Annotated in this window: 46 protein-coding genes and 3 pseudogenes (1 of these 49 cut by a window edge); 19 read left to right on the top strand and 30 right to left on the bottom strand. The window is 62.5% G+C overall.

Annotation, left to right across the window (positions count from 1 at the left end; all coding sequences use genetic code 11):
- The 4 genes from AC57BR_RS09415 to AC57BR_RS09400 all read left to right on the top strand — a co-directional run.
- A partial coding sequence (locus AC57BR_RS09415) for a CoA transferase (RefSeq protein WP_496359823.1) occupies positions 1-716 on the top strand: 716 nt, incomplete at its 5' end.
- Positions 717-1,053: 337 nt separating this feature from the next.
- Positions 1,054-1,311, top strand: a complete 258-nt coding sequence (locus tag AC57BR_RS09410; RefSeq protein WP_496359821.1) for a hypothetical protein — start codon at positions 1,054-1,056, stop codon at positions 1,309-1,311.
- A 972-nt stretch (positions 1,312-2,283) separates the two neighbouring features.
- Positions 2,284-3,618 (top strand): MFS transporter, encoded by a 1,335-nt coding sequence (locus tag AC57BR_RS09405; protein WP_496359819.1) that lies wholly within the window; start codon positions 2,284-2,286, stop codon positions 3,616-3,618.
- A 517-nt stretch (positions 3,619-4,135) separates the two neighbouring features.
- Positions 4,136-6,292: an amylo-alpha-1,6-glucosidase gene (locus AC57BR_RS09400; RefSeq protein WP_496359817.1), complete on the top strand. Its 2,157-nt coding sequence runs from the start codon at positions 4,136-4,138 to the stop codon at positions 6,290-6,292.
- 1,344 nt (positions 6,293-7,636) lie between these two features.
- Here the strand turns inward: AC57BR_RS09400 and AC57BR_RS09395 are convergent.
- The 12 genes from AC57BR_RS09395 to AC57BR_RS09340 form a co-directional block, all read right to left on the bottom strand.
- Positions 7,637-8,977, bottom strand: a complete 1,341-nt coding sequence (locus tag AC57BR_RS09395) for a multidrug effflux MFS transporter (RefSeq protein ID WP_496359815.1) — start codon at positions 8,975-8,977, stop codon at positions 7,637-7,639.
- Between the two features lie 152 nt (positions 8,978-9,129).
- Positions 9,130-9,897, bottom strand: a complete 768-nt coding sequence (locus AC57BR_RS09390) for an SDR family NAD(P)-dependent oxidoreductase (protein WP_496359813.1) — start codon at positions 9,895-9,897, stop codon at positions 9,130-9,132.
- 31 nt (positions 9,898-9,928) lie between these two features.
- Positions 9,929-10,993, bottom strand: a complete 1,065-nt coding sequence (locus tag AC57BR_RS09385) for a M24 family metallopeptidase (protein ID WP_496359811.1) — start codon at positions 10,991-10,993, stop codon at positions 9,929-9,931.
- Positions 10,994-11,062: 69 nt separating this feature from the next.
- The gene (locus tag AC57BR_RS09380; protein ID WP_496359809.1) at positions 11,063-11,992 is read right to left on the bottom strand and encodes a polysaccharide deacetylase family protein; all 930 of its coding nucleotides are present in this window, start codon (positions 11,990-11,992) and stop codon (positions 11,063-11,065) included.
- Positions 11,992-12,777: an SDR family NAD(P)-dependent oxidoreductase gene (locus AC57BR_RS09375; protein WP_496359807.1), complete on the bottom strand. Its 786-nt coding sequence runs from the start codon at positions 12,775-12,777 to the stop codon at positions 11,992-11,994. Before AC57BR_RS09375 ends, AC57BR_RS09380 begins: the two co-directional genes overlap by 1 nt.
- A 90-nt stretch (positions 12,778-12,867) precedes the next feature.
- On the bottom strand, positions 12,868-13,824 hold the full coding sequence (locus AC57BR_RS09370; RefSeq protein WP_496359805.1) for a nucleoside hydrolase: 957 nt from the start codon (positions 13,822-13,824) through the stop codon (positions 12,868-12,870).
- 63 nt (positions 13,825-13,887) lie between these two features.
- Positions 13,888-14,835: a carbohydrate ABC transporter permease gene (locus AC57BR_RS09365; RefSeq protein WP_496359803.1), complete on the bottom strand. Its 948-nt coding sequence runs from the start codon at positions 14,833-14,835 to the stop codon at positions 13,888-13,890.
- Between the two features lies 1 nt (position 14,836).
- Positions 14,837-15,751, bottom strand: coding sequence for a carbohydrate ABC transporter permease (locus AC57BR_RS09360; RefSeq protein WP_496359801.1), 915 nt, complete (start codon positions 15,749-15,751; stop codon positions 14,837-14,839).
- Positions 15,752-15,766: 15 nt separating this feature from the next.
- The gene (locus AC57BR_RS09355; RefSeq protein WP_496359799.1) at positions 15,767-17,122 is read right to left on the bottom strand and encodes an ABC transporter substrate-binding protein; all 1,356 of its coding nucleotides are present in this window, start codon (positions 17,120-17,122) and stop codon (positions 15,767-15,769) included.
- Positions 17,123-17,233: 111 nt separating this feature from the next.
- Positions 17,234-18,196: a nucleoside hydrolase gene (locus AC57BR_RS09350; protein WP_496359797.1), complete on the bottom strand. Its 963-nt coding sequence runs from the start codon at positions 18,194-18,196 to the stop codon at positions 17,234-17,236.
- Complete coding sequence (locus tag AC57BR_RS09345) at positions 18,193-19,692, bottom strand: amidohydrolase family protein (RefSeq protein ID WP_496359795.1); 1,500 nt, start codon at positions 19,690-19,692, stop codon at positions 18,193-18,195. The genes AC57BR_RS09350 and AC57BR_RS09345 overlap by 4 nt, the downstream gene beginning before the upstream one ends.
- Entirely contained in the window at positions 19,689-20,405 is a 717-nt protein-coding gene (locus tag AC57BR_RS09340; protein WP_496359793.1) for a FadR/GntR family transcriptional regulator, read from the bottom strand. Before AC57BR_RS09340 ends, AC57BR_RS09345 begins: the two co-directional genes overlap by 4 nt.
- An 82-nt stretch (positions 20,406-20,487) precedes the next feature.
- On the opposite strand from AC57BR_RS09340, the gene AC57BR_RS09335 reads away from it, so the two are divergent.
- Both AC57BR_RS09335 and AC57BR_RS09330 read left to right on the top strand, forming a co-directional pair.
- Complete coding sequence (locus AC57BR_RS09335) at positions 20,488-21,441, top strand: NAD(P)-dependent oxidoreductase (protein WP_496359791.1); 954 nt, start codon at positions 20,488-20,490, stop codon at positions 21,439-21,441.
- Positions 21,442-21,479: 38 nt separating this feature from the next.
- Entirely contained in the window at positions 21,480-22,418 is a 939-nt protein-coding gene (locus AC57BR_RS09330; protein WP_496359789.1) for a ribokinase, read from the top strand.
- A gap of 641 nt (positions 22,419-23,059) precedes the next feature.
- On the opposite strand, the gene AC57BR_RS09325 is transcribed toward AC57BR_RS09330, so the two are convergent.
- From AC57BR_RS09325 to AC57BR_RS09285, 9 genes and pseudogenes are all read right to left on the bottom strand, one after another.
- Complete coding sequence (locus AC57BR_RS09325) at positions 23,060-23,230, bottom strand: hypothetical protein (RefSeq protein WP_496359787.1); 171 nt, start codon at positions 23,228-23,230, stop codon at positions 23,060-23,062.
- 456 nt (positions 23,231-23,686) lie between these two features.
- Positions 23,687-24,589 carry a hypothetical protein gene (locus tag AC57BR_RS09320; protein WP_496359785.1) on the bottom strand — a complete coding sequence of 301 codons (903 nt, stop codon included), beginning with the start codon at positions 24,587-24,589 and terminating at the stop codon, positions 23,687-23,689.
- Between the two features lie 197 nt (positions 24,590-24,786).
- Positions 24,787-26,172, bottom strand: coding sequence for an MFS transporter (locus tag AC57BR_RS09315; protein ID WP_496359783.1), 1,386 nt, complete (start codon positions 26,170-26,172; stop codon positions 24,787-24,789).
- 286 nt (positions 26,173-26,458) lie between these two features.
- The gene (locus AC57BR_RS09310) at positions 26,459-27,535 is read right to left on the bottom strand and encodes a helix-turn-helix domain-containing protein (RefSeq protein WP_496359781.1); all 1,077 of its coding nucleotides are present in this window, start codon (positions 27,533-27,535) and stop codon (positions 26,459-26,461) included.
- A 76-nt stretch (positions 27,536-27,611) separates the two neighbouring features.
- Positions 27,612-27,746, bottom strand: coding sequence for a hypothetical protein (locus AC57BR_RS09305; protein ID WP_496359779.1), 135 nt, complete (start codon positions 27,744-27,746; stop codon positions 27,612-27,614).
- 69 nt (positions 27,747-27,815) lie between these two features.
- Complete coding sequence (locus tag AC57BR_RS09300) at positions 27,816-28,223, bottom strand: nuclear transport factor 2 family protein (RefSeq protein ID WP_496359777.1); 408 nt, start codon at positions 28,221-28,223, stop codon at positions 27,816-27,818.
- A gap of 401 nt (positions 28,224-28,624) precedes the next feature.
- On the bottom strand, positions 28,625-29,074 hold the full coding sequence (locus AC57BR_RS09295) for a nuclear transport factor 2 family protein (RefSeq protein ID WP_496359775.1): 450 nt from the start codon (positions 29,072-29,074) through the stop codon (positions 28,625-28,627).
- Between the two features lie 289 nt (positions 29,075-29,363).
- Positions 29,364-29,665, bottom strand: a pseudogene (locus tag AC57BR_RS09290) (dihydroxy-acid dehydratase); the annotation flags it as partial.
- Between the two features lie 23 nt (positions 29,666-29,688).
- Entirely contained in the window at positions 29,689-30,390 is a 702-nt protein-coding gene (locus AC57BR_RS09285) for a GntR family transcriptional regulator (RefSeq protein ID WP_496359773.1), read from the bottom strand.
- 217 nt (positions 30,391-30,607) lie between these two features.
- Here AC57BR_RS09285 and AC57BR_RS09280 point away from each other — a divergent pair, with 217 nt between their 5' ends.
- From AC57BR_RS09280 to AC57BR_RS09245, 8 genes and pseudogenes are all read left to right on the top strand, one after another.
- On the top strand, positions 30,608-31,774 hold the full coding sequence (locus tag AC57BR_RS09280; protein WP_496359771.1) for a mandelate racemase/muconate lactonizing enzyme family protein: 1,167 nt from the start codon (positions 30,608-30,610) through the stop codon (positions 31,772-31,774).
- 90 nt (positions 31,775-31,864) lie between these two features.
- The gene (locus AC57BR_RS09275; RefSeq protein ID WP_496359769.1) at positions 31,865-33,238 is read left to right on the top strand and encodes a cation:dicarboxylate symporter family transporter; all 1,374 of its coding nucleotides are present in this window, start codon (positions 31,865-31,867) and stop codon (positions 33,236-33,238) included.
- Positions 33,239-33,353: 115 nt separating this feature from the next.
- Positions 33,354-34,301 (top strand): phosphoglycerate dehydrogenase, encoded by a 948-nt coding sequence (locus AC57BR_RS09270; protein ID WP_496359767.1) that lies wholly within the window; start codon positions 33,354-33,356, stop codon positions 34,299-34,301.
- Between the two features lie 35 nt (positions 34,302-34,336).
- Positions 34,337-35,416, top strand: a complete 1,080-nt coding sequence (locus AC57BR_RS09265) for a tartrate dehydrogenase (RefSeq protein ID WP_496359765.1) — start codon at positions 34,337-34,339, stop codon at positions 35,414-35,416.
- 29 nt (positions 35,417-35,445) lie between these two features.
- Positions 35,446-35,742: a hypothetical protein gene (locus AC57BR_RS09260; protein ID WP_496359763.1), complete on the top strand. Its 297-nt coding sequence runs from the start codon at positions 35,446-35,448 to the stop codon at positions 35,740-35,742.
- A 14-nt stretch (positions 35,743-35,756) separates the two neighbouring features.
- A complete protein-coding gene (locus AC57BR_RS09255; RefSeq protein WP_496359827.1) occupies positions 35,757-36,644 on the top strand; it encodes an HpcH/HpaI aldolase/citrate lyase family protein in 888 nt (295 codons plus the stop codon).
- A gap of 105 nt (positions 36,645-36,749) precedes the next feature.
- On the top strand, positions 36,750-37,601 hold the full coding sequence (locus AC57BR_RS09250) for a fumarylacetoacetate hydrolase family protein (protein WP_496359761.1): 852 nt from the start codon (positions 36,750-36,752) through the stop codon (positions 37,599-37,601).
- A gap of 410 nt (positions 37,602-38,011) precedes the next feature.
- A pseudogene (locus tag AC57BR_RS09245) lies at positions 38,012-38,161 on the top strand (hypothetical protein); the annotation flags it as partial.
- A gap of 150 nt (positions 38,162-38,311) precedes the next feature.
- Here AC57BR_RS09245 and AC57BR_RS09240 read toward each other — a convergent pair.
- Together AC57BR_RS09240 and AC57BR_RS09235 are read right to left on the bottom strand one after the other, a co-directional pair.
- Positions 38,312-38,440 (bottom strand): annotated as a pseudogene (locus AC57BR_RS09240) (NAD(P)-binding domain-containing protein); the annotation flags it as partial.
- Positions 38,441-38,547: 107 nt separating this feature from the next.
- Positions 38,548-39,171 (bottom strand): TetR/AcrR family transcriptional regulator, encoded by a 624-nt coding sequence (locus AC57BR_RS09235; protein ID WP_496359759.1) that lies wholly within the window; start codon positions 39,169-39,171, stop codon positions 38,548-38,550.
- A gap of 188 nt (positions 39,172-39,359) precedes the next feature.
- Here AC57BR_RS09235 and AC57BR_RS09230 point away from each other — a divergent pair, with 188 nt between their 5' ends.
- The 5 genes from AC57BR_RS09230 to AC57BR_RS09210 all read left to right on the top strand — a co-directional run bounded on the left by AC57BR_RS09230 (position 39,360) and on the right by AC57BR_RS09210 (position 44,516).
- Positions 39,360-40,838, top strand: coding sequence for an MDR family MFS transporter (locus AC57BR_RS09230; protein ID WP_496359757.1), 1,479 nt, complete (start codon positions 39,360-39,362; stop codon positions 40,836-40,838).
- Entirely contained in the window at positions 40,747-41,385 is a 639-nt protein-coding gene (locus tag AC57BR_RS09225) for a flavin reductase family protein (RefSeq protein ID WP_496359755.1), read from the top strand. The genes AC57BR_RS09230 and AC57BR_RS09225 overlap by 92 nt, the downstream gene beginning before the upstream one ends.
- Positions 41,386-41,388: 3 nt before the next feature.
- The gene (locus AC57BR_RS09220; protein ID WP_496359753.1) at positions 41,389-42,717 is read left to right on the top strand and encodes an NtaA/DmoA family FMN-dependent monooxygenase; all 1,329 of its coding nucleotides are present in this window, start codon (positions 41,389-41,391) and stop codon (positions 42,715-42,717) included.
- Positions 42,718-42,803: 86 nt separating this feature from the next.
- Positions 42,804-44,126, top strand: a complete 1,323-nt coding sequence (locus tag AC57BR_RS09215) for an NtaA/DmoA family FMN-dependent monooxygenase (protein ID WP_496359751.1) — start codon at positions 42,804-42,806, stop codon at positions 44,124-44,126.
- A gap of 96 nt (positions 44,127-44,222) precedes the next feature.
- The gene (locus tag AC57BR_RS09210; RefSeq protein WP_496359749.1) at positions 44,223-44,516 is read left to right on the top strand and encodes a Dabb family protein; all 294 of its coding nucleotides are present in this window, start codon (positions 44,223-44,225) and stop codon (positions 44,514-44,516) included.
- 129 nt (positions 44,517-44,645) lie between these two features.
- On the opposite strand, the gene AC57BR_RS09205 is transcribed toward AC57BR_RS09210, so the two are convergent.
- The 7 genes from AC57BR_RS09205 to AC57BR_RS09175 form a co-directional block, all read right to left on the bottom strand.
- Complete coding sequence (locus AC57BR_RS09205) at positions 44,646-45,611, bottom strand: alpha/beta hydrolase (RefSeq protein ID WP_496359747.1); 966 nt, start codon at positions 45,609-45,611, stop codon at positions 44,646-44,648.
- A gap of 61 nt (positions 45,612-45,672) precedes the next feature.
- On the bottom strand, positions 45,673-46,434 hold the full coding sequence (locus tag AC57BR_RS09200) for an SDR family NAD(P)-dependent oxidoreductase (protein ID WP_496359745.1): 762 nt from the start codon (positions 46,432-46,434) through the stop codon (positions 45,673-45,675).
- A 56-nt stretch (positions 46,435-46,490) separates the two neighbouring features.
- The gene (locus AC57BR_RS09195; protein ID WP_496359743.1) at positions 46,491-47,507 is read right to left on the bottom strand and encodes an ABC transporter permease; all 1,017 of its coding nucleotides are present in this window, start codon (positions 47,505-47,507) and stop codon (positions 46,491-46,493) included.
- Positions 47,504-49,072, bottom strand: coding sequence for a sugar ABC transporter ATP-binding protein (locus tag AC57BR_RS09190; protein WP_496359741.1), 1,569 nt, complete (start codon positions 49,070-49,072; stop codon positions 47,504-47,506). Before AC57BR_RS09190 ends, AC57BR_RS09195 begins: the two co-directional genes overlap by 4 nt.
- 81 nt (positions 49,073-49,153) lie before the next feature.
- Positions 49,154-50,251 carry a sugar ABC transporter substrate-binding protein gene (locus AC57BR_RS09185; protein WP_496359739.1) on the bottom strand — a complete coding sequence of 366 codons (1,098 nt, stop codon included), beginning with the start codon at positions 50,249-50,251 and terminating at the stop codon, positions 49,154-49,156.
- Positions 50,252-50,426: 175 nt separating this feature from the next.
- Positions 50,427-51,512 (bottom strand): sugar ABC transporter substrate-binding protein, encoded by a 1,086-nt coding sequence (locus AC57BR_RS09180; protein WP_496359737.1) that lies wholly within the window; start codon positions 51,510-51,512, stop codon positions 50,427-50,429.
- A gap of 317 nt (positions 51,513-51,829) precedes the next feature.
- Positions 51,830-51,921 carry the 3' portion of a hypothetical protein gene (locus AC57BR_RS09175; RefSeq protein ID WP_410549942.1) on the bottom strand. Its footprint extends 136 nt past the window's final position, so the window shows 92 of its 228 coding nt (coding positions 137-228); its start codon lies beyond the right edge, outside the window; the stop codon is at positions 51,830-51,832.

Here is a 51,921-nt window from a genome sequence, read left to right as displayed (position 1 = left end):
TCCACCCGGGCTACTCCCACGGAGACCTGGTCACCGGTGTCTTCGGCGCCTTCGGCGTGATGCTTGCCCTCCACGAGCGGAACACCTCCGGACTGGGACAGATGATCGACCTGCCCCTCTATGAGGGCCTGTTCAGGATGATCGATTGGCAGGTGCCCTTCCTCGACGTACTGGGCATAGATTCCACCCGTGCAGGGGCATCATTCCCGTTTGCCGGCGGCTTCATCACAGAAATCCTGCCCACGATCGACGGCAAGTTCGTGGTCGTATCCGCGGCCACCGGAAAACACGTCGGCAACGTCGTGGACTTCCTCCAGGAAGGCGGGCACCTTAAGGTCCAAGGCGAGGGCGACATCCCCGTCTCAGTGATCAAGGACGCCCTCGGCGCCTGGCTCGGAACACAAAACTCCGACGAAGCCGTCGCGAGCCTGAAATCCGTCGGAGTAATCGCGGAAAAGGTCAGCAAACCCAGCGACATCACCAAAGACCCCCACATCGCCGCCCGACACAACCTCGTCCCCGTCGAAAGCGAAGAATACGGAAAATTCACCGTACCCGCCCCCGTACCCCGCCTCTCCCGAACCCCCGGCCAAGTCCGCTCACTCGGCCCAAAACTCGGAGCCCACAACCAACAACTCCACGCACCCACCACCAAAATCAACGTTAGCCCCGATACTTTGTCGGCGTTGTCGTTGGGGGTCGTAGAGGCGGGCTGAAGTGGTTGCCGCTCCCGGGAAAAGATTCGGGCAAGTCGGAGCCAGATGCCACAGCGGTGAGTAGGCATGCGGCAGATGTTGGTTGCCGGCGGGTGGTCCGTCAGCGAAGATGTCGAGGCCTTGGTGACCTTAGGCTCCGTGCGCTCGGGCCGTGCTTGGCTCGGTCTGCTCGCGGTGGCGATGGGCGTCGTTGGGATGCCCGCCGGCCGTGTTCAGCCTGCGCGGTGGACGTACCTGACCGACGCCGAGCCGGTGGAATGCCGCGCCCGTGCCCTGTCTACGCTGGGCGGCGTGAGCCGTCAGCGCGCTCATCCGTCCGTTGATCGGTGCGGCGGCCATGGCATTCGGGGGCATCAGCGGTGCGTACTGGGTGGGCGTGGCAGGCATGACCGCTGCCGCCGTGCCCGCCGTGAGGGTCACCCGACCTGGCGCGACGGACGGTTCCTCCGCCACGGCCGGTTCAGAGCCCACCTTGCGCGGCGTGGCCGCCGCCTCGCACACGGGTGTTTTCCTGGCTGCCGGAATCGGCCTTCTGGTGATGAGCACCGGCGCCCAGCGCGCCTCCCGGCAGGTGGTGATTCCGCGCAGGTGGTGATTCCACTATGGGCCGACCACGTGGGCCTCGACCCGCCCCAGATTTCGCTGGTGCACCCGCTCTCCGGGGGCGAGCGACATGCTGGTCTTCTATCTCGCAGGCAAGGTGATGGACCGGCGCGGCCACATCAGTTCCCGGCCTAGTGATGACGCCGGGCCCCGACTTCTCGCCCGACCGCGGCCGCGGGCAGTTCCTGGGCCTCTGGCGGTTAACGGCGGACGCCGGATCCACCCGCGGTTCTGTCCTCCTCCGCGGTGAGAGCCGCGGCTTGCCTCGGCGGTGGTGTGATGGCCACAGGGATGCTGGGTTCGCAGCGGCACGCGTGTTCGCCGTCGTGCTCCCAAGACCTAAGAACCGCCCTTAAGTACCGTCGCAACTACTGGCGCACGCCCGCCCTCAACATTTCGATGACAAAGTTGGGAATATTGATATCGGCGCGAAGACCAGTGACAGATTCGGGCGGAATGCATGGTTACCCTGACCCGACGATTCGCCCGCCACTTATGACTCGCCGCTTGAGTACCTGGTTCTCGGGCTTCATGAGGGCGGCTAATGAGGTCTATTTGTGGCAGGCGGCTTGAGTAATGCTCGGGGATCATGGGCCCATAACAAATGATCATTTGCAGACCTCGGACTTTATACCAGAGCATGGTGCAATGCCTTGTGATGCGAGTCACCGGTATGAATGTCGCTAGTCGTTACTCGTTGGACGTTGAATAGCCAGCTTCCAACTCGATTTCCACAGGAGCTCAATGGCGATGTCATCCCACGCTGGTTTACACCTAGGCGCATCAGCTTTTCAAGTCCACCCAGTTTGAGTTCCTCGACCCCAATGGGCGTTCGCGAACGTCCAATAAGTCAGCTGCGTACGTGCTTCGAGGTCGAAGTAATTCGTGCCATTCGTCCCCAATTTATCGCATTTCTCCGTAGCGGAGTTTTCTCACTGTAAACCGCAAAGTTTAGGACATCGTAATGAACACAAATCCCGTTATGGAAGATCTGGACGTAAAACGGCCGCCCCGCCTTCCCATGAGCAAAAACGCGCGGCGCGCGGCTGTCTCCGGTTTCATCGGAAGCACACTGGAGTATTACGATTTCTTCATCTACGCCTCCGCTTCCGCGTTGATCTTCGGAACCTTGTTCTTCCCAGCAGAGAACGCTTCAACACTCCTTTCGGTTAGTACCCTGGGGGTGGCGTACATTGCTCGTCCTCTCGGCGCTACACTCTGGGGACATTTGGGCGACAAGATCGGCCGGCGCAACACCCTCGTTGCATGCCTTGGTCTCATGGGGACGGCAACATTCCTGATCGGTTGCCTGCCCACTTACGATCAGATCGGCATCGCTGCACCAGTTATTCTTGTTGCGCTGCGCTTGATGCAGGGCCTTTCGGCGGGCGGTGAGTCGCCCGGGTCAGCCTCGATGTCGATGGAGCATGCTCCAGACAACCGTCGTGCGTTCACCGTCAGCTTCACGATCAGCGGAGTCATGTTCGGAGTCGTTCTGGCAACTGTGGTGTTCATCCCCGTGGCCATGCTTCCCGACGAGGCCCTGTTCAGCTGGGGCTGGCGCGTACCCTTCCTGATCAGCATTCTGCTCACTGGGGTCGCCTTTTGGGTTCGCCGCCGGCTCCCCGAGCCGGAGGTCTTCGAGGAGGCAAAGGCATCCAGCCAGGTCGCGCCCATTCCGGCGGTTGACCTGTTCCGCTACCACTGGCACACCGTCGTACGTCTTATCCTCAGCGCCACGTTCACGATCTTGAACACCATGCTCAATGTGTTTGGCCTCGCCTACGCTGTCGAGCACGGGATCGAGCGCGGGACGGTACTTTTTGCAATAGCCGCTGCCAACTTGGCCGCCGTGTTTACTCAACCACTGTTCGGCCTACTTTCCGATCGGATTGGCCGCAAGCCGGTATTCATTACAGGCGTGATTGGCGGCGGCGCAATGATGTTCGCGTTCTTCCATGCGATCGATGCCGGGAACATCGTTCTGATGTTCACCAGTAGCATCGTGCTCATTGGTATCTTCTACGCCATGCCGAACGCCGCCTTCATGGCGGCGTTTCCGGAACAGTTCCCCCCGAATGTCCGCTATAGCGGCATGGCAATCAGCCTCAGCGTTGGCCAACTTACTGCCGGGTTCGGACCGGCAATCGCTGTCGCTATGATTGCCGGCGATACGGCGAACTGGCAGCCGGTCGCGTGGATGTGTCTCGGATTCGGCATCTTGGCCGCAATCGCTTTTATGACCTGCGCAGAGACTCATAAAGTTCCCACTCACAAGCTGGGACTCCGAAAAGAATAGTTGCGCTGCAGTGGCGCTGAACGGTTGATAACTTCCCTGGCCTAGGCCTCGATTGCTGCGGGTGCACTTGATACTCGGGTATCAAGTGCACCCGTTTCGCGCTTAAAGCAGCCCGCTCACCCTCTCGTCGCTGTACTCGACATCGTTCGTGACGTTGCCGCCCGTTCCGCGCTTTGATGGCATGGGCGACGGGGCCCGGACAACAATACGTCCGAGCCCATGGGGCCGAAGGCACCGCAGAGCTTGGCAGCATGTGCTTGAGTGCTAGATGGCATTGGCGGTCAGCGCAAGAGCCGATGGCCGTTCATTCTTCCCGTACAGTATGTGGCTCCGGGCGCACGTCTGAATGTCCTTATTTTGCGAGGAGACCCAGTGGCCTCACCGGCGATCTACGTAGCTGGTTCCGCCACGTTTGGTGGGCTGGCATCAAGTAGCCCGCGGGCGTAGCGTCTTCGGTAGGCGATGAGCTAGATGACTCCAGCGCAGCCGTTGAAGTCAATCCATTGAAGGAGCCGGGATGGCTGGATGGAATGCTGACACTGCTGCCGGGCCCGTGGGGGCGGGCTCAGTCACCTTGGTCGAGGGATCATCCTTTTGCATCTCATCAGCCAATGGTGACATCTCCCCGGAATATCCCCATGGGCTGTTCGTCGACGACGCCCGTGTTCTCTCCCGCTGGAACTTAACCGTCAATGGGGCGCCATTGGAGCCGCTCGCGGCGAAGGCAAGGGAGCCGTACCGCGGCCTGTTTGTCGGACGCGTGCCGCGCGCCGACGGGTATGCCGACAGCCCGCTGATCATTGAACGCCTACGGGAGGTGGGGGCTGGATTACTGGAACTGATTACCATTCGGAATTACTCGCCTGGTGCTGTCGAGTGCTTGCTTGCTCTCCAGGTTGAGGCAGACTTCGCGGATCTTTTCGAAGTGAAGGAAGCACGGATACAGCGGCGTTGGGAAGAGTCCCGTGAACTGACAAAGAGTTCACTCACCATTCGGGCGGCGTGGCAGGACATTCGGAAAGGCGTTTCGGTGTCGGCTAAGGGAGCCGACATAGCCGCTGACGGCCTGATTTATCGGATCAGCGTCCCTCCAAACGGAGAGTGGAGTGCGACCATAACCGCGGTGCCCCTCTCAGACGGCAGCGGCCCTAGGGGCCGCTTTGTTCGCCCCAAGGAGGGAGAAATGTCTCCTCGCGACCGGCGCCGTCAGGAGTGGGTATCCAAGATTCCCGTCCTACACATCGGTAATCCTTCGATCGAACGGACACTGCGGCGCAGCTATGACGACCTCGGTGCACTTCGCATTGAGGACCCCGGCCACCCGGAGCGGGTGGTAGTGGCTGCCGGCGCCCCATGGTTCATGACCCTTTTCGGGCGCGACTCGCTATGGGCCTCGCTCATGGCACTCCCGGTAGATCCGTCCCTCGCCTTCGGAACCATCCAGACCCTCGCGGACCGCCAAGGGAGCGTTGTGGATGAGATGAGCGAAGAGGAACCGGGCAAGATCCTGCACGAAGTGAGGTTCGACGTCTCCAGCGGACTGGCGCTGGGCGGCAAATCTACCTACTTCGGCAGCGTCGATGCCACCCCGCTGTTTGTGGCCCTCTTCGGCGAAGTCAGCCGCTGGGGATTCGCCGCAGAAACCATCTCGGCCCTGCTGCCACACGTTGATCGCGCACTGGACTGGATCCGCGACTACGGCGACAAGGACGGCGACGGCTTCGTTGAGTACGCGCGGCTCAACGATCGCGGACTAATCAACCAGGGCTGGAAGGACTCTTGGGACGGCATCAACTTTGCCGACGGCAGGATGGCTGAGCCACCGATCGCACTGTGCGAGGTGCAGGGCTACATCTACAGCGCGTATCTGGCCCGCTCCTGGATAGCCTACGACGCCGGCGATATGGACCTGTCGGCTGAGTACCGGGACCTCGCGGCGCAGCTAAAGAGACAGTTCAACGAGCAGTTCTGGCTGCCCGACCGCGGCTACTATGCTGTCGCCCTGGACGGCCGCAAGCGGCCGGTCGATGCCTGCGCGTCCAACATGGGGCAATGCTTGATGTTCGGGATCGTCGACGACGACAAGGCTCCACTTATTGTCGAAAGACTCATGTCCCCGGAAATGTTCAGCGGCTGGGGCATACGAACCTTGGCAAGCGACATGGCCGCCTACAACCCCGCGAGCTACCACAATGGATCAGTTTGGCCGCATGACAATGCGATCATCGCTAACGGACTCGTGCGATACGGGTTCATAGAGCAGGCGCAGCGGATCTCGACAGCCCTGTTTGAAGCCGCTGAGTACTCGGAAGGGCGGTTGCCCGAATTGTTCTGTGGCTTCAGCCGGGAGCACTACGACGAACCCGTTCCCTATCCCACGGCATGCTCACCGCAGGCCTGGGCCGCGACCACGCCAATCCAGCTCGTGAAGAACCTGATGGGCTACTACGCCGACGTTGCCCGCGGCGGCCTCTGGATGGATCCAGCGCTCCCGGAATCCTACGGCGACCTGCACATCACCAACGCCCCCATGGCGGACAGCCGGATCACCATCGACATCTCCGGATCCACCGCGACAGTGCAGGGACTACCCAAAGGCATGCTGTTTCACCACGGAATCCGACCGAGAGCTGCCGACCTGGCACAACGGCGTGAAAAGTCTAGTGGGGCTTAGCGAGGGTGCGTTCCTCCTCGCCGAGTTCCAAGGGTCCAAGACAGGAGAAAATCACACCACCACACCGCCGGCGCTACCGGGGGGCTGGGCGAAGTGTCATGGTCATGCAGGTTTCTATTCTTTCGGCCATGAAATGTCCGAAGGAGGCGAAACCCATGACGCTCGTGGAGTCCGATCCTGCAGCTTCCCCCGTAGGCTGCGGCTCGGTCAAGGCAGCACGCCCAGCCGCGGCTAGGACAGCGGACCTTCGTGGCATAGCGCGGAATGAAGAGGACGCAACAGACATTGTGCGTTGGCGTGGCTACGGCATTCCTTGGAGGGTGCATCAGAGTGAACGAAAAGAGGGTGTGGACAGTGTCCACACCCTGCGCTTCGGATTCGGTTGTACCGGCATCGGACCGGGCCGTACTGGGGATGTTTTCGGGAAAGTGGCGGATTTTCAGGGGGGGAGGCTGGTTCGAGTCCCACCTCGGGCACGTGTTTTCCCTGTTCAGGGGCTTTTTAGCCTCTGAGTGTGCACATTTTGTTCACTTGTGGGCCCCTGCGGGGGCCTTTTTCATTGCTGGCCGGTGCTGTGGCCGGTGGCCTCCTTGCCTTCCTGGAGGGACGGGTTGTTGTTCGTTAGCAGTTCATGGACGTTTAGGGCTCGGCCAACATGACCTGTGAAAAATTCCGTGCGAGCTTCTTTATCGGTTTGCTGGGTGTTCCCCTGGGTCCTCCTTAGCGGCTGCTGGTGGCTTTTCTTCTTCATGGTGGGTGCGGGGGAGGACGACGTGACTTGCGCTCGACCGGTAGGGAATCGGTGTCGCCGGCGCCCACAGGCTGTCCGATACTGCCCGACAAGACAGCGTTGCCCTGCGTTGTAGCCCATGATGCTCACCGTCCTTCTTCCATGGATCGACGGTCTTTCCGTCGATAGCTGTTCATGGCTGCCGCCGGAGTCGACTACATGACGCTGTGGATTCTTTGCCGCGGTGTCCCGAAGCGCTGTGCCTGCTGCCTGGCTGGTCTCTCATGGTTGTTCATTGCCAGCCTGTTGGGTGACTGCATGACCGAATGATGAGCCGCCGAAGCACCTGAGCCGGCAGGAAGCCACAATCTGACAGCCCCTGTCGCCCCGTCGACAGGGAACGAGCCAGACGTGTCAGGTAGCGATTCAAACGTTTCTTGGCTCAGTGCCAGTAATAGATGAAGCGAACCAATTCCGACGCCTTGGGCGCTTCGACCTGACGTCAGGTCGGGGTGTGCTCCAAATCCACATGTCCTCGTCCAACAATAAGCAAGCTGAGCACGAACAGTTTGAAATCAATGTGCACGTGTACCAGGCACTTAGAGGGCGAGTGGTCACCGCTCGGACGGCGGCTGCATCGCCGGAGGTGAGGAATTCGTGTTCAGGGTCGTGTCAGGTTCGGTGGCGGGTCGGGGAGGCGCGAAGCGAAACGGCTCAATCCTGTACGCCGGATTGCTACGCCCGTTGAGTCCGTCGTCCCGCAGGGATCCGCGGTGAATTGCGGTGGCTAGCAAAAGAGTTGCAATGCCTGTCGCCGTGGCCATGAGCAGCCCCATCGGGATGGGGGTGCCTGCGCCGCCAAGGCCAGATAGTGGAGTGGCTGCGGCGCCGAAGATGAACTGGGTGAACCCCAGCCCCGCCGCGCCGCTGCCGGAAACATGCCGGACTGCCTCGAGAGCGAGGGCAGTCAAGTTCCCCTGAATGAAGCCCATGGTGCTGACTGTGAGCCAGATCGGCAAGGCAAGGAACCAGCGGGGGACGGGGAGGACCGCGATTATGAGGACCAACACGCTGAACCCAAGTGCGGCCGGTACTGCGATCTTCACGATTCGGAGCGGCCCTACTGAACGGGCGAGACGCGAAGCAATGTACGCCGAGGAGATCATCCCCGCCGCATTGATTCCGAACGCTATTCCATACTGAAGGGCAGTGAATCCCATGACCTCCTGGTACACGAAGCTCGACGCGGAAACGTACCCGATCATGGCTGCGAACGTCGTGGCGAAGAGTAGGACGAACAGACGATACCTTGGCACGTCAATCACTTGGCCGAGCCCGCCGATGAGGCTTGCGGTACGCCTCGCTTCGGCCGGCCGCGTCTCACGGAGGACCAGGGCGACCGCGCCCATCATGATTACGAAGAGCCCGGCGAGGGCCCACATGAGGCCTCGCCAGCCGATTGGCCCCTCCAGGAGGGCCCCGATGGAAGGGGCAAGGACCGGCGCGGCCCCTCCGATTGTCCCCATGAGGCTCATCATCCGGGCGGTCTCTGGACCACGGGTGAGATCCATGAGGATGGCCTGACCGATGACGAGACCGGCTGCGGCTCCGAGTCCCTGCGCAAGGCGAGCTGCTATCAGCACCTCGATCGAAGGGGCGAGGGCGGCGATCACCGATGCCCCGATTGTGAGGACGTTGCCGAACAGGAGCGGAACGATCCGGCCGCAGCGGTCGGAAAGCGCTCCGAAGCACAGCTGGCCGCAGGCCAGGCCGAGGAAGAATCCTGTGAGCGTGAGCTGCACTTCGGACGCGGTCGCACGGTAGTCCCCCTGCACCCGCGGGAACGCGGGAATGTAGATATCCGTGGACATTGGCGCAGCCGTCTGGAGGAAGGCGAGCACGAGCAGCGACCCCGTGCTGAGGCTGAATGCTCGATTCGCGGCGGGCGGAGGCATGACGGCGGTCCTTTCGTCGGTCAGGGGGTGAGCGGGCGCGTCGGTGCGGACCGGCCTGGCAATGCGGGAGCTCTCCTGCCGGGGAGAGCCTCAGCACTAGGGCTTTCTTTGAAAACTAAATCGGCGGTTGGCCGGGCGAAATGCGCCGCGGCTCAGGCGACGGGCATGTGGACGGTGAGCCCGCCGTCCACGATCAGCTGCTGCCCGGTAATGTAGCTGGCCGCTCCTGAGGCGAGGAAGTTGATGGCGGCGGCGACCTCCTCGGGCCGGCCCACACGTCCGGCCGGGATGTTGGCGCCGGCGCGTCCGAGGCCCTGGCGGCCGAAGGAGTTGATTTCATCCTGGGTCTGGGCCGTGTCGATCACGCCGGGGATCACCGAGTTGACCCGAATCCCGCGGGGCGCCAGTTCTACTGCGAGGGCTTTGCACAGGCCCAGGACCCCTGCTTTGGCGGCGGTGTAGTGGGCGTGGTCGGGCCAGCCGTAGACGCCTCCAGAGATGGAGGAGACACCGACGAGTGCGCCGCCATTTTCCATCCGGGCTGCGGCGCTTCGAAAGACCCGCATCACCCCGGTGAGGTCGACGGACATCAGGTCGTCCCACGCCTCGTCGGTGAGATCTGGGAGTGGGTGCAGGCGCACTATGCCTGCATTGGCGACGGCGATGTCGAGCCGTCCCCACTCGTCCAGTGCGCGTTGGGCGAAGCGCTCGGTCTCTTGCGCGGATCTGACGTCGAGTTCGTGGACGACGGCTTCCCCGCCGTTCTCCTTGACCTGGGCGATGGTTTCTTCCGGGTCGTGCGGGTCACCGGGGAACCAGCCGATGACTGACCTGATTCCGTCCCGCGCGAATGCGACGGCTGTCTGCTGGCCGATACCGCTTGCGGCTCCGGTGATGATGGCGCTCTTCAGCGTTGACACTGGTCTCCAATCCGCCCCGCTGGGGCTGTTTTCAGTGAGAAGGGATCTGGTGCAGGTGATAGGGGAAATCGGTGAACGACTTGGGGCCGTCGGCCGCGACTAAGAACGTGTTCGCGACGGCCACGGCAGCCGCCCGCTCTCCGGAGGAAACAGAGGGGTGAAGGGCATAGGCGTCTCCTGCCCGCACCAATCCGTCCTCGCTCGCTTCGATGAGGGTGTGGCCCTCATCGACCCCCGTGCTGTGGCCCAGGCCTATCGTCGGGTGTCCAACACGGCCGATCGCCGAAGTGAGCGCTTGGGCGATGCTTTGGATCTGTGTGCCCTCCGTGAGTAGCGCTGCTCCTTCCGATAGGGCTGAGATGGCCGTCAAGGCGAGCTCCCGACGCCCGTCGCTGACCTCGCCGGCAAGGAACACGGCCCCGAGCTCGGCCCAGTGCCCACTCGCTCCTGCGGTTTCGGCGAAGGCGGTGACCACGGAGCCTTCCCTTATGGGCTCCGTTGTGGGGTGCTGACCGCGGAACAGGCCAGCGCAGACGTGGACGATGTCAATCCGTGATCCCTGGAGTTTGAGCTGGGTGGTGATGGCGGCGGCCGCCTGTTGCTCGGTGTCGCCGACGCGGACGACTTGGCTGCATGCTTCCAGCGCCCTTTGTGCCCTGCGCACTCCTTCGCCCAGTGCCTGCACGTCGTCCTGATCAGTCCGGCGTCTCACTTCTGCGAGCAGTGGTGCGCTGTCGTGCGGTTCGGCGCCCAGGAGATTGACCAGCCGACGGTAGTCTGCGTGCGGGAGCCCGGCGGCCGTGGGGGCGATCAAACCGACCGTCCCGACGGCGTGTCCGATGACGGTCTCGAGGTAGGCTTCCCGCCCGGTCCCGGATGCCGCTGCCACGCAGACCCCCGGCTGGGGGTCGTCGGCGTGGATTGGCTGGGCGGCGCCGGGGCTGGGTGCAAGGATCACCGGCGCTTGCCCTTGGCGGATGACCGTGTAGAGGCCCTTGTTGCTGGGCAGGTGGCCGGTGAGGTACGTGAAGGGGCCGTAGTTGGAGAGTGCGCCGAGGCCGTAGACGATCAGGGAATCGACTCGGTCTTGATCCATTGCCCGCCAGACCCGTTCCCACCGCCCTTGAAGGATGCTGCGGGTGACCGCAGGGTCCCGCCCAGGCATCTAGTCGCCCACTACGCTTGCGCGGGGGAACGATTCGCCGTGCTGGAGCCACCACTGGGCGATGTCTGTCCGCCGTGCGAACCAGACCCCGCCTTTGGAATGGGCATGGGTCAGAAAGTCCCGCAGTGCAGAGGTGCGGGCAGCCTGGCCGACGAGGCGGGGGTGCAGCCCGATCGACATCATCTTCGGGAAGCCACGGTCGCCCTCGAGCCAGAGCTCGTCGAAGGCGCGCCGGATGTAGTCGTAGAACTCCGCCGGATTCTTTGACCCTTGCGAGTCGTTGTACGTCTGGGAGTAGGGCACCACGAGGTGATTTCGGCCCTGGACGGTGGTGAAGTAGGGCAGGTCGTCGTTGTAGGCATCGCAGTCGAAGTCGAAGCCGCCCTCCTCGGCGACGAGCTCCCGGGTGTTGACCGACGGCCCGTACCGGCAGTACCAGCCGGTTGGCCGCGATCCCCAGGTGGATTCGAATGACTTGACGGCCATTCGGATGTGCTCGCGTTCCTCCTCCCGGCTCAGCCGCCAGTGCTCCTCCCAACGCCATCCGTGGGAGACGAGGTCGTGGCCCATGTTGCTCGCCGCCCGCGCGACCTCCGGGTTCTTCTCGAACGCCACGGCGCAGCCGAAGAAGGTGCAATTGATGCCGAACTCGTCGAAGAGCCGCAGGAGCCTCCAGACTCCGGCGCGGCTTCCGTACTCGTACATTGATTCTTGGGCGAGGTCGCGGACTCCGGCTGGGAATCGGTATCCCGAGTCGCCGAGGATGTCGTTCTCCCCGTCGCCGGAAGCGTAGGAGTACTCGGAGCCCTCTTCGTAGTTGACGACGATGTTGACGGCGATCTTCGCCTCGTCCGGCCAGGTGACCTTGGGCTGGAGCCTTCCATATCCTACGAGATCGCGTTCCGGGCCGTTCGTCAAGGTGTGCGCCATCAGTAGGCCAACCATCCGCCGTCGACGGGCAGGTTGTGGCCTGAAACGAACGTGCAGTCGTCAGAGGAGAGGAAAAGGACGGCTCCGGCGACATCGTCGGGCCGGCCGAGCCGGGGGTACGGGGTGCGGGACCGTGAGTAGGCAAGCACGGGGTCGCTCATGTCGATCTCCCCTGGGTGGGTGCCGGTGATGATCCGTCCGGGTGCGACCCCGTTGACCAGGATTCCGTGTTGGGCGTAATCGACGGCGAGCTGCCTTGTCATCTGGACCATGCCGCCCTTGCTCACCGCGTAGGCGAAGAAGTTGGGCGGCCCGATGAAGCCTTGTTGGGATGCGATGTTGACAATGCGGCCCCGGACTTCGCCGATAGGGTCTTGGGCGATCATCTGCTGGATCGCGCGCTTGCAGCTGAGGAACTGGCCCCGCAGGTTTACATCCATGACTTTGTCCCAGTCCTCTTCTGAAGTGTCAAGGACCGAGGAGGAGAAGACGACGCCGGCGTTGTTCACGAGGATGTCGAGGCGGCCGAACTCGTCCACGGTCCGGGCAATAAGCGCGTCGATGTCCTGGGCCTGGGAGACATCTGTCTGCTGGTAGACAGCGGTCCCGCCCTCCTGCTGGATCGCAGTTGCCGTGGGAACAGCTTCCTCGCCGTTCCAGATGGGCTCCTCGCGGATGTCGCTGACGACCACCGATGCGCCTTCTCTGGCGAAGCGGAGGGCGATGGCGCGTCCGATGCCGGAGGCGGCGCCGGTGACGATTGCGGTGCGGCCGGAGAGACGCATGCGTGTACCTTTCGGTTGTCGGTTGGATGGGTCCGTGCGGCGGGGCCGGCCGTAGCGTGGCCGGCCCCGCTTTCATTCACAGGGCGCTGTTCAGGACTTGCTGACGGTCTTGATCGCCTCGATGATGAGGTCCCAGAATGCCTCGAAGTCGAGCTCGGTGGCTGCGAGGTTGTTGAACGGCAGGCCGTACGCGCCGAGGAAGTCGGTGACTGTTTCTCCGTAGGTCCACTTCCCTGCGGTCTCGACCGTGATGAATGCCTTCTCGGCCTTGACGATGTCCGCGCTGATAACCCGTGCGACGGCGCAGGCGTCGTGGATGGGCGGATACGGCATCTTCCAGACGGAGTCGTAGTTTGCTCCGAAGAAGTCCAGCCATTCGTCCACCACGCGTGAGATGTCGGTGTCGATGGCGCGGATGCGCTCCCTGATCTCGGGGGTGGCGACGGCCTGGTGGGTCAGGTCGAGTCCGACCATGGTGACCTGCCAGTCGGCGTTGAAGACCGCGGCCGCGGCTTCGGGGTCGGCGAGGATGTTGAATTCGGCCGCCGGTGTCACGTTGCCCTGGGTGTAGGCGCCGCCCATGAGGACGACTTCCTTGACCCGGTTAATGATGGCGGGCTGGAGGCGCATTGCCAGGGCGATGTTGGTCAGTGGCCCGGTCGGGACGAGGGTGTACTCGCCGGGCTCTCCGGCCATGACGAGGTCGATGATGAGCTGGGCTGCGTGGCGCGGGTCCAGCTCCATCGCCGGTTCGGGCAGGACGGGGCCGTCCAGCCCGGAGACGCCGTGCACGGACCCTGCGATGGTCTCGGCGTCGGTGATCTGGTCGCGGACGAGCGGCAGTTCGGCGCCGGCGGCGATCGGGATGTCGGTGGCGCCGACCAGAGTTGCCACCCTCAGAGTGTTGTACGTCGTCTTGGACAGGATCTGGTTGCCGGCGACCGAGGTGATCGCTGCCAGCTCGATCTCGGGGTTGCCCTTGGCGAGCAGGATGGCGATTGCATCGTCGTGACCGGGGTCAACGTCGAGGATGATCTTCTTCGGCATGGTTTTTCTCCTTTTGGATTGATGTGTTGGGAGTGCATCGGGCCTTGAGGGGGCCCGGATGGGTTATTTGAGGCCGGTGCGGGCCAGTCCTGGCAGGAACAGACGCTGCAGGAAGAGAAAGAGGATGATGAGCGGCGCTGTGGCCACTGAGGCCCCGGCGAAGGTCAGGCCCCAGTTGGGCAGAGCACCCGGGGAGACTGACTGGGCTACGGCAACCTGAACCAGGGTGTTGTCCTGACTCTGGATAACCACAAGGGGCCAAAGGAATGCGTTCCAGGAGAAGAGGAAGATCATCAGGATGAAGGTGATGAGGTCGACCCGCACCACCGGAAGGATGACCGACCAGAAAACCCGGAAGTGCCCTGCCCCGTCAATCTTCGCGGCTTCATCAAGTTCGAACGGGACGCTTTCGAACGACTGGCGGAGCAGGAAGAGCCCGAACGCGCTGGCAACCCACGGAAGGCCCACGGCGACCAGGGTGTCCTGGAGGTTCATCGTGGAGATGAGCTGGTACAGGGGAACGACGAGCGCCTCGGCGGGGAGCATGAAGGTCGCCAGGATGATCCCGAAGATCACTCCCCGACCGCGGAATTTGATGCGGGTTAGGGCATAGGCTGCCGTGGTGCACAACACCAGCGAGCACACCACCTGGAAGGCGGCGACGAACGCGGAGTTCATCAGCGCCCTGCCGACCCCGCGCTCCATGAAGAGCTCCCGGACGTTCTCGAACGTGGTCTCAAGGGGGACGAACGTCTTCCAGCTGAGCGGCTTGATGTCGTCGAAGATGGCGGCCTGGGTCTTCAGTCCCGAGATGAACATCCATTCGTAGGGCAGGAGGAAGACTGCGATGATCAGCAGGATCACTGCTGTCGTCCAGACCCGCCGCCAGATCCGCCGTGTTGAGGGGTGTTTGGAACCTATGGGCGGACCGGCCGGGCCGTGGGACCCGGGTGCGGGTGCTTCGGGGAGTTCGAGCTGGTCGGGAACTGCTGTGGAGAATGAGTGAGACATGTCAGTAATCCCATCGGGTGCGCAGGAGCCGCATCTGGATCAGGCTGATAGTGATGGCACCAAGGAGCAGAAGGATCGACATCGCGGAAGCGTAGCCGGGCTGCTGCAGTGTGAATGCTGACTTGTAGATCTGGTAGACGAACAGGTTCGTGGTGCCATTCGGGGCTCCCTGCGTCATCACGTACGCAGGGGTGAAGGACTGCAGGGCGAAGACAGTCGTGACGACGACGACCATCACGGTGGTCCGTGAGAGCAGGGGGACGACGACCAGCAGCAGACGCTTGACCGGTCCTGCGCCGTCCAGCATGGAGGCCTCCATGACGTCTCCCGGGATGGACTGCAAGCCGCCCAGGTAGAGGATGGTTGCCATGCCAAGCTGCTGCCACACGCTCATGATGATGATCGATGGCAGGGCGGTGCTGGCGTCGGTAAGGAACGAGACCGGCTGGAACCCGAGGCTCTGCACGATCGCGTTGACCAGCCCCTGATTGGCCAGAAGGAAGTTCCATAGTGTGGCGACGACGACTGAAGACGTCACCACTGGCAGGAACACCGCCGTGCGGAGGAAGCCCCGTGCAGGCAGGTTCTGGTTCAGGTATATCGCCATGAGGAACGCCAGCGGGATGACCAGGGCCACCATACCGACTGCGAAAAGCAAGGTCACGCCGATCGACTGCATGGCGATGGGGTCGTTGAACAGGCGGGTGAAGTTTCCCCACCCCATAAACTTCGCGATGTCGGGGTTCGCCAGGCTGTAGCTGTAGAAGCTGTCCCGGATGAGGATGGCCACGGGGCCGTATTGGAAGATGATGAGGAGAATCAGGAAGGGGGCCAGGAATGCGGCCGCGGCGAGTGCGTCCCCCCGCGACCGCTTCCGGGACCCCCTGCTGACGCCTCGTGACGTCATAGTGGTCATGATGAGGAATACCTCCTACTGCGACAGCAGCGGCGTCAGCTGTGAGACAGCCTGGTCGAGCTGTGACTTGGGATCGCTGCCGTAGGCGATGTTCTTCAGCGCCTCCTCGACGATCTGGCTGTACTGCGAGAAGTGAGTTGTCGGCGGGCGCGGCTGGCCCCGCTGCTGGAGCTGCTCGTAGAACATGTTCTGCGGCGCCTGGTGGAACTCCGGGAGGCTCTTGTACACGGAGTTGAGGGTCGGCATGCGCAGGGTGTCCTTCGCATACTGCTTGGCCAGGTCTCCGCTGCTGAGCGCAACGACGAACTTCGCAGCCTGGTCCTTGTACTTGGACTTCGCCGACGCGCCGATCGAGATGGCTCCGGTGTGGACGATCGGGGTCTTCATGTACGGCAGCGGGCTGTTCCCCCACTTGAAGGGCACCTTGGCCTCTTTCAGGGCGTCCACCTGAGCCGTGGGGAACATTTCGAAGCACGCCTTGCCGTCGAGGAAGGCGTTGGGGCGGCCCGTTACCGACGTCACGGCTTTGGGGCCCTTGTAGAGGGACTGGTAGAACGTGGCTGCGTCAACTGCCTCCGGCGTGTTCAGCCAGCCGTCCACCGCGTTCCCCTCGGGGGAGATCGCATAGAAGGTCTTGTAAGCCGAGGAGTCTTTGGGTGCCTTCGGATCCCCGTTGCTCCGCAGGAACAGCAGGTCGCTGTAGATGGGGCCCGGAGTTCCGGAGCCCAGCTGGGTGGGGGCGAGACCATAGACCGTCGGGTTCCCGGGAGTGCCCTGCTGGCACTTCAGCATCGCGTCGCGGGCCTGCTCCCACGTCCAGGTCTTGTCCAGAGTGGTGGGGACTTCGATCCCGGCCTTGTCGGTCAGGGTCTTGTTGTAGTAAAGGCTCAGCACATCCTGTTGGATGCCCATTGTGTAGACCTTGCCGTCATAGCTGCCCTCCGTGAGCGTCGCAGGGAGGACATCGTCCTTCCACCCTTGGGGGATGTGGTCGTCCAGCGGCAGGAGGATGCCCTGAGCCGCATAGTTCGCGGTGTTGGGCATGTCGTAGCCGTAGATGTCCGGTGCGTTCGAGGATGCGCTGAGGACGCTCACCTTGTCGGCGTACTGTCCGAACGGGACGTCCGTGACGTCGAACTTCACGCAGCCGTTGGTCTTGGTCGTGTAGGCCGACAGCTGCTGATCGGTCGGGAGTTGCCCCGTCGCACGCAGGACCTTGAGGGTGGCAGGACCGCCGTCGCAGCCTTGGGCGTCCGAGTTGCCGCCCGAGTTCCCTGGGGAACAGCCGGCGAGGCTCAGCGCCGCCGTGGCCAAGGCCGCAGTGACCGCGACGGCCCGGCGGTGCCGGGTTAGAATTGGGAAGTCACGCATGTGAGATCTCATCTCCTGAGGGGATTGCGCATTGCGCTGTTGATGGGTTGTCTTTTCTTGTTCGCGGCATCGTTGAGGCCGATGCCGTGAGCTGGATGGCCAGTGCCGGTGTCAGCGGGCCGGGCCTGAGGCGGCGATCACGCCGTGAAGGAGCGAGCCGAAGCGTTGAGCATCGGCGTCGAGCGCCACGTAGGCGTTCGGCTTGTGCCCGCTGCGCCCGGCCACATCCACCACGGTCTTCCCGAAGGTCAGCGGGCTGACCGTGTCCACGGCGACGTGGTAGGGAGCGATGTCGATCACCTCGGGGTCCAGCAGATAGGCGATGCAGAGCGCGTCGTGGATCGGCGCTGTGTCCACTTCATCCATGGGCTGGGTTTCGTTGTAGCCGCGGATCCGCTGGGCGATCAGTTCGGCCGCTGCCGCACCGACCGGCCCGAGTTCCCTCAGCCGCGCGATCTGCCCAAGGGAGACGTTGGCCCGGTGAGTGGCGTCGAGCGGGACCAGAACGAGGCGTTCGAAGCCAGCCCGGAAGACCACGTCTGCGGCGACCGGGTCGTGCCAGATGTTGGCTTCCGCCGACGGGGTGACGTTGCCGAGCGCGTGGGCCCCTCCCATGATGACGATCTCGTCGACCGCCTGGACGATGGACGGGTCGAGGGTGATGGCCGCGGCGATGTTGGTCAGCGGGGCGACGGGGACGAGGGTGACCCGTTCGGTCGCCGCCCGCAGTGTCTCGACGAGCCACTCGACTGCGCCGGGTTCGGCCTGTCGTTCACTGGTCCTGGAGATGGGGAATTCGTGGGGGTGGATCGCCCCACGTGCGCTATCGACATGGTCTTCGAAGATGAATGGGATCGGGGCGAAAGGCCGGTCCAGGCCCCGGCGAACGGGTACGTCGTCCCGCCCGAGCAGGTCAAGGACCCGGAGGGTGTTCTCGGTCGTCTCCTCGGTGCCATGGTTTCCCCACACTGTCGTGCATGCGATCAGGTCGATCTCCGGTGCGAGGCCGGCCATCATGACCGCGATCGCATCATCGGTGCCGGTGTCGACGTCGAGGACTACCTTCCTCTTCATGTAAGTACCTCCTTTGTGGCGTAATCGGTCGTGCTGGTCGTGTAGCGGGTCTGCGGGCCCGCCGTCGCCTGCGGCGGCAGCGCCGGATCGGAGTCGATACGGGCCCGCGCGTGGAGGAACCGCCCGACCGGGCCGGGATCATGAAATCCGTCGGAGTCGACGACGACGTTGCCCTTGCTGATCACGACTGTCGGCCACCCTGTGAAGGTCATGCCTTCGTAGGGGGAGTAGTCGGAGTTCATGTGGTGCCCTGCCGCGGTGATGGCCTTGGTCAGGCCGGGATCGAAGACGACGATGTCGGCGTCGGAACCTGGGCCGATCCACCCCTTGGTACTGAGCCCGTTGAGCCGGGCGGGATTTGTCGAGAAGAGCGCGACGAAGCTCTCGACGCTCATGCCCTGCTGCACCACGAGGGTGTCGAATGAGACTGTGAGCCGGCTCTCGGCACCGGGGAGGCCGTTCGGCATCGAGCGCACGTCATGCGAGTGCTTGGCCTTCTGTTCCCGGGAATAGCAGCAGTGGTCCGATCCGATCGTGTGGACCAGTCCGTTGCCCGCCAGCGCGCGCAGATTCTTCACGGTTTCCGCAGAACGCAGCGGCGGGCAGCACACGAACAGCTCGGGGTGCTCGCCCTCGTAGACCATGTCGTCGAGGGTGAGGTAGTGCGGGCAGGTCTCCGAGTACGCCCGGACTCCCCGGCTGCGCGCATCGGCGACGAGGTCGACGGCCTCCGGCGTCGTCTGATGGACGAAATACACTGACGCCCCTGTCTTCTCCGCAAGTTCGAGCGAACGGACGACGGCGGCGGCTTCGGCCGCCTCGGGCCGGGATTCCGGATGGAAGCGAGCGTGCTCCCGCCCCTCTCGTACCGCCTTTTCTTGCGTGTCCTCGATGAGGTGGTTCTCCTCAGCATGGATGATCGCCATTCCGCCGAGGATGTTGAGCTCGCGCATGACGTTCTCGATCGTCTCGAAGCTGGCCATGACGCCATCGCGGTAGGTGGTGAACATCTTGACGGTCAGTACGCCGAGCTCGGCCATGGCCTGGAGCTGTCCCTTTGTCGTGGAGTCCCAGCTGATGACGGCTCCGTGGATCGCGACATCGGTACGGCAGCGGTCGAGCAACTTGAGCTTCTCGTGCAGGGCCTCAAGCGGCGCCTGGCCCGGGTCGGGGATGGCGAAGTCGATGATCGTCGTCGTCCCTCCCCACAGGGCGGCGATGCCCGCCTGCTCATGGTCATCGAGCATGGAAAACTCGCCGAGGACCTGCCCGACGTGGCAATGGGGGTCAACGCCTCCGGGCAGGACAAGCATGTCCGTCGCATCGACGATCCGCCGTGCGGGCGGAAGGGGCTGGCCGGCCCCGATGATGTCGACGACTCGCCCGTCCTTGACCAGGACAGATCCTTGGCGGGAGCCTGTTGCGTTGACAACTCGCCCGTTGGCGACGATCAGGTCGTAGGTGGTGTGGCCACGGGTGGCGACGCCGGGGTTCACGGCTCGGCTCCGACCATGAACAAGGCGCGGTCGAGGCCGCCGAGATGCTTTTGCATGGTCTCGCAGGAGAGGGGGCCGTCGCCGCCGCGCACGGCGTCGAGAATGGCCCTGTGCTCATCGACCTGGCGCTGCCGGGCAGCGATGGCGGGCATCGCCTGCTGGTTCACGAGCGCCCACAGGGGGTGCTGCTCGGTGTTGACGAGCTGGCTGATGACATCCGCAAGGAGGGCGTTCCCGCACCCCGGGGCAAGATCGGCGTGGAAGCGCAGACCCAAGGCGACGAATTCGGCGACCTTCGACGGGTCCTCGACCACGCGCTGCTGCTCATCGAGGTAGTGGTCGAGCAGTTCGATCCGTTCGGGGGTGATCCGCTTCGCTGCCAGGTTCGCCGCGACAGGCTCGATCGCCCATCGGGTCTCGATGAGCTCGCGGGGCGGAACGTCCAGCGGAGAGCCGTGCTCGCCGCCGAGGCGGACCCTGCTCTGCCGGACGAACGTGCCGTCCCCGTGCCTCACCTCGATGGCCCCGATCAGCTCCAGGGCGAGGAACGCCTCGCGTGCGGTAGGCCGGGACACCCCGAACTGCGCTGCGATCTCGTTGTGGGCAGGAAGCCTGTCGTTCGGCGCGTACTTTTCTGTGGCGATTCCGGTCAGGATTTCCTGGGCGACGGAAAGATACCGGCGCTGCTTCCCTGACTCATCTGAACTCTGCATACTTAGACTATAGACGTCTAACATGTGACGCACAAGACATTTGATCACTTACATCCGGCACTCTCATCGAAGGAGCGGAAACATGAAAGTACTAGTCCCATCGACCATCCGGCTCGATCCTCTGCAGCCCCACGAGTTCGTCGAATACGACGTGACGGCCGCGATCCCAAAGGAACACCAGGACGCGGAGGTCCTGGTCGTTTGGCAGAATCCGGGCGACGCCCTGGACCGGGCAGCCACTGAACTGAAAGGGCTGAAGCTGGTCCAGACCCTGGCCTCCGGAGCGGACATGGTCCTCGATGCCGGCTTCACCCAGTCAGCCGCCGTCTGCTCGGGCCGTTCCCTGCATGACGGGCCCGTTGCAGAGCACGTCCTCGCGCTCACGCTCGCCACGGTCAGGCGGCTCGACCGCCTCATCGATGCCCAACGCCGGATGCACTGGGACGAGGAGTACATGCGGGAGCAGGCAGCCGAGCGGAGCCGTTGCCTCTTCACTCTGGACCGCGCAAAGGTAGCCATCTGGGGTTTCGGATCGATCGCGGCCAGGCTCGCGCCGCTGCTGACCCAACTCGGTGCTGACGTCGAGGGAATTGGCAGGCGTACTGAGTTCAAGGACGGTTATCGCACCACCGCCGCCCCGGATGCACATGGGCTCCTGGAGTCGACAGACATCCTGATCTCACTGGTCCCCGCTGGAGGCCCGAACACCGGCCTCTTCGACAGGACCATATTCAGAGCGCTCAAGCCCGGAGCCATCTTCATCAACGCGGGACGAGGCACGACAGTCGACGAAAGCGACCTGCTCGAAGCGCTTCGCAGCGGCGTGCTCCGGGCCGCGGCGCTCGATGTCCTCGTGACCGAGCCCCTCCCCACGGACTCGCCGCTGTGGGGGACCGAGAACCTGATCATCACACCCCATGTGGCCGGCAACCGGCCACAGGCAGCCTCGCGGCTCCTGGAGCGGAACCTGGACGCGCTCCGCACAGGAGCACAGCTGCTGAACGAGGTCCGTCCGGCCTCAACGGCGCGAGTTTGACCAACACGAGAACCCCCAAATAAACGAGGAGAACTGCAATGAAAAAGACTTCCACCCCCGATGTTGTCGTCGTCGGAAGCGTCAACCTTGACATGGTCGCTACGGTCCAGTCGCTGCCGAAGCCGGGCGAGACCACCTTGGCGCGCACCTACGCCGAGTTCCCCGGCGGGAAGGGCAGCAACCAGGCGATCGCGGCCGCGCGGCTGGGGAGTCGCGTGGCCTTCGTCGGCCGAGTCGGATCCGACGAGGCGGGCCGAACGGTCCGGGAGGCACTCATCGTCGCCGGAGTCGATGTGAGCCACCTGATCGCTGACACCGCCGCCCCCACCGGCCGGGCGCTCGTCCTCGTCGACGAAACCGCCGAAAACTCGATCGTCGTCGTCAGCGGGGCGAACGCCACTCTCAATCCCGGCAGCGTCCTCCAAGCAGCCGAAGCCGTCGAAGAAGCAGCCGTAGTGCTCGCCCAGCTCGAAGTACCGCTGGAAGTCGTCCGCACAGCCGCGCAGCGGTCGAAGGGAATCTTCGTGCTCAACCCCGCGCCCGCCCGTGCCCTTGACAGTGAACTCCTGGAGCTCGTCGATGTGATGATCGTTAACGAAGGCGAGTTCGAGATTGTCTTCGGCCAGCCCGTCCCACAGGACCCGGCTCTGCTTGGGGAGGCCTTGGCCGGCCGAAAGGCGCCCGCTTCCGTCGTCGTGACCCTTGGAGGTCGAGGCGCCCTGATCTGGGCCAGCGGAGAGACGACCCAGATCCCGGCGCCTTCGGTGAATGTGGTGGACACCACCGGGGCCGGCGACACTTTCGTGGGAGCGCTCGGTAACGCGCTGGCGAAGGGAGAACCCCTCCTCGAGGCCGCGAACTGGGCGGTCTGCGCGGCCTCCCTATCGACACAGTCCCTCGGTGCGACATCCGGCATGCCCACCGACGCGGCAGTCCTTGAACTCCAGGGAGAACTCGCACGTGTCGACGGCCAGTGAGAGCGGAGTTCAGGCTGTTCCACCCCTTCCCGGGAAGGAGCCCCCTGCCGGCTCTCATCACGTCGGTAGTAATTGAGGTTGGCGTCCACGCCACCACGAACATCGACAACTTCATCGCTCTCACGTAAAACAGGGACACCTGGCTATCGTGATCAGCGCATCAAGGCAGGAATGCATGAATCACTGAAGGGCTCAAACAGTCCTCCAGCTCCACGGGGGCGAGGCTGAGCTGCATCTTAATCACGATTCTCGTCGCGGTGCAGCGCCCTAGTGGACGTTGATGCTGTGAACCTCGCCCTCGCCGCCTGCTCCCGCCGACAGCCAGCTACCTGCCCGTCAGGTTGGGGTGTAGTTTAACCGGAGCAGCGAACCGCCGCACCCGATGGACCTGCGCACTTCACCTGCATGGCCCGACGCACAGCCCTTTCCGCGACTGGGAGAACGTCATCTGCCGGGATTGGAGTGGGTTTCCGAGTGAGTGATAGATCAATAGGTCCGCTCGGCAAGCCGAATTCGCTCAGCATGCTCTAGCCGTCAGCACTCGGGCTCCCTTCACAGGGCCGCCAGGAGCCTCGAGCATGCGTTCTCCTGGGGTGGCTGGATCAGCCAAATAGAGCTGGGTGTAGGCGGAAGCGTCTGGCTCAAATGTCATAGCCGAGCTGATTGATGAGTGTGGCGGCCTCCTTCTTCGCTTTGGCGCCATCGCCGGCGATCGGCAGGGCCGTGCGGTCGTGTGCATCAGAGGAGCGCGCCAGTTGGGGGATACGGGTGGCGAGGATGTTAGTGAACGCCCTGACCACCTTCGCTCCCACGCAAGTGAGTTTGGACGAATTCGCTGGTGGTCTGCCGTGATACCTGCCGCTACCGCCAGACCGGCGATTGGTGTCCGATGTTCCACTGCCCATGACGCCAAGGCTGGGCATGTTTGTTCCATTTCGTCGTGTTTTTGGGAAAACTACGGGCCCATAACTGAGCACGCTCCGCGAACGACTCAACGCAATGTTTGATAGTGTCAAGTGGAATGTTCAGGGGCACTTAGACTGTGTCTAAAAGGGGTGCAAAGCGGGGTCCTGTCTCAAGAGACCCTGCCAGTGCGCCGCATGGGACGCACTGGCTGGCCCCTCAGTAGCGGGCGTGGAGTTAGTCGATTGTGAGGGACTTAGAAATCACACTGATCGCAACCAGTCGATGGTGTTGCAGCAGGAGAACGGTCGGCAATTACTCCACCGCCCCAAAACCCAATGGTCAAGGACTGACGCCACCCCGCACTAAAACCCCTGCTCGCGATACCAGCCGATGATGAGCCGCGCGAGTGCAATCCGGGCCGTCAGGAAGTAGGTGTCGGCTTCGAGGACCACAACGGTGAGGTTCTTGGCGCCGACCGATTGCATTGCCTCGACGATGGGCTTGTGATTGGACTCTTGGTGTTCCGTGTCTGCAGAGCCTCCGATCAGCAACACATTCTTGCCTACAAGCTCGGGAGCACGCTTGACAATGCTCACTCGATCGAAGTCCGCCGGCGTCATGGTCGCCTGCTCGAACGAGTGGTCTACACGACCAGCGGTAAGTTCCTTGTCGCGCTGGAAAGAGCCGAGGGTCGCTTTCTCGAACTCGCCGCCAATTCCGTGATTGATCATGTTTGGCATACCGCGGTAGAGCTCCATGTTGACGGGCGCGAGAGCGACAACGGAGTTCAAGTGCGGGTTCTCGGCTGCCGCCACCAAGCCAGCAACGCCGCCGCCCCCGCTCTTGCCGATTAGACCGATGCGGTCAGGGGCAACCCAATAGAGCCGTTCCCTCACCGCGGTTGCCGTGTGCTCCCCGCCGTTCGAGCGCAGGAAGTCCACAGCAGCGTGGATGTCCGCTACCGTCTTAGCCAGAGAATTGGAGGCAGGGACGCTGTCCCACATGCCACGAGGGTGGATCTTCATGACGTGGATCCCTGAAGAGATTAATGGCGTGATGAGGCTTTCATAACTGTCGCCTCCATTCTTCTGCGGTGGGATGATTACGCAGCCCTTCGCTTCCTTTCCTGGTGCGATCCACATGAACGCATGCACCGGCTCACCCTCGCTCATGAAGTGCATGGGGAAGTGCGTGAGGGAATACTCGGAGTCGTACACGGGATAGTCGTTCACAGCAAAATCTAAGTCAGTCAGTATTTCTGCCATTGGTCTTTTCTCTCTGGGTGTGCCAGTGGGCCGACGGACGCGCCCACCTGTTGGTCGTGCTTTCGCAATTGTCTTGCGGGAGGGAACTAATAAGTCCTCGGAGGTGATTGGAGGTGCGACTTTTTGGATCAAGCTTTTGGGCGCCGCCTCATCAAACTCAATCGATCAAGAATCCTCTGGCGTCAGGGAATAGCGCTTTACCCGATGCGCACTTTGTCTTCGTCCCCGGCCACTCCGCGAGACGGGTTCGGTACTGCAGCCGTTTCGTGGAGGGCTCTGCCGCGGGTCTCGGGGGCCCAAGCAACACAGATTGCAAGCCCAACGGCTGCAACCAGAGCCGCAATCAGCATGGTTGGTCCGAGCCCGAGTCCCGCGAGGGCAAGCGGTATGAGGAATGTGCCAGCGGCCGCACCCACTCTGCTGATGGCAGTCGCAACGCCTACCGCGGTGGCCCGCATACCGGTGGGGAAGAGCTCGGTCGGATATGTCCACTGCAAAATGCTGCCACCAGCGGTGGCACAAAAATTCAGAGCCAGCATCACAATTGCCGGCCCAGGGCCCATGTCCGGAAAGATACCCAGTGCGGCCAGGGTGAGAGCCATTCCCACAAAGGTCCAGACGATCACAGGCCGGCGCCCGAACCGATCGACCCAGAACAGGAAGGGCACCGTTGACGCCGTGCCTACCACGGTCAACGCTATCGCCCACAGTAAGGCGGTGTCGCCGGTGGAATAGCCGAACTGTCCCAGAATTATTGGAAGGAACGCATAGATCGCGAAGTTAGGTGCGACCTGGCAAAACCAGAATCCTCCGATGAAGAGCGTCCGCCGTAGATAGGCGCCTGTAACCACGTCCTTCAGTGGGCTCCTGACCTCGGACTCTGCGTGGGCGAGGGCGCTAAGTTCATCATCAGCGGGATACTCACCAAATGCTGTGCGGATGGCTTCACGGGCTTCCTGAGACCGGCCCCGCTGCATCAGCCAACGGGGTGATTCGGGAGTTCCGATCCGTGCCAGCAGGATGGCAAGAGCCGGAATCGCGGCACTGGCCAGAATCCACCGCCATCCATGTTCTAGGCCGATAGCGGACGCGAGGTATCCCACTGCGAACGCCGCCGCCATCCCAACACCGAACATGGCGGTCAGCACGCCCATCATTCTCCCGCGCAACCGCGCAGGTAGCCACTCGATGAGCATCGAGGACGCAATGGGATAGTCGGCGCCGACGGCGAGTCCTGCAACCAAACGCACCGCGATCAATTGCCACCCATCCTGTACGAAGATGCACAACACGGAAGCAATAACCATTACGGCCAAGTCAAGGGCAAACAACTTCTGCCGGCCGATCAGGTCGGTGATACGCCCACCCACCACTCCACCGATCAGGATGCCGACCATTGCGGTGGCCGCGACGAGGCCGGTCTGTGCCTCATCCATATGCAGATCAACGGTGGCACCGTAAAGGGCGGCGCTAATGCCTGCAACGATGTAGCCATCAAGGAACGGGCCGCCAGTAGACAGGAAGATCAGCTTCCGGTGAAAGGGACCCAATTCACGGTCGTCGAGAATTTGCTCACGGATCATATAGACCTCACGTTTTTGTATTTTGGAGTCACGATTTGAGTTCCAAGGTTCGGCTGTCGGCGACGACGCACGGGTTGGGATACTTGGTCACGTACGACTGCCTTTTGAAGCAGCCTGCCCTGGTGAACACAAACGCTACAGAACGAGGTAAAAGTAGCGTTATCGAAATGACGCCAGTTGATTTGCGCAAACGCGCCACGAGGTTCGTTCCGTGAGCGATGTCGGAACAGATAAGCCTGCACCACTCGCTGACCGTTTCGGATGTGACCCAGGCTTGCGTGCCCGCTTACCCGCGAGCCTCCCCGTGCCTAAACTGGCTAGGACTCTCGCCGGTCCAGCGGCGGAAAGCATTACTGAAGCTCGCGACTTCAACATAGCCCAGTTGTCTGGCGATCTCCGATATCGGCATATCGCTGACGGAGAGCAGGCGACGGCCTTCACGCGTTCGCGCCTCATCGCGCAAGGTACTAAAACTAATCTTGCTTTCGTTGAGATGGCGCTGCAATGTGCGCGCAGGGGTGGCCAGCTTGGCCGCGATATCCGCAAGACTCAGCCCCGCGTTTCCAGGCTGTTCAAGAATGGCCAGTATTTGTTCATCCAACTGCGTCGGTTCCGGGAAGCTCCTCAGGCGCTGAACCCGTCGAACGTACTCTTGATGCACCATCGCATTAGAACGTGGCAGCGGCACATCCAAGAGATTCGCGGGCCACATCCAGCGAAGTGATGTGCCACAGGGGATCAAGGGGGCATTTACGACGTCCTGTAGACCCACTAGCAAGCGGTCCAAGGGCAATTCCACACGATCAAAAGGAAAGCGGCTCTGCCAAAGGTCATCATAAAATGCCGCCCCGGTAACAACCTCACGGACAATAAGGAAGCGAAAGAATGCGCCGGCTCGATCCATCTGCGGCGGCAGCGCAAATTCGATTCCTGTATTGCCCTGATCGTCTTCAACAGCGCTGTAGTGGCCGACGCCGTAACCAAACTTGGCCACGTCCCGATAATGCCGCAGACTCGGGGCGGTGATTATCGCCATTCCAAAGTCCGCGAAGGCCGGATAAGTGTAGCGCCTGGCGATCTCAATCCAGATGTCCAGGCGGTTTGACGTCAGGTAGGCGAAGTCCTCTTCGAAGATCAGCTCTTGACGCCAGCCAATGCGCCGGTCCGGAGCCTCAAGAACATCCAGTGACACCTTCGCCTTACGCAGCAAGGGGACCGGATCGAAGCCATGCTCCTGGAGCACCCCACACATAAGGTGGACATTTAGAACAGAGCCCTCTCGGGTTGATCCAGCTTCAGTACGTTGGCGCACCCCACCCTGGGAGAGAGCATTGCTTGCTCGAGAGGCATTATCACGTATCATCACGGCCTCCTTGCATCTGCCGCGACGGCGAGGTCTTCGCCGCCTTTGCTTTCGGTCGCCGCGGCGACATCCTGACCTACTCGGCGTCGATGTCGGATGTCACCACACGGGCGCCGCCCGCGGCCGACGCATGCCCGTACGCTTCGCCGAGCCCACGGCCGGCATTGGTGATGAGAACATGCTTCCCGTCGAGAACCTGAGCGTTACTCACCGCTTGTGCTCCAGCATGCTCAGGAGTCTTAGAAAATGTCTCAGCATCGTGCGGAAGACGTCATGAGTCTCAGGTGGGGCTTGCGCCGGTCTCGGAGTCTGCCACTCGCGAGGCAAACTTCCATTCTCCTTCAACTCGGCGAAACCTATCGACATAGGTGCCGATCGCCGCGAGGACAGGCGCGCCGTCCACGATTTTGAAAAACTGGAAGTAGGCCGTTCCGGATGCTTCGTCCCCGTCGATCGCAACGTTGATGTTTGAGACGTAGTGCTTGGCTTGGACACCGTCGGGAAGCTGTAACTCTTCGCTCAGGATGCGAAGGTCGTGGTGCCCATGGCGCGGCCCGATACGGGGGATCTCAAAAGATCCGTCCTGGGTGAACAGCGACACCCACTCTTCGTGCTGATTCAGATCTCGGGTCGAGCCGAAGAGGGAACAGAGACCGTAAATCGCCCACATGTCGTCGGCATATGTCATATTGACTCCTTCGTCAGGCTAGAGCTAAGGAAAGGCGAGTCCCGAGATATCACCCCAGCGTGGGGCAAAGCGTGGCGATCGGCACGGCTCAATACTCGTACAGGGTCCCCGGCTGATGCCGGAGTCGCTGGCGAGGACGGACTTGGGAATCCCACTGGGGTCCGCTATACCAGCTCGGCCGCTCGGTCCGGAGGGGGCCTTTTTCCGTCCGCGCTAGGTGCCGCCCTGCTTGGCCAGAGCGATGCCATCTCGCTGCCGCTCCCGGACCAAGGACGTTCAAACTCCGCGAAAGCCCTCATCACCGAGAGCATGGGTTGGCCAGGCAGCAAGCCCAAGCTCTGGGAGGCTTGACTAGGTCTGGACGGCCAGCGGCGGTCACCGGATGTCCCGCAGTGGAAGCTTCAAGCGACAGGTGGCTGCGACTTCTCGTTGATGATCTCAGCCGGTATGGTCCGCTTGAGGATGCGTTCCGTGATCAGCCATTGACCGTCGATTTTCTTGTAGCGATCCCGGTAGATGACTTGGTGCCGGGCATGGAACCCGTCGTTTAGCACGGCCTCGACTATTGCGAATGCAATTCCTCGGGCACTCGTCGCTGTCAGGTCACTGATGACGTGGGTTGTCATGTGGTGGAGTGCATATTGGACGGTCTCGGCTAAGGCTTGGCCATAGGCGCGAATCTCTTCCTGTCCGTTGAGCAGCGGACTGTCGAATTCTCTCTCGTCGAAGACCGCGTCTTGAGAGAAGAGCGCCACCCATTCGTCGATCTCGTGCAGATCGATATGGGTGGCGTACCTGTGGTTGAGTTCCTGGATAGCCAGGCGATCTTCGACACGACTCAACTGTTCCATGTAAATCCTCGGCTCTCTCAACGCGTAGGTGAATCGGCATCTGTGCCGACCGCCGCTGGAACCTAACACTAGGAGTTGTCGGCGTCACGGTGGAACGGTAAGGCATGCCAAGGACCTAAGGAATGACGCCAAATTTTGAGGCTCTCCCATTGATGGCAGGAACGGGAACCTGTGCACGGACAGGCAGGAGCCCGGCGGGGCTACTCCAGCCCCACATGCTGCGGCAGATGCTCGAGTGATCCCGGATTCGCTTCGGCCCGGGCCGGCGGCCCTCCAATTTGATGGGCGTTTAGTGTTTTACGAGGGAGACGTCGCGTGCGGCGCACTGTCGCAGATAGAGCCATACCGGCGTAGGACCGCCAGCGATCCGACGGCGCCGAGCTCTGTATCCGCCGTTGGCTCTGATGGTCTCTACAGCTCGGCCAGGAGTCCATCTTCGGCGCTGTCATGGATCAGTCGCTGGCCGATGTCTATAGTGATCGTGTCGCCGTTTTCCACCAGGGCGATGGTCCCACCTGCTGCCTCGGGGGAAACGTGGCCGATGGAGAGCCCGGATGTTCCACCGGTGAAGCGCCCGTCTCTGATGAGGGCGACCGGGAGGAAGTTTGAGGATACTAGGCGGTCTTGTCCAAGGTTGCCGACTGATCGTTCTCGCGTTCCTCCAGGACGCCGGTAACCGAAGCTGCGAGGCTGTTGGTGATGTGGATCCTTGCGAGTTCGGCGGCGCCGGCTCCGTCCCGGGCGACGACGAGTTCAAGGATCTGATGGTGCTGGTTCAGGTCTATCGTCCGGGGCTCATCACCCGAGGGCAGTTCCAGCCCGATGCGGCGGTAGCGGTCGGACTTGTCCCATAGGTCGTCAAGTAGCTTGATCATCGTGGTGTTATGGGACGCGCTGTAGACGGCGCGGTGGAATTCCCGGTGGGCCGTGATGGCGTCCTCGCCCCAGACCCTTGTGACCGGCAGCAGTTTCTCCGCGGCGGTGCGGATGGCGTCGATGTCAGCGTCGGTCCGGCGGGAGGCGGCCAGTTCTGTGGCTGACGGTTCCAGTGAGAGACGGACTTCCAACAGCTCGCGGGCCTCGGCAGCGCTCATGTCAGCCACGCGGGAGTCGCGGTGGGTGTCCATGATGATCAGACCCTCGCTGGATAGCCGGCGGATCGCTTCACGCAGGGGAGTGATGCTCATTTGCATGTTGTCGGCGAGTTCGTACTGGGAGATGCGGGACCCCGGGGCGAGGCCGCCCGAGAGGATCAGCTGACGGAGTTCGCTGTACGCCAGACTGCCTTTACTGGAAAAGACGTTCGTGGTGCTCATATACCGCTCCGGATCTCTCGTCGGGTTGATGCCCCTGCTGCGAACATCTTATAAGAAATCCGCTTCCATAGCTTGTGCTTCCAGTCGCCCTTCCTCTAGGCTTGGCGCAAGGTCTTATAAGATATTTGACCGGCCCCGGCTGCTCCGCCATTGCAAAGGGCAACGCGTTATCTCAAGTCTTATAAGAAATAAGATCCCAACCAAAAGAGATTCAAAGATGAAAATCGTTTCCGCCCACGTCGGCACCATTCCTATCAGCTCGTCGATCCGCAATGCCTTCATTGACTTCACCAAGATGGACTGCACGATCATTGCACTGGTCAGTGATGTGTTTGTCGACGGAAAGCCCCTGGTCGGCTATGGCTTCAACTCCAACGGCCGTTACAACGCCACTGCCATCCTGGAAGAGCGAATCCTGCCGCGCCTGCTGGACGCCCCTTCCGAGGACCTTCTTGACGAGCGCGGCCAGCTCTCGCCGGAGAAGGCGTGGGACCTGATGATGTCCAACGAAAAGCCCGGCGGCCACGGTGAACGGTCTGTCGCCGTCGGCGTGGCGGACATGGCTCTGCACGACCTTGCCGCGAAGATCGCCGGCGTCCCGCTGTACCGCTGGATCTCGGACCATTACGGCGACGGCAACCCGGACAAGGACGTCTTCGTCTATGCCGCCGGTGGCTACTACGCTCCCGGAAAGAGCCTCGAGGACCTGCAGAACGAAATGCGCGGTTTCCTGGCCAAGGGCTATGACGTGGTCAAGATGAAGATCGGCGGCGCCGACCTCGCCGAAGACCTTCGCCGCATCGAGGCCGTCATCGAGGTCCTCGACGGCGACGGCTCCCGCCTGATGGTGGACGTCAACGGCAAGTTCGACCTTGAGACGGCGCTGGAATACGGCAAGGCCATCGACCAGTACGGGCTGTTCTGGTACGAGGAAGTCGGCGACCCGCTCGACTACGCCCTGAACGCCACGTTATCCGAGCACTACAGGAACCCGATCGCCACCGGCGAGAACCTGTTCTCCCTCCAGGATGCCCGGAACCTGGTCCGTTACGGTGGCATGCGCCCGGACCGTGACTTCATCCAGGTTGACCCTGCCCTGAGCTACGGCCTGACCGAATACCGTCGGATCCAGGACATGCTCGCCCAGCACGGCTGGTCGTCCCGCCGCTGCATCCCGCACGGCGGACACCAGTTCTCCCTGCACATCGCCGCGGCCCTCAAGCTCGGCGGCAACGAGTCCTACCCGGGCGAGTTCCAGCCCACCGGCGGCTTCACCGACGACGCTGTCATCGTCAACAGCCGAGTAGCCCCCGGTGACCTGCCGGGTATCGGTCTGGAAGGCAAGGCCGAGTTCTACAAGGTCCTGCGCGGGCTGCACGAGTAAGCCCTATCGTGCCCGGTCCCGGGCAGTACCGCTGCCCAGGACCGCACCTCTCTTCGTTCCCCCAGTCTGACGTGCAAAGGAGCACTCCGGATGTCGTCCCCCACTGTTAAGAACCCGCAGCACTCACACCCGCCCAAGCAGCGGTCCCGGTTCGGCCGGCTGCTGCGCGAACTCTGGTTCCAAGTCGTCCTGGGCGCCGTCCTGGGCATCGCCGTCGGATTCTTCCTGCCCTCCGTCGGCAAGCAGCTCACACCCCTTAGTGACTGGTTCATCGCCCTGGTGAAGATGATCGTCATCCCCGTGGTGTTCTGCGTGGTTTCCCTGGGCATCGCATCGATGGACAGCCTGCGCAAAGCCGGCCGCATTGGCGTCAAGGCGCTGGGCTACTTCATCGTCCTGTCACTGGTATCAATGCTCATCGGCCTGGTCGTCGCCAACGTATTCCAGCCTGGCGCCGGCATGAACATTGACCCGTCCAACCTGGACGCCAGCAAGGTCCCGGCCGCGGCGAGCAAGGGCTTCGACGGCCTCGAATTCGTCAGCAACATCATCCCCGAATCCCTGTTCGGCGCCCTGACAGGCCACACCATCATCGCTGCCCTCATGGTCTCCATCCTGTTCGGAGCCGCAATGAATGTCTCCGGAGAATCCGGTGCGTTCCTCACCAAGGGCATCCAGGCCCTGTCCACGGTCATCTTCAAGATCGTCAACTGGGTCATGCGCCTTGCCCCCATCGGCACGTTCGGCGCCCTGGCGGCTGTCGTGGCCAACTACGGCACCCAGAGCCTGCAGCAACTGGGCATCCTCGTCCTGCTGTTCACCGCAACCTGCATCGTGTACGTCCTCGTGGTCCTGGGCACGATCGCCCGCGCCTGCGGAATGAACATCTTCACGGTCATGCGCTACTTCAAGGCTGAACTCCTCATCGCCCTGAGCACCTGCTCCAGCGAGGCCGTCCTGCCGCAGCTGATCAAGAAGCTCGAAAACATGGGCGTCGGCAAGTCCACGGTCGGCATCGTCATCCCCTCCGGATTCTCCTTCAACCTGGACGGATCCGCCGTCTACCTGACCATGGCCTCGGTGTTCCTGGCCCAGGCTGTCGGCATGGACCTCTCCTGGGAACAGCAGCTGGTCATGGTCGGCGTCATGATGCTCACCAGCAAGGGCACCGCCGGTATCGCCGGCGGAGCGTTCATCGTCCTGGCCAGCACCCTGAGCTCGGTCGGCGGCATCCCGCTGGCCGCGCTCGCCCTCATCGTCGGCATCGACCGTCTCCTGAACGAGGGCCGGGTGTTCATCAACGTCCTCGGAAACGCGATGGCCGCCGTCGTCATCGGTAAATGGGAGAAAGACTTCGACCCGGAACAGGCCCGCAGAGCACTGCACGCCTCAGGCCAGAAGAAAAACGAAATCCAGGCCACCGCGCCGGAACCCGTGGAAGCCGAGAAAGTCGACGCCCACTAACACCGGAAACAACGGTCAGGGCCGCTGCGCACTCCGCGGCGGCCCTGACCGGCGTGAACTAACCATCGATCCGCGAAACCACCCGCACCCCACCACACGAGGAACCGCCCACATCATGGCCCCACGCATCCTGATCACCACCGACTACCTCCACCCGGGAGATACCGTGGACCAGCTCCTGCGCGACCACGGCCTGGAACCGGTCTACTCACCCTCGCGGCGGCCACGCAGCGCGGAGGAACGCCGCTCGTTATTCGACGGCGTCTCCGGGGCGATCCTCGCCAGCGAACCCGTCACGGCCGACATGCTCACCGGCGCTGCATCCCTTAAAGTCATCGCACGCAGCGGGGTGGGGTACGACTCCATCGACGTCGAGGCGGCCGCCGCACGGGGGATCAGGGTCTGCAACGCACCAGGAACGAACCACCACTCGGTCGCCGAACTGACCATCGGACTGATCATCATGGCCGCGCGCCGACTCGCCGAGGTCACCACCGCCGTCCGCCGAGGCCACTGGCCGCGCGAGGCGGGCCATGAACTGCGCGGATCCACCCTGGGCATCATCGGCTACGGGCCCAGCGGACGCGCCACCGCACAACTGGGCGCCGCCCTCGGCATGAACGTCCTGGTCAGCACCGCCCACCCCGACCCTGACACCAGCGCCATTCGGTTCACGGATCTGGACACGGTCATCCGTGAGGCCGACTACCTCTCCCTGCATACCCGCGGAGGCCAGTCCACCGGCAAACTGATCGACGCGGGCCGGCTGCACATGATGAAACCCACCGGCGTGCTCATCAACACAGCCCGCGGCTCACTCGTGGACGAAGAGGCCCTCGCCAAGGCACTCTACGACGGCACCATCGCCTGCGCAGCTCTGGACGTACTCGAAACCGAACCCCTGCCCGGCGACAGCCCCCTCCGGGGCTTGGACAACGTCCTCATCACTTCCCACCTTGCCGGGCAGACGGCCCAAGCCCGGACCCGGGCCGGCCTGGCAGCCGCGAACGCCGTCATCGATGTCCTCGAAAACCGCGAACCGGCAAACCCGGTCGACCGCTAACCCGACCACCAAGCACAGATAAAGAAGGATCCCTGATGTCGAAACCCCACCGCATCGCAGTCATTCCCGGCGACGGAATCGGCACCGAAGTCGTACCCGAAGGACTGCGCGTCCTGGACGCCGCAGCATCAGCCTTCGACCTCAACCTCAAATACGAGCGCTTCGACTACGCCTCCGCGGACTACTACACCCGGCACCGGAAGATGCTCCCCGACGGATGGTTCGACCAGCTGAACCAGTTCGATTCCATCTTCTTCGGCGCCGTAGGATGGCCCGACGTCGTCCCCGACCACATCTCACTGTGGGGAAGCCTGCTGCAGTTCCGCCGCCACTTCGACCAGTACGTCAGCCTCCGCCCGGTCAAACTCCTCCCCGGCGTGCCCAGCCCCCTGACCGGCCGGGTCCCCGGCGACGTGGACTTCTACGTCGTGCGCGAAAACACCGAAGGCGAATACTCCAGCATCGGAGGAAAGGTCTTCGAAGGCACCGACCGCGAAACCGTCATCCAGGAAACCGTCATGACCCGCACCGGCGTGGACCGCATCCTCAAATACGCCTTCGACCTCGCCCAAAGCAGACCCAAAAAGCACCTGACCTCCGCCACCAAGAGCAACGGCATCTCCATCACCATGCCCTACTGGGACGAACGCGTGCAGGCCATGTCCACTGCCTACCCTGACATCGACGTCGACAAATACCACATCGACATCCTCGCCGCGAACTTCGTCATGCACCCCAACTGGTTCGACGTCGTCGTCGCCAGCAACCTCTTCGGCGACATCCTCTCCGACCTCGGCCCGGCCTGCACCGGAACCATCGGCATCGCCCCCAGCGGCAACATCAACCCCGAACGCAAATTCCCCAGCCTCTTCGAACCAGTCCACGGCTCCGCCCCCGACATCGCCGGCAAAGGCATCGCCAACCCCATCGGCCAAATCTGGTGCGCCGCCATGATGCTGGACCACCTCGGAGAACCCGAAGCCGCGGCCGCCATCACCACCGCCATGGAAACCGTGCTCGCCCACGGGAAACAAGCCCTCACACCCGACATGGGCGGCAACGCCACCACCGAAGAACTGGGCAAAGCAGTGGCCTCGGCCCTCACCGCACCATGACCGGGTCAACCGGCCGCCACAGCCAGAACATGCCTGCCCACGGAGCACCAATCATTCTCCGCCAGTACCTCAACTGGCGCCGGCTCATCGGAGCGACCGTCCAGATCCGCCAGCTCGGCCAAATCATCCGCACAGGCACTGTGGACGACGCGATGGCCGACTCCACGACAATCTGGGTCTCCGGCGACGCCACCCAACCACGCACCATGTACGAAGCCGCCCACGGGATAGAAGTGTGGACAGAACGGAACGAGGCCAAGGACTGGCTCGGTTACCACATGACTCACCACACCATCAGCCAACTGAGCCACCATGGAGACCCATGACGCAGCACACATACATGCCCCAAAGCACCCAAGACACCGCCCCGGCGCTCAGTGCGGTCCAGGACGCTACCCCGGAACGCAATATCCCCGCCGAGATCGCCCGGTCGTGGCTGCTGGTCAACGCGATGAAAACCGAGCTTTTCGACCAGTCCGCCGTGTCCCGCGCGGACTCGATCATCCTGGACATCGAAGACGCCGTTGACCCCTCGCAGAAGGACGTCGCCCGCGAGAACGTCGTCAACTGGCTCTCCGGCGGCGGCCAGGCCTGGGTGCGGATCAACGACGCGACCAGCAAGTTTTGGGCCGACGACCTCGCGGGCCTGCGCGGTACGCCGGGGCTGCTCGGCGTCATGCTGGCCAAGACGGAGTCGGCCGACCAGGTCACCGAGTCCTTCCACCGCATGGATGGCAAGACGCCGGTCATCCCGCTCGTGGAATCCGCGCTTGGCATCGAGGAGGCCAACCACATCGCCAAGGCCCAGGGTGCGTTCCGCCTGGCCTTCGGCTCGGGCGACTTCCGCCGCGACACCGGCATGGCGAACACCCAGGAGGCCATGGCCTACCCGCGCGCCAAGCTCGTCGTCGCCAGCCGGGTGGGCAACCTGCCGGGCCCCATCGACGGACCCACGGTGGGCACCAACCACCCCATCCTGCGCGAGCAGACCGGCATCACGGTGATGATGGGCATGACCGGAAAGCTCTGCCTGGCCATTGACCAGACCAGCGTTATCAACGAGGTCATCAGCCCCACGCCGTCGGATGTCGCCTGGGCCACCGACTTCATGGCCGACTTCGAGGCCAACGGCCGCGTCATCCGCGACGGCTCCGACCTGCCCCGCCTCGGCCGCGCCGAAAAGATCATGAAACTCGCCGCAGCCCTCGGTATCCATCCGGCACGTTAGCGCCTCGCCCACGACGCCAAGGCTCGCGTCGACGCCCCAGGGGGCGAACGAAACGCCCCCGCTCACGCCCCGCATGCGACGCTCACCAATCAGGAAGAAGAATGAATGGCCTACGCAAATTACCGATACAAGGGTCACAACTACCTCGGCGAAGTCCACGGTGAACACGTTATCCCGCTGGCAGGGCTCACCGACGTCGGACCGGAAACACCCACAGAGCTCCTAACCTCCGTCGCCCGCCTGACCGAAGCCCGGGTTGCCCTCTCGGAAGTCACCCTTCGCGCTGCGTCACCAAGGGCCGGGAAAATCCTCTGCGTGGGCCTGAACTACAAAAATCGTGCCGAGGACGCGAGCACGGCCGCCTTTCCCGTCCTCTTCCCCAAGTACGCATCGACCCTCATCGGACCCGCGGACGACATCGTCCTGCCTCCGGAATCCAGCCAGGTCGACTTTGAGGGCGAACTTGCCGTCATCATCGGCAAGACAGGCCGCCGCATCGCCGAACAGGACGCGGCGGACCATGTCCTGGGCTATTGCGTCTCCAACGACGTCACCATGCGCGACTACCAGAACAAGTCTCACCAATGGCTGCAGGGCAAGGTCTGGGACAGCACCACCCCTCTCGGCCCCTACATCGTCACCCCGGCGGAAACCAACATCAGCAAGGCCGGCATCAGCACAACCCTGAACGGAGAAGTTGTACAAAAATCCGACCTCTCCCACCTGATCGTCAGCATCCCTACTCTCATCGCCGCCATCTCCGAATTCACCACACTGGAGCCAGGGGACGTCATCCTTACCGGCACACCGCCAGGAGTCGGATACCGCCGGGACCCCCAACTGTTCCTCAAAGATGGCGACACCATCACCGTGGCCGTTGAGGGAATCGGCAGCATCACCAATGTGGTCAGGGCAGAGTCCACCTGTTGCGATCCGCTGCCGGCAGACAAACGATGAGCGGCAATCAAGGGTTGGGCGAGGACAGCTAGCAGGCGGAAGGGGTTTCACACGGTCTTCCTTGAGACGGCGTTTTCCAAGGTCTTGGGGTTCACATTGCGCGACGTCAATGCCCGCTAGCCTGAGGTGTTTGTCTCCGAGTGCCTGTCGCCGCTGTCGTGACCACCGCCATAGGGATGGCGGTTCCTGCGCCGCCAAGCCCAGATAGTGGAGTAGCTGCGGCGCCGAAGACGAACTGGGTGAACCCCAGCCCCGCTGCACCGCTGCCGGAAACATGACGGACAGCCTCGAGAGCGAGGGCGGTCAAGTTCCCCTGAATGAAGCCCATGGTGCTGCCCATCAGAGACAGGCCGTGATTTCCGTCCATACTCTCTTCGAGGCGGAACGCATCACGATCGCGGACCTCTTACATGCTCAACTATTTTGCCGGTGACAGTATCGGGGTGAACTCCGTCCACCCCGGGCCCATTTACACTAACCTCAAAGAACAGGCTGCGGATGCCGCCAGCTCGATTCTGCCGCCGCACATCGGCGAGGCATCGGACATCGCTTACGGCATCCTGTATCTCGCGTCCGACGAGGCCGGATTCGTCACGGGTGAGGAACTGATCATCAACGGCGCCTACGCGGCCCTTCACGGTGGGGTAGTAGTTCCCAGTGGAGAGGATCGTCTTCCCGGCGAAGGCCTCCACAGGCAGGTTCGGGTAGGCGGCCAGCGGCACGGCCAGGACCGGGATGTCGCCGAACTCAACTGCGGCGCGGACGTCGCCGGCCTGCGCCCGAGGGCCGAGCTCTTCGATCAGGCCGGCAAGTGTCTCCGGTCCACGCGAGTTTGCGATGAGGACCTCGTAACCGGCGGCGACGGCCAGCCGGGCTACCGATGATTCCGATTCGGTTCATGGTGTCCTCCTTAGTGATGTCTATCCGTCCCATATGGTGTGGCGTTCTAGTCGGTGGTTGTCGGTGACTCCCCGCGAGTGTGGGACGGGTCCAGTTCCCACCCGTTCCTGGTGATACCGGCCAGGGCCGCGGCGGATGCGCCATCGGCCAAAGCCGCTCCGCGGACCCAGCTCGTGGCCAGTGCCACCAAGAAGAGATCCCGTGCCCGAATCTCCTTCCGGGCACTTCCATCTCGTTGTGCGGCGTGCAGGAACTCCTCTGTTGTTGTGATGAATCCTTCGCACGTAACTGCGAGCGGGGATGTGCTGCTGGTCGCGGCAGCGCGAAGGGGGTCGGGCAGCCCGTCGAACGCGCCTGCCCACTCGGTCAGCGCGCCAAGCCAGCCGTCGAGTGCGTCGGCCGCGTTAGCCGCCTTGGTGCGGAGCTCGTCTCGGCGGGACATCAGCGCCTCATCGCGCGCCGCGAGCAAGGCCGCGAGCAGAGCTTCCCGGTTGGGGAAATGCCGGTACAGGGTTCCCGCGCCGACGCCTGCTTGTTTCGCGATCGCGTCGAGCGAGCCGCCCACTCCGTGTTTAGAGAAGTACTGCTCGGCGGTGTCGAGGATTTGATCTCGATTGCGTCGGGCATCAGCCCGCGGGGCGCGGGCGCTGCTCGTAGCGGTCCTGGACATAACGGTTGCCTCACTTTTGACAAAACGGGGAGCGTCTCCGTATGGTCGTTCACTAACGGGAGACACTCTCCACTATAGAGCATCCCGGTGGCGACCGATGGTGTGTCGCCACTCTGGCTCGGTCGATCCACCGTGATAACCGGGTGTCGTCGCCCCGAAATCAACTTCTCTATGAACGGAATGTAGCTATGTCAGACACCTCCACCGCGTCACTTCCTCAAGTGGCGCATACTCATCCGCAGGAGGTCGACGCGCGCAATCGGCTCGCGATCGGGGTACTGCTCGCATCAACGTTTGTCGTCATCCTGAACGAGACGATCATGAGCGTCGCACTTCCTCACCTCATGGACGATTTCGACATCGAGGCAAGCGCGGCGCAGTGGCTCACCACCGCCTTCCTCCTCACCATGGCGGTCGTGATTCCGATCACCGGCTTCTTGTTGCAGCGCGTCAGTACGCGTGCGATCTTCATCAGCGCCATGTCGTTGTTCAGTGTCGGCACACTCATAGCGGCCGTCGCGCCCGGCTTTGAGATCCTGGTCGCCGCACGTGTCGTGCAGGCCTTGGGTACGGCGATCATGATCCCGCTGCTTTTCACCACCGTGTTCACCCTCGTCCCCGCAGAGCGACGCGGACGCGTGATGGGCAACGTCTCGATCGTGATCTCTGTCGCGCCCGCGGTCGGCCCGACTGTATCGGGCCTCATCCTGAGCGCGCTGAGCTGGCGCTGGATGTTCATCATCGTGCTGCCGGTCGCCGTACTTGCTCTCGTGGTCGGGGTCCTGCGCATTCCCAACGTCAGCGAGCCGCGCAAGACCCCGCTCGATTACGTGTCGGTCGTTCTTTCGGCCATCGGCTTCGGCGGGCTCGTTTTTGGTCTCAGTCACATCGGCGAGACCGATGCCGGAATCTCCAGCCCGACCAGCTGGGCGCCCCTCGCCATTGGCGCAGCAGGCATCGTGCTTTTCATCCTGCGCCAATTGCAGCTGCAGCGCACAGACCGCGCACTGCTTGACCTGCGCACCTTCACAAGCTCGGGCTTCACGCTCGCGATAGCCGTGATCGCGATCTACACGACCATACTGTTTGGCACTCTCACCCTGCTGCCGATCTACACGCAAAACGTGCTCGAACTCGGCGCCCTGACCACCGGCTTGCTGATGCTGCCCGGCGGACTTGTGATGGGGTTCCTCGCGCCGTTCGTCGGGCGCCTCTATGACAAAGTCGGCCCGACCGTGCTCGTTGTTCCGGGCTCGATGATCGTGAGCGGTGCGCTGTGGTTCATGACGACGCTGGGCGCTGGTTCGAGCATCGTCACGGTCCTCGTCGCCCACATCGTGCTGAGTATCGGCCTGGCCCTCGCGTTCACCCCGTTGTTCACCTCGGGGCTCGCATCGCTCAGCCCGCAGTTCTACTCCCACGGCAGCGCCACGGTCAGCACCGTACAGCAGCTCGCCGGCGCGGTCGGCATCGCCGTGTTTTTCACGGTGATGACCGCGACATCGACACCGCGAATCGAAGACGGGACCAGCGTCATCGCGGCCGCGGCCGACGGCATCCACGCCGCGTTCGTCTGTGGAGCGGTCCTCTCGCTTATCGCAATCCCGCTCACATTCTTCGTCCGCAAGCCCGCCTCCAGCGGTGCCCCGGTGCCCATCGGGCACTGAGCATCACCCCCGTCTGCTCCGAAACAACCTCGATCATACGATAGAGAAGATATTGACAGTGCAAACCTCGTCAGCCACTACTATCCGTCACTCCTTCGCCGCCTACCCTACCGGGATGGCACTTATTGCCGCCGAGGTCGACGGCCAGAACGAGGCGATGCTCGCGAACTCCTTCACGAGCGTTTCTCTGGACCCGCCACTCGTCTCCATGGCCTTTACCCATACCTCGACCACCTGGCCCCGGCTTCGCCAAGCGCAAGAGTTGGGTATCACGATTCTGGGCGAGTCCCACCTCACCCTCGTGTCTCAGCTTCGCCTGTCCGGCCCCGCCCGGCTCGACGGCGTCACTCTAGATCACGCCACCTCCCAGGCACGCACCCTGCCGCAGGCGGCAGCCACCTTCGTCGTTCGGCCCCACCAGCACGTGCCGGCTGGTGACCACGAGCTCGTACTCTTCGAAGTCATCGACCACGAGCGCTTCGACGACATGGGCCCCTTGACCTTTTACAACCGCCAGGTCGCCGTGATCCAGCGCGAGAGAGAGTAGACGATGTCCCGGAAGAAGATGCATCTCGCCGCAGCAAGTGGCACTCCCTACGGCGCCAGCCCTCACGCGTGGTTGGAACCCGGGGTCGATCCCCACGACTACGACAACATTCACGTCCTGGTGCGCGGCGCTCAGGCCGCCGAACGTGGCATGTTCGATTTCCTTTTCCAGGGCGACTTCCTCGCGCAGACCCAGCGCATTGAGGCGCACGCGCCGAACCAGACCCTCGAGCCAACCGTCGTGGCCACCGCCATCGCCCTGGCTACCGAGCGGATCGGTCTCGTCACCACGGTCAGCGCCACCTTCCAGGAGCCGTACAACATCGCTCGCGTGCTCAAGTCCCTCGACGTCGTTTCCGGCGGGCGCATGGGCTGGAACGCCGTGACCACCTCGTCACCTCAGGCCGCCGCGAACTTCGGGCGCGCGATCGAGGACCGTGACACTCGCTATGCCCGGGCCGACGAGGTCGTTCAAATCGTCCAGGCGCTCTGGGGGAGCTGGGAAGAGGATGCCTGGATCGGCGACCAGCAGTCCCGGAGGATCACCGACCTGTCGAAAATCTCGCCCGTGAACCTCAGGGGAACTTACGTCTCGTCCCGCGGCCCACTTGAAATCCCGCCGTCCAAGCAGGGCCAGCCGGTCATGGCCCATGCCGGCGCGAGCCCGCACAGCCTCGCCTTCGCCGGCCGCTACGCCGACATCCTGATCAGTGAGGTCTTCACTATAGAGGAGGCTCGGCACCAGCGCGCCGCAGTGCGCCACGCCGCCGAATCTGCCGGTCGTAGCCCTGATGATGTCAAGTTCTTCGTCGGGGTGATGCCCACCATCGCGTCGACCCACGCGGAGGCTCTGGCTCGACGCGGAAAGCTGATCGAACCCGACATCGAGCAGCAGGTGCGCCATCTCGGCCAGCTCCTCGGCCTGCCGTTGGGGCCAAGCGACCTCGACGCCCCACTGCGCGCAGATCAGCTGGCCGTTGCGTCCGCCAATCCTGGTGACCCGCGATCGCCCAGAGCGCTTGAGGTCGCCGAGGAAGGCTGGACCGTGCGTCAGGTGCTCCACCACGCCGTCATCGATTACCACCCTGCCCCTATCGGTCCCCCCGAGGTGATCGCCGATCACCTGCAGGAATGGTTCGAAGCTGATGCCGCGGACGGCTTCCTGGTCATCCCCGGTGTTATTCCCGAGGGAATGAACTCCTTCGTCGACGGAGTCATTCCGGTCCTGCAGCAGCGCGGCCTATTCCGCACCGAGTACGAAGGCGAGACCCTCCGCGAGAATCTCGGCGTCGACCACCAGTACGGCCTGCAGCGTCGGCCTCGGACTCCCTAACAACGGGTCCGCCTACACGGCCCGCATCTAGAGCGCACTCGACAGCGACGACAACTCATCAGATTTACACACGGAGAGAAGACATCATGGCCAGACAGATGCTCATCGGCATGCACTTGGGTAACGGGTACGGCAACCTGCCTGGCGCCTGGCGCGCACCACAGGTCGATCCCACGAGCTATACGAGCTTCGACGCGAAAGTTCGGCACGCCCAAGCCGCCGAGCGCGGAAAACTCCAATTTCTGTTCCTCCCCGATGGCCCCACTCACGTCGGCGACATCGCGAACGAGCCACCCAACTTCAACCTCGACGTCATGGTTACCTTGGCAGCGGTCGCCCGCGAAACCAGCCATATCGGCCTCGTCGCCACCGGCTCCACCACCTTCAACGAACCGTTCAACCTGGCGCGACAGTTCAAAGCACTCGACGTCCTGAGTCACGGACGGACGGGGTGGAACGCCGTTACGTCCAGCGGCGAAGACGTCGCCGCGAACTACGGCCAACATATTCCGTCCAGCCCGGAACGCTACGGAAGAGCGCACGAGACGGTTCAGCTCGTGCAGGCTCTCTGGGGCAGCTGGGGCGAGACCGCATGGGTGCACGACAAGAAGACAGGCCAATTCGCCCACGCGGGCCAGGTCGCTCCCATCAATCTGGGTGGCGAATTCGTTGCCTCCCGTGGGCCCCTGTACATTCCTCCCTCTGAGCAGGGGCAACCCGTAGTCTTCCACGCCGGAGGCAGTCCGAACGCCCACGAGTTCGCCGGTCGCTGGGCCAACGCCGTCATCGGAGCGGCTTTCACGATCGACGATGCGCGTGCACAGCGTGCCGCGTTCCGGGAAGCAGCCGAACGCGCCGGACGTGACCCGGACGAGATCAAGTTCTTCGCTGGGCTGATGACGACGATAACCCTCGATAAACGGGAGGGCCTCGATCGCCGCGTCACGTTGAGCGGACGAACGTTCCCTCAACGTGCGGCGTATCTCGGTCGGATGCTCGGCCTGTTCCTTGATCCTGCACGCCTCGATGAACCGCTCTCGGCGGCGCAGTTGTCCGAGGCTCGACCATCACCGGGCGACCCCCGCTCGATCCACGCACTGAAGATCGCGCGTGAAGGCTGGACCGTCCGTGACATACTCGCGCATGGCGTCATCGACTACCACCCAGTCATCGTAGGACCGGCCGCCGAAGCCGCTGACCAAATGCAGGAATGGTTCGAGGCAGAGGCTGTCGACGGCTTCTGGGTATCCCCGGACATCTATGACGGCGGAGTCGATGCCTTCGTCGACGGCGTCGTGCCGATCCTCCAGGATCGCGGGCTGTTCCACCGGGAATATGACGGCGCCACCCTGCGCGATCATCTGGGCGCTCCGGCCCAATATGGAGTCGATCCGCGCATCACGCGGTGACTTCAATCGAACATCTTGCCATATGCGAGTCGCGGTTGGTGACCGACACCGGCAACGACATCAACGGCGGCTACGCCGCTAAGTAAAGGAAACATCATGATCCGGCACATTGTTTTATTCCGCGTCATCGAAGGCACGCCACTCGAGCGCGTGCAAGAGGCGGTGGATCGCCTGGAAGCACTCGTCGGCGTGATCCCCGGCCTGCGCTCTTTGAGGGCAGGTATCGACATTGGCATCGAGGGAAACTTCGACTTTGGCCTCGTCGCCGAACTCGAAGACCGCGCCGCCCTGGAGGTGTTCTCGAAAGATGCCACCCACATGGACGTGGCAATGTATATCCTCGAGTTCCGCAAGAATACCGACATCGCCATCCTCGACCTCGAGATCTGAGGCAATCTGCGGGGGCTTGGAACCAGCGGCTCGGGAGCCCCCGTTCGACGCGTCGGTGTAGAAGGTGGCTTTCTGATCCCAGTCGTCCTGGGACCGAAGTTCGCACGGTAACGCTGGACCTACACCCGGCTACTGAGCGTCAGCGGTGTCCGGATGGTCGCGCCAAATCCACCTCAGGGTCTCGGGAAGGACCGCGCCACCGTGTATGAGTGAATGTCCGCCTTCGCCGTACACGAACTTGGCATCGTAGCGTCGATACTCGAGGGCCGCGAACATGTCTTGATTGGCGATCGGGATGCTGCCGAAGATTACGTCAAGGTCCCGGGCACCCGTCTGAAGCCAGACCCGGATGGGTTTTCGCGGGTTCTGCCGGATTGCCGACGGGTGGTTGTGGCCGCCCCGGATATTAATGAAGCTGCCGCAATGGGAGATGACGTTGCCGAAGACGTCAGGGCGTGACCAGGCTGCAGTGAACGCGCAATTGCCGCCTGAGCTGATCCCTACAAGGACTCGATCGCGAGGAACGGTGGAGACATTGAGATCCCCTAAGGCATCCGGCAGGAATTCCTCCGTGAGGAACCTGGCGTAGTCGCCGTTGACGGAGTCATACTCGATGCTGCGGTTGTCCGATCCGCCAAAAAAGGGATATCCCGGGCCCTGCTCGCCTGCTTCAATGAATACTGCAACGGTAACCGGGATCTCGCCTTTGTTGATGAGGTTGTCCAGGACGATATCAGCGTTGGCCTTCGGCGCCAGATACAGGTTCGCGTCCTGGAAGATGGCCAAGGCGGCGGGCTTGTCGGGGGTGTATTGAGCGGGGACGTAGACGTAATAGTCCCGTTCGACGCCAGGGTAGACGCTTCGCCCTGTGTGACGTCCCTTGGTGAGCTTCCCGCGAGGGGTTCCGGGCTGTCGCTCGGAATCTGGACCTAGGGAATAGATCGGCTTCGTGTCATCGCCGAGGACATAGGCCATAGCATCCTTGCTGGAGATTACCAGGTCATTCTGGTATTCGTTTTCTTTCCGGAAATCCTCATCTGGAGCCTGTTCGCGCTCATCAGTTAGCCCAAGTTCGGTGTCGGGGGAGTGCGTCATCATGATCCTTTCAGTGGTGGAATAGTCTTCTTCCCCAGGTATTGGTGGGGAAGCGGTTCGATCATTGAGAGGTGAATCCGCCGTCGATAACCAGCTCGGTTCCGGTGATGAACTTCGCCTCATCCGACGCAAGGTAGAGCATGCCGTACGCGATGTCGGAGGCCTCCCCGGCGTGGGGCGGCAAAGGAACGGTTTCAGGGTTGGCCAGGGATTCCCTCGTGAGCCCGTAGCCACGGGTCATGCCGGTATCGACCGGACCTGGATGCACCGAGTTCACCCGGATGTTGTCCTTTGCAAACCACTGGGCAGTATGTTTTGTCAGGGAGCGGACAGCCCCCTTGGAAGCGGAGTAGGCTGCACTGCCGCCGTCGGAGGCGCCGCCGACAATCCCGGCGATCGATGAGACGTTCACGATGGAACCGCGGCCGGCGGCCTGCATCGCGGGGATGACACTCTTCATTCCAAGCCAAGGTCCCGTGACATTGATGGCCATCACCTTGTTCCAGTCGTCAAGCTCAGCTTCGAGGACACCCTTCGCCATGGCAATGCCGGCGTTGTTTATCAGGATGTCTATCGTGCCCCACTCGGCGAGGACGTCGTCAATTACACGCTTCCAGTCCTCAATGGAAGAGACGTCGTGAGTGCGGGCGATTGCCTCGCCACCGTTAGCCGTAACTTCATCGACCGCCTCTCGCAGTGCCTCCGCGGAGATGTCCGTGGCCACTACCCGCGCCCCCTCGGCCACGAAGAGCTTGAGGGTGGAGAGCCCCATTCCGCTGGCTGCGCCGGTGATGATGGCGACCTTTCCGGTCAAACGTGACATATTCATCTTCCTTCTCTAATAGTGGATTCTTTCGCAGCTGCCGTTGTCCTGACAGGTCAGGCTTCTCCTGAGCGTTTCCGTGACCGGGTGTAGGCGTCCAGTGATACGGCGGCGAGTACGATCACGCCGAGGGCGACCTCTTGTGTTGCTTGTGGAAATGCGAGGATGTCGAAGACGTTGTTGATGGTTCCAAAGATCAGGATGCCGACGAGCGTTCGCCACATGGCGCCTTCTCCGCCGAGAAGTGATGTTCCGCCGATGATAACGATCGAGATGGAGTTGAGGGTGACTCCAACGGCTACGCCTGGCTGTCCGACGCCGATGACTGACCCCAGGACGATCCCCGCGAGGGCCGCCAGCATAGCTGTCAGCACGTAGGTACTTGCCCGAAGTGACACTACGGGCAGTCCGGCCAGCCGTGCGGCTTCGTTGTTGCCGCCGATCGCGTAGATTCCCCTGCCGTAGACGGTCTTGGAAAGTGCGAACCATCCTGCTGCTACGAGGACCGCAAGAAGCCAGACGGAGAGCGGGGCTCCGAGGAAGTCCTCAGCAGACAGGAAATCGTAGCCGCCCGTTGCCATGGAAACCGGTTTGGAGTTCGTGTACAGCAAGGTGAGGCCGCTGAACAACGAGGCAGTTGCGAGAGTCGCGATAAACGCATTCACTTTGGCTTTTGTGATGAGGAGGGCGTTGATCAGGCCGAGGAGGAATCCGATCACCAGTGTGATGAGTATGGCTGGCCCCGCGGGCATCATGTGGGAAAGGGTCGCATAGGACACTCCGCCGATAGCCAGCACGGCGGCCACCGAAAGGTCGAAGCCCCCTGCGATGATAATGAACGTCATCCCCACGGCAATGATGCCAACAGGGGCGTTCTGGGTCAGGATGTTGACCAGGTTTCCCACGTTGAGGAAGCGCGGGTTGAGGATGGTCGCGGTGATGACGAGGATGATGAGCACCCAGACCATCCCGAGGCTTGCTGCTCGCTCCCGCAGGTTGAGTCTCCTGTTTGCCGTCACCATGGGAGTAACGGTGCTTTCCGGGGTGGTGTCCCGGTCGATGGTGGCGCTCATGCGTGCTCCTTCAATCCAAATGCTGCTTGTAGTACGTCTTCCATGGCGATCTGCTGATCATCGGTCCGCTCAAGGAGCCCCATGCTGCGGCCCTTGGCAATTACGAGCACCCGGTCCGACACAGCCAACACTTCTTCAAGCTCGGACGAGACCATGATCACGGCAACGCCATCGCCCGCCATCACGCGTAAAGTCTCCAGGAGCTCGCCCTTGGCGCCTACGTCGATGCCGCGCGTGGGCTCGTCGGCGAGGAGGACTCGGGGCCGGTCGTACAACCACCGTGCCATCAGCAACTTCTGCTGATTGCCGCCCGAGAACCTGTCACTGCGTTCGCCCAACCGGGCTACGGGAAAGTTCAGCCGTGAGGCTGCCTCGGCGACCGTCGCACGGAGTTTCCTCCGGCTAATCACGCCGCCGGATGAAGCGGAGCCAAGATTGGCGAGTGCGATGTTGTCCGCGGCGCTACGGAGCAAAACGAGCCCTTCTCCCTTCCGGTCCTCGGGGATCAAACCGATGCCGAGCTTGCGCGCGGCGCGGACGGTCCGCGGCCACGGTGACTCCGCGCCCGCCAGTCGGATGGTTCCCCGTGCAGTCGGTTCCGCGCCAGCGATCGCCCTAAGTAGTGTCGAGCGGCCAGAACCCACCAGACCGGCGATGCCCAGTATTTCCCCGGGCCTTACTTCCAGGTCGATATTTTCAATGGCTCCCGGAACGGTGAGCCCAACCACCTCAAGAATCGGGGCAACGGTCGGTTCGACGGGTCTCGCGTGAATTTCCACGGGCTTGTCCATGAGAACCCGACTAAGCGTCTGGTCACCCCGCTGGTCGCCGAGCATTGCGCGAACGAGATCGGCCCGGGTTTTCTCCCCGCGCCTGCTCGTGGTGATGGCTCGGCCGTTCCTGAAGACCGTTATCCAGTCGGCGAGCCGTTCGATCTCGTCGAAGTTGTGGCTCACGATCACGATGGTGACGCCGCGCTTGCGTAACCCTTCGATCGCCTTATAGAGCGCCTCCCGTTCCTCGACGGCGAGCGAGGCGCTGGGCTCATCGAAGAGGATGACGCGAGGTTCGACCACGAGGGAACGCATGATCTCGAGCAGCTGCTGCTCTGCCACCGAGAGGGTGCCAACGGGGACGCCGGCAGGTATGACCCGGACGTCCAGCTCGGTACACAGTTTTTCGTAGCGGCGACGCATTTCGCGGCTGGAGAGAACTCCGAACCGGGCCAGGTCGGATCCAAGAAATACATTCGCTGCTGCATCCAGATGTGGGATGATCGTCAGTTCCTGATAGATGGCCGAGACGCCGCTGCGGCGGGCAGCGCGGAGGTTTCCCGGTTCAAGCGGTTCACCGAAGACTTCGACCACACCTCCGTCAAAGTCGACGCGGCCGGCGATCGCACCCAGGGCCGTGGACTTGCCCGCTCCGTTCTCGCCGATAAGTGCATGTACTGTTCCTTCGTGGATCTCGACGTCCACGTCGATCAGTGCGCGTGTGGCACCATAGGTCTTCGACACCGCTTTAAGCGCGACGGCGATAGCCGGGTCCGATTGCGAAGGCTCCATTGCCAGTTCTACTTTCTCTATTGGGCTGGGGCGGCGGTCGAGGGACCGTTGCCCCAGCCCAAGGGTGGACGAACTGAGGTGTTACCGCAGTTCGGCGGGCAGTTCGGAGACTGTTTCCTTTGTGACCACGAAGGGATTCTTTGCGGTGCCAATGACCGAGTCATCCACAAAACGGGAGCCGGCGTCCCCCCGTTGCGCGGCGGCGATGGACTCGAGGTTTGCCTTCATCTGGTTGTAAGGGAAGAGCATTGTGGAGAGCTGGACGTTGCCGGCTTCCAACTGTTGAATCTGGAACTTGCCGAAACCGACGTCCGCAACGTGTATCTTCTCCGACAGACCGGCGTCTTTTTCAGCCTGGATAACGCCTCGGGTGAGGTCGGGTGAGGACGCAGACAGGATGAGGGTGGTGTCCCGATGGCCCTGCAGGTAGGTCTGGGTCTTGTTGTACGCGTCAGTCGTCGTCCAGTCGGTATAGATCGTGTCAATCGAATAGTCGGAGTTGTCAGCCGCGAGTTTTGACATTGCGGCCTCTGTGACGCGCGTCTGGGTGTTGACGGCCGGGCCAAGAACCGCGACTACCTTCTGCTTGCCCGGGTTGGCCTTTGCTGCAGCCGCCAACCAGCCATCGACGTAATCGCGGGTGGTGTTGCTGCCCACGAAGTTCAAGGTGCCCGGGGCCCAGACCTCGTCAACCGACTTGCCGGTGTGATTTGCCCCATCGTCGCACAAGGGCGAGCCCGAAATCGACGTCAGGATATTTGCCTTGGCGAAATCATGTGTAAGGAGCTTGCAGGACATCACACCGTCGAGGGCCATTACTACTGCGGCATCGAAGTTTCCCGATGTCATCGCTGTCTGCATTTGGTTGAGCTGTTTGTTCGGGTCATAGCTTGCGTCAAACAGGGTCATCTCCATAGAAAGTTCTTTGGCAGTTTCCTTTGCCGCCCGCTCCTGCTCCAGCCCGAACTCATTGGCCACACCCGGGATAAAGACGGCGACCCTAAGGCCCTGGCCGGTCTTCAGGTTGACCTTCATGTCGTTGCCGACATCGATTGCGACCGTGCCGGATGGGCCCTGATTGCCTGGGTTAGCGCCGGTGTTTCCAGCGCAACCCGCCAGGGCGAGCAGCACTGCCGTGGATCCCGCAGCCATCATGGCCCGCGACTTCGTTGTACGCATAATTCTCCTGATTACCTCGTTCCGGCGCCTTAGGCAGCCGGGATGTGATGTGTCGCGGGCTTCTTGCTTCGCGATCGTGATGTCTTGTGGTGTGCCGACGCTACTGGGGGAGTGACGGCGCGCCGACAGGGCCGCTCGGGCGGTGAGAGGTCGCCCGCCTCCTGGAATTCCGGGACTACCGCAGTTCGGCGGGAAGCTCGGTGATCGTGTCCTTCGTGACAGTGAAAGGACTCTTCGCAGTGCCGATGACCGAGTCATCGACAAAACGAGGGCCTGCATCCCCGCGTTGAGCCGAGGCAATGGCCTCAAGCGATACCTTTATCCCGTTATAAGGGAAAAACAGCGTGGAGAACTGGATATTTCCTGACGCTATCTGTTGGAGCGAAAACTCGCCGAAACCCTGGTCCACGATGTGGATCTTGCCGAGAAGGCCGGCGCCTTCTGCAGCTTTGATGATGCCCTGAGAGATATCCGGCGTGTACATGGACAGAATGAGGGTAGTGTCCGGATGGCCCTGGAGGTAGGTCTGAGTCTCATTAAACGCGCCGGTCGTTGTGTAGTCGGTGTAGATCTTGTCGACCGTGTAGTCAGGGTTGTCCGCCGAGAATTTCGCTAGGGCAACTTCGATGACGCGCGTTTGCGCGGCGACTGCGGGGCCAAGAACAGCAACCACCTTCTGCTTGCCGGGGTTCGCCTTGGCCGCGGCAGCGAACCAGCCGTCGATGTAGGCGCGGGTGTTGTTGCTGCCAACGAAGTTCATGGTGCCCGGCGCCCAGACCTCGTCAACCGATTTGCCGGTCTGATTAATGCCGTACTCGCACAACGGCGTGACATTGTCCACCACAAGGATGTTGGCCTTGGGGTAATCCTCGGTGATGGTCTTGCATACCACCGTGCCGTCGAGCGCCTGCACCACGGCGGCGTCGTAGTGGCCTGACGCCAGCGCCGTCTGCATCTGGTTGAGTTGTTGGCTGGGGTTGTAGCCACCGTCGAACAAGGTCATCTCCATGCCCAGCTGCTTGGCAGTCTCCTTCGCGGCCAGCTCCTGCGCCTGCCCGTAAGCGTTGGCGACACCGGGGATAAAAACGGCTACCTTGAGGTCAGGGCTGGTCTTCAGGTTGACCTTCATGTTTTTACCGACGTCGATCGCGACAGTGTCGCTGGGGCCCTGGCTGCTGGCGCTTTCAGCGCAACCGGCCAGGGCCAGCAGCACCGCGGTCGATCCTGCAGTCCACATGATTCGCGACTTCGTTGTTCGCATTTTTCTCCTTGCGGTTCTTTCGCACGTTCAGAAGCGTGCGTACCCGGGCCTCCCATGGATTCGGCCGGCGTCGTTGACGACCGGGATACAGGATGGCTTGCCGCCAGCTTCTTTGCTTAGCGATCTGGTGGATGCTATGCCGACGGTACTTGTGTCATAGGTCACCCGTCAAGAGAAAACTCACACTATTTGAAAATGACTCTCGTGATACGGAATATTGAGACGATTCACTTCGAGTCGCACTATCAATAGCCAGTCATGCTTGCTCAGGGGTTTACTGCTTGCTGGTGCTTGAGGCGGGCTAACCGGGTGGAAAGTCACCTTCCGGCGTTGGCGGTCTCCCACTTGTAGGTCATCCAGACCTCGAATCCCTCGGCTTTGCTGATCAATTGACGCTGGTTCACACCGT

The sequence above is a fragment of the Arthrobacter sp. BGA-UO-ETr-C19 genome (assembly GCF_059568005.1).
The sequence above is the reverse complement of the archived record's forward strand: the minus strand, read 5'-3'. Positions and strand labels throughout refer to the sequence as shown.

Coding starts and splice junctions, on each gene's coding strand:
- AC57BR_RS09340 (WP_496359793.1), bottom strand. CDS start 20,405: ATGCAGAGTTCAGATGAGTCAGGGAAGCAGCGCCGGTATCTTTCCGTC.
- AC57BR_RS09185 (WP_496359739.1), bottom strand. CDS start 50,251: ATGCGTACAACGAAGTCGCGGGCCATGATGGCTGCGGGATCCACGGCA.
- AC57BR_RS09410 (WP_496359821.1), top strand. CDS start 1,054: ATGGCATTCGGGGGCATCAGCGGTGCGTACTGGGTGGGCGTGGCAGGC.
- AC57BR_RS09285 (WP_496359773.1), bottom strand. CDS start 30,390: ATGAGCACCACGAACGTCTTTTCCAGTAAAGGCAGTCTGGCGTACAGC.
- AC57BR_RS09335 (WP_496359791.1), top strand. CDS start 20,488: ATGAAAGTACTAGTCCCATCGACCATCCGGCTCGATCCTCTGCAGCCC.
- AC57BR_RS09395 (WP_496359815.1), bottom strand. CDS start 8,977: ATGCCTCCGCCCGCCGCGAATCGAGCATTCAGCCTCAGCACGGGGTCG.
- AC57BR_RS09180 (WP_496359737.1), bottom strand. CDS start 51,512: ATGCGAACAACGAAGTCGCGAATCATGTGGACTGCAGGATCGACCGCG.
- AC57BR_RS09200 (WP_496359745.1), bottom strand. CDS start 46,434: ATGTCACGTTTGACCGGAAAGGTCGCCATCATCACCGGCGCAGCCAGC.
- AC57BR_RS09330 (WP_496359789.1), top strand. CDS start 21,480: ATGAAAAAGACTTCCACCCCCGATGTTGTCGTCGTCGGAAGCGTCAAC.
- AC57BR_RS09275 (WP_496359769.1), top strand. CDS start 31,865: ATGTCGTCCCCCACTGTTAAGAACCCGCAGCACTCACACCCGCCCAAG.
- AC57BR_RS09250 (WP_496359761.1), top strand. CDS start 36,750: ATGGCCTACGCAAATTACCGATACAAGGGTCACAACTACCTCGGCGAA.
- AC57BR_RS09265 (WP_496359765.1), top strand. CDS start 34,337: ATGTCGAAACCCCACCGCATCGCAGTCATTCCCGGCGACGGAATCGGC.
- AC57BR_RS09210 (WP_496359749.1), top strand. CDS start 44,223: ATGATCCGGCACATTGTTTTATTCCGCGTCATCGAAGGCACGCCACTC.
- AC57BR_RS09310 (WP_496359781.1), bottom strand. CDS start 27,535: ATGATACGTGATAATGCCTCTCGAGCAAGCAATGCTCTCTCCCAGGGT.
- AC57BR_RS09320 (WP_496359785.1), bottom strand. CDS start 24,589: ATGGCAGAAATACTGACTGACTTAGATTTTGCTGTGAACGACTATCCC.
- AC57BR_RS09380 (WP_496359809.1), bottom strand. CDS start 11,992: ATGGCGCACACCTTGACGAACGGCCCGGAACGCGATCTCGTAGGATAT.
- AC57BR_RS09360 (WP_496359801.1), bottom strand. CDS start 15,751: ATGACCACTATGACGTCACGAGGCGTCAGCAGGGGGTCCCGGAAGCGG.
- AC57BR_RS09220 (WP_496359753.1), top strand. CDS start 41,389: ATGTCCCGGAAGAAGATGCATCTCGCCGCAGCAAGTGGCACTCCCTAC.
- AC57BR_RS09400 (WP_496359817.1), top strand. CDS start 4,136: ATGGCTGGATGGAATGCTGACACTGCTGCCGGGCCCGTGGGGGCGGGC.
- AC57BR_RS09365 (WP_496359803.1), bottom strand. CDS start 14,835: ATGTCTCACTCATTCTCCACAGCAGTTCCCGACCAGCTCGAACTCCCC.
- AC57BR_RS09195 (WP_496359743.1), bottom strand. CDS start 47,507: ATGAGCGCCACCATCGACCGGGACACCACCCCGGAAAGCACCGTTACT.
- AC57BR_RS09255 (WP_496359827.1), top strand. CDS start 35,757: ATGCCCCAAAGCACCCAAGACACCGCCCCGGCGCTCAGTGCGGTCCAG.
- AC57BR_RS09370 (WP_496359805.1), bottom strand. CDS start 13,824: ATGCCGAAGAAGATCATCCTCGACGTTGACCCCGGTCACGACGATGCA.
- AC57BR_RS09235 (WP_496359759.1), bottom strand. CDS start 39,171: ATGTCCAGGACCGCTACGAGCAGCGCCCGCGCCCCGCGGGCTGATGCC.
- AC57BR_RS09270 (WP_496359767.1), top strand. CDS start 33,354: ATGGCCCCACGCATCCTGATCACCACCGACTACCTCCACCCGGGAGAT.
- AC57BR_RS09260 (WP_496359763.1), top strand. CDS start 35,446: ATGCCTGCCCACGGAGCACCAATCATTCTCCGCCAGTACCTCAACTGG.
- AC57BR_RS09355 (WP_496359799.1), bottom strand. CDS start 17,122: ATGCGTGACTTCCCAATTCTAACCCGGCACCGCCGGGCCGTCGCGGTC.
- AC57BR_RS09300 (WP_496359777.1), bottom strand. CDS start 28,223: ATGACATATGCCGACGACATGTGGGCGATTTACGGTCTCTGTTCCCTC.
- AC57BR_RS09385 (WP_496359811.1), bottom strand. CDS start 10,993: ATGGATCAAGACCGAGTCGATTCCCTGATCGTCTACGGCCTCGGCGCA.
- AC57BR_RS09215 (WP_496359751.1), top strand. CDS start 42,804: ATGGCCAGACAGATGCTCATCGGCATGCACTTGGGTAACGGGTACGGC.
- AC57BR_RS09350 (WP_496359797.1), bottom strand. CDS start 18,196: ATGAAGAGGAAGGTAGTCCTCGACGTCGACACCGGCACCGATGATGCG.
- AC57BR_RS09190 (WP_496359741.1), bottom strand. CDS start 49,072: ATGGAGCCTTCGCAATCGGACCCGGCTATCGCCGTCGCGCTTAAAGCG.
- AC57BR_RS09295 (WP_496359775.1), bottom strand. CDS start 29,074: ATGGAACAGTTGAGTCGTGTCGAAGATCGCCTGGCTATCCAGGAACTC.
- AC57BR_RS09230 (WP_496359757.1), top strand. CDS start 39,360: ATGTCAGACACCTCCACCGCGTCACTTCCTCAAGTGGCGCATACTCAT.
- AC57BR_RS09315 (WP_496359783.1), bottom strand. CDS start 26,172: ATGATCCGTGAGCAAATTCTCGACGACCGTGAATTGGGTCCCTTTCAC.
- AC57BR_RS09375 (WP_496359807.1), bottom strand. CDS start 12,777: ATGCGTCTCTCCGGCCGCACCGCAATCGTCACCGGCGCCGCCTCCGGC.
- AC57BR_RS09205 (WP_496359747.1), bottom strand. CDS start 45,611: ATGACGCACTCCCCCGACACCGAACTTGGGCTAACTGATGAGCGCGAA.
- AC57BR_RS09280 (WP_496359771.1), top strand. CDS start 30,608: ATGAAAATCGTTTCCGCCCACGTCGGCACCATTCCTATCAGCTCGTCG.
- AC57BR_RS09405 (WP_496359819.1), top strand. CDS start 2,284: ATGAACACAAATCCCGTTATGGAAGATCTGGACGTAAAACGGCCGCCC.